The organism is Kitasatospora sp. NPDC058032, assembly GCF_042885845.1.
Classification (GTDB): Bacteria; Actinomycetota; Actinomycetes; order Streptomycetales; family Streptomycetaceae; genus Kitasatospora.
This window is the reverse complement of the sequence record NZ_JBHVRK010000016.1, coordinates 67,827-122,555: the sequence shown is the minus strand read 5'-3', so window position 1 is coordinate 122,555 and position 54,729 is coordinate 67,827. Positions and strand designations below refer to the sequence as shown.

Genomic DNA, 54,729 nt, shown 5'->3' with positions numbered 1-54,729 from the left:
CGGCCCCGGCGACCGCCGCGACCGGGTCGGCCGTCTCCAGCAGGACCTCGTAGCGGCGCTCGCCGGTCGCCAGGGCCGCCACCTCGTAGGACCCCCGCGGGAGCACGCCGATCCACACCGGCAGGATCCTCCGTTCACCCGGCAGGTGCACCGGAGCAGTGGCGAAGCGCAGCACGGCGTGGCTGTGGAACGGGTGGAACCGGGACAGCGTGCTGCGCCGGGCCGCGCGGACCAGGGGCAGCAGGACGGGCGGCGTCCCGGGCGGCCGGCATCCCGGGCGCGGGTGGTCCCGCAGCCCGGCCACCCGCTCCCGTTCGTCCCACGCCGCCTGCGGCGACCCGTCGCCGCTCCGCTGCCGACCGCCCATGTACCGCCCCCCGTGAACCGTCCGCCCCGGACCCGGATGCCGTTCGTGTCCGACCGGCCACTGTACGGGCCCGGCGGCCCGGTGTCAGGACGGGCGGAGCTCCAGGGTGCAGCACTTGGGGCCGCCGCCGCCCTTGAAGAGCTCGGAGAGGTCGACCGGCACCGGTTCGAAGCCGGCCCCGGCCACCCGGGCGGCCAGGGACTTCGCCGCCTCGGGGAGCAGCACCCGGCGGCCGTCGGAGACCGCGTTCAGGCCGAAGACCTCGGCGTCCTCCCGCTCGGCCAGCACGGCGTCCGGGTAGAGGCTGCGCAGCAGCGCCTGGCTGTCCGGGGTGAACGCCGCCGGGTAGTACATGATCTGGTCGTCGGCGAGCACGGCCAGCGCGGTGTCCAGGTGGTAGAAGCGCGGGTCCACCAGCTCCAGGCCGAGCACCTGCCGGCCGAACACCTCCCGCACCTCGGCGTGCGCGGCCGGGTCGGTGCGGAAGCCCGAGCCCGCCAGCACCCGGCGGCCGACCAGCAGGTGGTCCCCCTCGCCCTCGTTGACGTACTCCGCCTGCCGCACCTCGCGGTAGCCGCCGGCCCGGAACCAGGACGCGTGGGCCGCCGACTCGGCGGCGCGCTGCGCGTGCCGGAAGGTCGCGACCAGCACCCGGCCGTCGAGCACGGTCGCACCGTTGGCCGTGTAGACCATGTCCGGCAGGCCGGGCACCGGCTCGATCAGCTCCACGGTGTGGCCGAGCTCCTCGTACAGCGCGCGCAGCCGCTCCCACTGGCGGACGGCGAGCGAGGTGTCGGTCGGCTGCGCGGGGTCCATCCACGGGTTGATCGTGTACTCGACGGTGAAGTACGTCGGACGGCACATGAGATAGCGCCGCGGCTTCGCGGTGCGCTCCGGGAATCGGGTGGGCATGCGGCGACCTCCGCCATCGGGGGCGTGACTCGGGACAGGGCTCGGACGGGACTGGGGGGCGTGACCGGGAGGGGGCCGGTGGCATCCACCGCCGGCGCCCGTCGGCTCAGAGGGCGGCTGCCCCGAACGGACCGTTCGCACACCCGGGCAGGCCGATCCGGCGGCGCAGTCCCCCCGCGCACCCGGCGCGCCCGTCCGCGCGCACCGGGCGCACGAGGGCGCGCACCACGGCACGTGGCCGATCTCACGTACCGCCACCGGCCACCTACGGTGGCGTAGGTCACTTCAGACAGTGAACTATCTCTTTCATGCCGAACCTCCAGGAGACTCTTGACCTCGATTCGTACGTCGCCCTCGGGGACAGCTTCACCGAAGGGCTGAACGACCCCGCCGCCGACGGTGCCTTCGCCGGCTGGGCCGACCGGCTGGCGGCGCTGCTCGCCGCGGGCCGGCCGCCGGGCGGCTTCAAGTACGCGAACCTCGCGGTGCGCGGCCGGCTGCTGGACCAGATCGTGGCCGAGCAGGTGCCCGAGGTCCGCCGCATCCAGCCGGACCTGGTCACCTTCTGCGCCGGCGGCAACGACATCCTGCGCCCCGGCAGCGACCCCGACGAGGTCGCCGAGCGCTTCGAGGCCGCCGTCGCCCAACTCGCCGACTCGGCGGGCACGGTGCTGATCTGCACCGGCTTCGACACCCGTGGCGTGCCGCTGTTCAAGCACCTGCGCGGCAAGATCGCGACCTACAACGGGCACATGCGGGCGGTCGCCGACCGGCATGGCTGCAAGGTGGCCGACCTCTGGTCGCTGCGGGCCGTCCAGGACCGCCGGGCCTGGAGCGAGGACCGGCTGCACCTGTCCCCCGGGGGCCACCAGCGGGTCGCCCTGCTGGCCGCCCGCTCGCTGGGCCTGCGCACCGAGCAGGACCCGGAGGCCCCGTGGCCGTCCGCCCCGGCGGTCTCCTCCGCCGAGTTGCGCCGGGAGAACCTCCAGTGGGCGCGCGAGTTCCTGCTGCCGTGGGTCGGCCGCCGGCTGCGCGGCGAGTCCTCCGGCGACCACGTCGAGGCCAAGCGGCCCGAGCTGATGCCGCTCTGACGAGCCGTCAGGCCGCCTGTCGGCGCGCCGCCCTCACGCCCAGGTGCGCGAGAGCGGCCAGCGCCGCGCCGACGAGGTAGCAGAGCAGGTCCGGCGGGTTGAAGGTGGAGCCGAGCACCAGCCGGGCGAGGGTGCTGCGCCGGGCGAGGTCGTCGGGCACGCCGGTGAGCTGGAACAGTTCGACGGCCCAGCTCAGCCCGGCGGCCCAGGCCGCCGCCGGCCACGGCCGCAACCGCGGTGCGAGCAGCACCACGAGGGTGTACAGCAGCACCGTGTAGAGGGCGTCGCCCGCGTACTTGGCGGCGTCCCCGCCGCCCACCGCCCGCACCCCGAGCCCCGCCGCCGCCGTCAGCCCGGCCGCCACCACGGCCGCACCGCGAACCGCCCACCGCCCCCGAAGATCGTCCACCACCGAACCCTAACCCGCCCACCACCACCGGAGATCGTTCACCACCGCACCCCGAACCGCCGCGGCAGGCCCGGAACCGTTGCCGCTCCTCCCGCGTCCCTCCCTGCCGAAAGGCCGCGCAGGCGGCCCGGTAGCCTGCTGGCCGGCCCGTACGGGGCCGGGTCCGTGCAGGTCGCGGGCGGGAACGACTCAGAACAGGGCGGGGCGCAGTGACGCAGCTGACCGAGACGGTGATCGGGTCCGGGATACCGGCGGACGGGGTGGGGGCCCAACGGGGGGCCGGGCGGCGGTTCACCGTCGAGGGTTTCGCGCCGGGCCGGGACGGCGGGGCGCGGGCGCGCGGCAAGGCCCTGCGCAACGGCAGCCCGCGTGAGCAGCACGCCGCGTTCGCCGCGGCCGCCGACCGGCCGACCGCCGTCGAGGCGATCGAGGCCTCCAACGCGGGCCGCCTCACCGACCTGGTGCCGATCCGGCTGGGCCGGATGTCCGCCACCCCGTTCGCCTTCCTGCGCGGCTCGGCCGGTCTGATGGCCGCCGACCTCGCCAGCACGCCGACCAGCGGCACCGTCGCCCAGCTGTGCGGCGACGCGCACGCCGCCAACTTCGGCCTGTACGGCGATGCCCGCGGCCGGCTGGTGATGGACATCAACGACTTCGACGAGACCGTGCCCGGCCCGTGGGAGTGGGACCTCAAGCGCCTCGCCGCGAGCCTGGTGCTGGCCGGCCGGGAGGTCGGCGCGGACGAGGCCACCGCCCGCCAGGCCGCCTTCGACGCCGCCGGGGCGTACCGCCGCACCATGCGCACGCTGTCCAAGCTGTCGGCGCTGGACGCCTGGAACGCCGTCGCCGACGAGCAGCTGGTCTCCTTCGCCGAGGCGCACGACCTGGCCGAGGTGCTGGACCGGGTGGCGGCCAAGGCGCTGCGCAACACCGGCGCGCGCTTCGCCGCGAAGTCCACCGTCCGCTCGGAGGAGGGCGGTTGGCGGTTCACCGCCGCGCCGCCGGTGCTCAGCGAGGTGGCCGACGGCACGGCCACGGCGGTCGCCACCGCGCTCGGCCCGTACGTGCGCACGGTGCCGGCCGAGCTGCACCCGCTGCTGACCCGGCACCGGGTGCAGGACGTGGCGTTCCGCGTGGTGGGCACCGGCAGCGTCGGCACCCGCTCGTACGTGGTGCTGCTGACCGACCACCGCGAGCAGCCGCTGGTGCTCCAGGTCAAGGAGGCCCGGCCCTCGGTGCTGCTGCCCCACCTGACCCGGGCCGGGTACCCGGTGACCGCGCCGGACAGCCACGAGGGCCGCCGGGTGGTGCTCGGCCAGAAGCGGATGCAGGTGGTCAGCGACCCGCTGCTCGGCTGGACGACGGTGGACGGACTCCCCTACCAGGTGCGGCAGTTCCGCAACCGCAAGGGCAGTGTGGACCCGGCGGCACTGCTGCCCGCCCAGCTCGACGACTACGCCCGGATCACCGGCGCCCTGCTCGCCCGCGCGCACGCGCACACCGCCGACCCGGGGGTGATCAGCGGCTACTGCGGCAAGACCGAGGTGCTGGACGAGGCGGTGGCGGCGTTCGCGGTCGCCTACGCGGACCGCACCGAGGCCGACCACGCCGATCTGGTGGCGGCGATCCGGTCGGGCCGGCTCCCGGCCGAGCACGGCATCTGACCGGCGGGGCCGGGCCCGGTGCGTCAGGGCCCGGCCCGCGGGCCCCGCTCAGCCGGACGCCCGCGTCCCCTCCCGTGCCGCCTCCGGCGTCCGCGCGGGTACGCCGGCGCGGGCCGCCTCCGCACGGGCCTTCTCCTCGCGCGCCGTCGCCCGGCCGGCCAGCACCGAGGCCAGCACCGCCAGCGCGGCGAGCGCCGCACAGACACCGCTCGCCCACGCGTACGCCGCCCGGTGCCCGCCGCCTCCGGCGGTCGCCCGCAGATAGACGCCGGAGAGCGCCGAGACGCTGACCGCCGCCGCGATCCGCTGCGCCATCTGCAGGATCGCCCCGCTCACCCCGGCCGCCTCGGCCGGCGCGTGCCGCAGCACGAACGCCTGGTTGGGCGCCCCCATCAGCCCGGCCGAGGCGCCGCCCAGCAGTTGCAGCAGCGCGAGCAGCCAGGGCAGCACACCGGCCGGCGCCCGCAGCGCGACCAGACCGCCGGCCAGCATCACCAGCGCCGAGCCGGCCACACTCGCCGTGACGGTCCGCCGGCCGAAGCGCTGCACCACCCGCCAGGCGAACGCCGAGGCGAAGCCCATCGCGACCGCCGAGGGCAGCGCCACCAGGGCCGCGCCGAGCGGCGACAGGCCGAGCCCGTCCTGCAGGAACATGGTCAGCACCAGCCCGGCCGCCAGCGAGGAGCCGAACTGGGTCATCGCCACCGCCGTCCCGAGCGCGTACGGCGCCGAGCGGGTCAGCGCGGGGTGGATCAGCGGTTGGCCGCCGGACCGGGCGAAGCGGCGCTGCCACCGGGCCAGCGCGGCCAGCAGCAGGACCGCGGCGGCGGCGAAGCCGAGCCGGCCCGCCCAGCCGGGCGGCTGGACGAACGGCAGCATCAGCGCCAGGGTCAGCGCGCCGACCAGCAGCAGCCCGACCAGGTCGAGGTCGGCGCCGCGGGTGCTGGGGCGCGGACGCGGCAGGTGCCGGGCCGCCAGCACCACGGTGGCGAGTCCGAACGGGACGTTGAGCAGGAAGCTCAGCCGCCAGCCGTGCTCCGGCCCGACGGCGGCGAGCACCGCGCCGCCGACCGGCGGGCCGAGGGCGAAGGCGAGGCCGCCGGTGACCGCGTACATCCCGAGCGCCCTGGCCCGCAGCTGGCCGCGGAAGACGTCCTGGATGGTGCCGATCATCTGGGAGTTCACCAGTCCGGCACCGGCCCCCTGGAGCAGCCGGGAGGCGACCAGCACCCATGGCTCGGTGGCGGTCGCGGAGAGCAGGCTGACCAGGGTGAACAGGGCGAGGCCGCCGACGAAGAACCACTTGCGGCCGCGGACGTCGCCGAGCCGCCCGCCGGGGATCAGGGCCAGGCCGAAGGCGAGCGAGTAGCCGGCCACGATCCACTGCAGGTGGGCGGGCTGGGCGTGCAGCGACTCGCGCAGCGCGGGGATCGAGGTGTTGAGCACCGACTGGTCGATGAGGGTGGTGAACCCGCCGGCGACGCAGACCAGCAGGACCCGCCGCCCGGCCGCGTCGAACTTCTCCTTGGCCGGCGGCAACCCGGGTATCGCGGCGGTCCCGCGCGTGCCCGGCCCGCTCGCGCCCGGCCCGCTCGCGTCCAGGCCGCTCATGGCTCGACCACCACCAGCGCGTAGCGGGCGCCGTCCGGGCCGGGGCAGCGGAAGCGGGTGGTCTCGGGGACGAAGCGCAGGCAGTCGCCGGCCTCCAGCAGTTCCTCGGCACCGTCGACGGTGAGCGCCAAGCGGCCCTCCAGCAGCCAGAGGTGGTGCTCCCGGCCGGTGTCGCAGGGCTTGTCGTAGGCGATGTCGCCGCCGGCCGGGAGCCGCCCCTCGATCACCTCGGCCCGCAGCGAGCCGTGCGGCGGCGAGACGGAACGCCGGACGAACCCGGTCGCCTCGTCCCGCCAGACCCGCTGGTCGGCCGCCCGCACCAGCCGCGCGGGCGCCGCCTCCACCTCGGCGAGCAGCCGGGACATGCTCCGCCCGTACACGGCGCAGAGCCGCCCGAGCAGCGCCGCCGTCGGGCTCACCTCGGCCCGTTCCACCCGCGAGAGCGTCGAGCGGCTGACGTCCGCGCGCCGCGCCAACTCCTCCAGCGTCCATCCGCGTTCGACCCGCAACTCGGCGAGCCGCTCCGCCAACCGCTCGTCGGCGGCCGTGTCGATTCCCATATCCGTGATGCTATCCCGGATCCGGGAACGGCTCGGCCGGTCCGTCGAGGGTTCCGGGCCATCGAACGGGCGATCATATGATGTGCGCGATCACGGGCCGAACGGCCCACGCGAAACACGGGGGAACCACATGTTCGGCATCATCAGACCCTGCCGTCACCGCCTGTCCGAGCGGTTGCAGGCCAGCTGGATGGCCCACCTCTGCGGACTCTGCCTGGCCCTGCGGGACGACCACGGGCAGTTGGCCCGGACCGCCACCAACTACGACGGGCTGATCATCTCGGTGCTGGTCGAGGCCCAGGCCGCCGCCGGGGACGGCGCCGGGCGGCGCACGGCCGGGCCGTGCCCGCTGCGCGGCATGCGCACCGCCTCCGTCGCACGGGGCGAGGGCGCCCGGCTGGCCGCCGCCGTCTCGCTGGCCCTCGCCTCGGCGAAGATCCGCGACCACGTGGAGGACCGGGACGGCGTCTTCGCCCGGCGGTCCGTGGCGGCGGGTGCCCGGGCGGTCACCCGGCGCTGGGACCGCAAGAGCGCGGGCAGCGCCTCGGTGGTCGGCTTCGACACCGCCGTCCTGCTCGACGCGGCCTCCCGACAGGGCGGGCTGGAGCGCGCGCTGCCGGTCGGCGGCTCGGTGCTGCTGGTCACCGAGCCCACCGAGACCGCCACCGCCGCCGCCTTCGCGCACACCGCCGCGCTGGCCGGCCGGCCCGGGAACGCGGCGCCGCTGGCCGAGGCGGGGCGGCTGTTCGGGCGGCTCGCGCACCTGCTGGACGCCGCCGAGGACCAGGAGGCCGACGCCACGAGCGGCGCCTGGAACCCGCTGACCGCCACCGGCACCGACCGCGCCGAGGCCGAGCGGCTCTGCCGGGACGCCGTGCACGGCATCCGGCTCGCCCTGCGGGACGTCGAACTGGCCGACCGCACCCTGGTGCACGTGCTGCTCGCGCACGAGACCGAGCGCGCCGTCGAGCGGGTCTTCGGCCGGGCCGGTCACACCGCCTGCCGGGTCAAGGCCGAGGACGGCGACGGCACCCCGCTCGCCGCCAACCCCTACCAGGCGCCGCCGCGGCAGGACCCGGACCAGGCCCCGCCGCAGGACCCCGGAGCACCGGTCCCGCCGTGGGTCCCGCAGGGCCCCGGCTTCACCCCGCCCGGCGCGCCGCCGCCCAACGGCCGCAACCTGCTGGCCGGTTGCGCCGCGTGGGCGCTGATGGGCTGTACCTGCCAGCTGCTCTGCTGCAACCACAACGACCCGTTCTCCGGCGAACCCCGCGAGGGCTTCTGCGCCCGGCACGACTGCTGCGACATCGGCGAGTGCTGCTGCGACGGGTGCCAGTGCTGCGGGGAGAACGCGAGCTGCTGCGGCGGCTGTTGCGACGGCTGTGACGGCTGCGACTGCGGCTGCGACTGCTGAGCACCGCCGCCGGGGCACGCCCCCAGGGGGAGCCGGACCGCGCCGGACGGCGTGCCCGGGACCGGTCCGGCTCCCCCTCGCGGCGTACCGTCGCTCCACCGGCGGAGCGACGTGCCGATGGCCCGGGCGAACCTAACGTGGCGTCATGTCGAAGAACCGACGGTGGCGTTCCGCCGCCCTGACGATCATGTCCACCACCCTGGTCCTCGCGTTGGCCGGACCGGCCACCGCGCTGGCCGGCGCGGCCCCGGCCGCACCCCTGAACGTGGCCGCCGCCGCAGCCGGCGGCACCGCCCACTCCGCGAGGCCGCTGGTGCCCGCCCCGACCGCGCACCGGCCGGTCGGGACGGCGTCCGTCCGCCTGGTCGACGCGAGCCGCCCCGACCCGTGGCGCGCCGATGCGCCGACGCGCGAGCTGATGGCCACCTTCTGGTACCCGGCGGACTCGCCCCGCGGCGCCCACGCGCCCTACATATCACCGAAGTTGTCCCGCGCCCTGTACGACCTGGACGAGCCCGCCACGATCCGGACCAACGCCGTGGCCGACGCCCGGCCGGCCGCCGGACGGCACCCGCTGATCCTGCTCTCCCCCGGCTTCGGGATGAGCCGCAGCACGCTCACCGCCCTCGGCGAGGAGTTCGCCGCCCGGGGATACGCGGTGGCCGCCGTCGACTCCACCTACGAGACCTCGGTGGAGTTCCCCGACGGCCGCATCGAGTCCTGCCTGGCCTGCGGACTGGAGGGGAAGGACCCGGAGTTCGGCGCGAAGTCCTCCCGCGCCCGGGCCGCCGACCTGCGCTTCGTGCTCGACAAGCTGACCGCGCCGGGGCACGGCGGCCCGGTCCGCGGCCTGAGCATCGACGCCTCGCGGGTCGGCGCCGCCGGGCACTCGCTCGGCGGGGCGGCCGCCCTGGAGGCGATGCGCGAGGACCCGCGGATCAAGGCCGCCGCCAACCTGGACGGCAGCATCTGGATCCCGGCGGGGGACGACACCGGGCGCCCGGCCCTGCTGTTCAGCGCCGGGGTCGGCGCCTCACCGGAGGCCACCCAGAACTGGGAGGACAACTGGAAGCGGTTCACCGGCCCCCGCTACTGGGTGGAGATGCCCACCGCCGGGCACCTGTCGTTCTCCGACGAGCACTGGCTGGTCGACAACCTCGGCCTGCGTGACCAACTGCCGCCGGACACCTACCGGGAGAGCTTCGGCACCATCAACGGGAACCGCGCGCTCGCCGCCACCCGCGCCTACCTGGGCGCGTTCTTCGACCGGCACCTGCTCGGCCGGCCGGCCCCGCTGCTCGACCGGCCCTCGCGCGCCTTCCCCGAGGTGCGCTTCACCAAGTAGCCCACAGTCGCCGCCCGTCCGCGCGCCGCGCTGCCACAGCGGCAGCACCGCGACGCGCGCGGCCGGGCGGTGCTCATCCATCGCGGCCCGGCGCCGTTCTCGCCGCCGGAACCACCCCGGTGCGGCGGTCCGCCGCCAGCGAGTCCTCCAGCCGGGCCAGCAGCACCCGGAAGCGGTCCGCGTCCTCGGCCGTCATCCGGCCGCCTTCGGCCGGGGCCCGCACGCCCCGGTCCACCGTCGTTCCCTCGTTCATGCCCCGACGGTAGGGCCTGACGATCAACGTCGGATAAACGGAGCGGCAGTTGTCGCTACGCGCGCCCGAGCACCCGGTCCACGGTGATCTCGATGACCACCCGGTCCGGGTTCACCCGCGGCTCGCGGTAGCGCTCGGCGTACCGGCGCTCCGCCTCGGCCACCTCCTGCGGCGCGTCGCGCACCACGGCCACGCCCTCCAGCGTCGACCAGCGCGCCCGGTCCACCTGGCAGACCGCCACCCGCTGCCCGGCCTCCCCGGCCGCCAGCACGTTGCGCACCTTGCGGCTGGTGCGGCTGCTGATCACCCGCGCGACGCCGGTCCCGGGATCGAACGTCACGCCCACCGGCACCACGTGCGGCGACCCGTCCGGGCGGTGGGTGGTCAGGGTGGAGATGTGCCGCTCCCGCCAGAAGGCGAGGAAGGCGTCGTCGAGCGCACGCGGGTCATGGGCCATGCCCGCGATCGTACGTGCCCGGGCCCGGCGGAGGACCGCCGGGCCCGGGCCTCGGGTGCCCCCGCGCGCTCAGTGGCCGCGGGTGATCCAGTCCTGGAGGGACGGGGCCTCGGCGCCGATGGTGGTCGGGTCGCCGTGGCCGGTACGGACCACCGTGTCCGCGGGCAGCGTGAGCAGCCGGTCGCGGATGGAGTCGATGATCGTCGGGAAGTGCGAGAACGAGCGGCCGGTGGCGCCCGGGCCGCCGTGGAAGAGGGTGTCGCCGGTGAACACCGTGCCGAGGTCCGGCGCGTACAGGCAGACCGCGCCGGGGGCGTGGCCGGGCGTGTGCAGCACGGTCAGCCCGGTGCCGGCCACCTCGATCCGCTGCCCGTCGGCGAGTTCCCCGTCGGGGAGGCGCTCCGGGTGGGTGAGCTTCCACAGCGGCAGGTCGTCCGGGTGGAGCAGGATCGGCGCGCCGGTGCGCGCCGCGAGCTCCGGGGCGGCGTCGATGTGGTCGTTGTGCGCGTGGGTGGAGACGATGGCGAGCAGCCGGCGCCCGGCCAGCGCCCGCTCGATCGCGGCGGCGTCGTGGGCCGCGTCGATCACCACGGCCTCGGTGTCGTCGCCGACGATCCAGACGTTGTTCTCCACCTCCCAGCTGCCGCCGTCGAGTTCGAAGGTGCCGGCGGTGACGAGCCGGTCGACGCGGGCGGTCGTGTCGCTCACAGGACCACCACCGAACGGAGCACATCGCCCTGGTGCATGCGCTCGAACGCCTGCTCCACCGCGTCGAGCCCGATGGTCTCGCTGACGAAGGCGCCGAGGTCCAGGCGGCCCTGGAGGTAGAGGTCGATCAGCATCGGGAAGTCCCGGGAGGGCAGGCAGTCGCCGTACCAGGAGGACTTCAGCGCGCCGCCGCGCCCGAACACGTCGAGCAGCGGGAGCTCCAGCTTCATCTCCGGCGTCGGGACGCCGACCAGGACGACGGTGCCGGCCAGGTCGCGGGCGTAGAAGGCCTGCTGGTAGGTCTCCGGGCGGCCGACCGCCTCGACGACCACGTCCGCGCCGTGGCCGCCGGTCAGCTCGCGGATCGCCTCGACCGGGTCGGTGCTCTTCGAGTTGACGGTGTGGGTGGCACCGAGCTTCTCGGCGGTGGCGAGCTTGCGGTCGTCGATGTCCACCGCGATGATCTTCGACGCGCCGGCCAGCCGCGAGCCCAGCACGGCCGCGCCGCCGACACCGCCACAGCCGATCACCGCGACCGTGTCGCCGCGGCCGACGTTGCCGGTGTTGATCGCGGCGCCGATGCCCGCCATCACGCCGCAGCCGAGCAGCCCGGCGACCGCCGGGTCGGCGGCCGGGTCGACCTTGGTGCACTGGCCGGCGGCGACCAGGGTCTTCTCGGCGAACGCGCCGATGCCCAGCGCCGGGGACAGCTCGGTGCCGTCGAGCAGCGTCATCCGCTGCTTGGCGTTGTGGGTGTTGAAGCAGTACTGGGACCGGCCCCGCTTGCAGGCGCGGCACTGGCCGCAGACGGCGCGCCAGTTGAGGACGACGAAGTCGCCGGGCGCGACCTCGGTGACGCCCTCGCCGACCGTCTCCACGATGCCCGCGGCCTCGTGGCCGAGCAGGAACGGGAACTCGTCGTTGATCCCGCCCTCGCGGTAGTGCAGATCGGTGTGGCACACGCCGCAGGCCTGGATCCGCACCACCGCCTCGCCCGGCCCGGGGTCGGGCACGACGATCGTCGTCACCTCCACGGGCGCACCCTTGGCGCGCGCGACGACTGCCTTGACCTGCTGGCCCATCCGGTTCCACCTCCGTCGGCCGGTGCCGCTCTGCACCGGCGTGACCTGCGTCGACACGGTCGGTCGACACGAGTCGGACGACTCGCCCACGAAGCGTAGCGCCCGGTCCGGCGGCGGGTCGGGGAGCGTCCCGGGTGATCCGGCTCACCGCGGTGGCCCACCCCGGGGCGCACCACCGGGCGCGCGGTCACCGTCGGGCGCCCCCGGGCCGTCGCCGCGTTCTCACCATGCCCACGGTTCCCCGGCGTTGGCCGGAAACCTCGCTGACGACGGACCGTCGCCCACGTACGGTCGTAGCGAACCCGGCACACCCGGCACACCTGTCGGCCGGCCCGCCCGTCCCCCGCGCACCGCCCGGATCCACCCCCCGCCGGCCGCCGTCCGCGGCGGCCACCGCCCTGGAGACTGGAGTACGGATGTCCGCCGACAACAGTGCCACCGGTGCCGGAACCGGTACCGCCACTCCCCCCGGCCCGGCCCCGGCCGTGCTGCCGCCGCTGCACTGCCTGCGCCTGACCGCGCCCGGCCCGCCCCGACTGGCCGCCCTGCCCACCGGCACCCCGGTCTGGCTGGTCAGCCGGCACAGCGACGTCCGGCAGGTGCTCACCGACCCGCGCCTGGGCCGCGCCCCGCTCCACACGCCGGACGCCCCGCCGCTCACCCTCACCCCCAACCTGCTCGACGACCCGAACGGGCTGCTCAACATCGACGGCGTCGAGCACCAGCGGCTGCGCCGCACCGTGCAGCGGGCGTTCACCCCGCGCGCCATCGCCCGCTGGCGCCCCTGGGTGGCCTCGGTGGTCGAGGGCCTGATCGACGAGCTGATCGACGGGGGCTCGCCCGCCGACATCGTCTCCGGCTACACCCGTCCGCTGCCGGTGGCCGTGATCAGCCGGCTGATGGGCCTGGACCTCCTCGACAGCAAGCGCCTGGAGCACTGGAGCGACCACGCCCTGGCCACCACCGCCTTCACGGCGCAGGCCATCCGCACCGCCATGGACGAGTTCGCCGCGTTCGGCGCCGAGGTCGTCGCCGAGCGGCGCGCCGCGCCCGGCGACGACCTGGTCAGCGGCCTGCTGACGGCCGCCGCCGACACCCCCGGGGTCACCGAGGAGCAGATCGTCACGCTCGTCATCGGCCTGGTCGTGGCCGGGCACGAGACCACCATGACCTCGCTCGGCAACGCCCTCGTCTACCTCCTCGGCGAGGGCCGCGACGCCTGGGAGCAGCTCGCCTCCGACGAGCAGAGCGCAGCCGCCGCCACCGAACAGCTGCTGCGGGTCGTCCCGCTGGGCGACGCCGACGTGCTGCCCGGTCTGCTGCGGCGGGCGGCGGAGGACGTCGAGATCGGCGGGGTGCGGATCCCCGCCGGCAGCGTGGTCGCCGCCGACGTCAACGCCGCCAACACCGACCCCGGGGTGTTCACCGGGGACCTGCTGACCGAGCTGTTCTCCCCGCTCGCCGCGCCGATGTACACCTTCGGCGCCGGACCGCACCACTGCCTGGGCGCCTGGCTGGCCCGGATGGAGCTGGAGCTCGCCCTGCACCGGCTGGCCCGGCGGCTGCCCGCGCTGCGGCTGGCCGCGCCGCAGGAGGCCATCGACTGGCGGCGCGGCCTGCTGACCCGCAGCCCGCAGCGGCTGCAGGTCGCCTGGTGACCGGCCACGGCACGGCCGGGACCGGGCCGGAGGTGATCGTCCAGGTCGACCGCGACCGGTGCATCGGCTCGGGCATGTGCGCGATGACCGCACCCGGCTCGCTGGCGCTCGGCGCCGACGGCCTCGCGCGGCCGTTGCGCGAGCAGCCGACCGGCGCCGCCGGGGAACCGCTCACCCCGGAGCTGACCGACGCCGTCGACTACTGCCCGGTCGAGGCGCTCACCCTGTACGGCACCCGCGACGGCCGCCGGATCAGCCCCGCCGGGTGACCGTCCGGCTCGCTGACCGCCCGTCGGCGCCGCGCCCCCGCCCGCGCGGCGCCGACGGCGCTCCGGAGGAACCCGGGGGTCAGCGGGCCTGTTCCAGCGCGCGCCGCACCTCGGCCGCCGGGTCGCCCTCGTGGTACGGGCGCTCGCTGTCCTCGATGTGGTCCAGGAACTCCTGGTACCGCAGCGCGTACCCGAGGTGGAACAGCGGAGGGGCCAGCTCCAGCGCCCGCTCCGGCGCGCAGCCCGGCACCCGCTCGCGCCAGGCCCGCGCCCACTCCCCGGCCAGCTGGGCCCACCGCTCCCCGGACACGAAGGCCCGGGGCCGCAGCGCGTCGGCCACCGGGTGGCCGAGGCAGGCGTCCGCGAAGTCGAGGACCACCGGCCCGCCGCCGTCGGAGCGCCAGTTGCCCGGGTGGAAGTCGCCGTGCACCACGGTCTCCGGCAGCCCGCAGGCGGCCAGCTCCTCGACCAGCGCGGGCAGCCTCCCGGCCAGCGCCCGGGCGGCGGCGAGCTCCCCGGCCGTCAGCTCCGACCCGGCGGCGAGCCGGTCGAGCAGCCCGGGGACGGCGGCGGCCAGCGCGCGCGGGGTGCGGTCGCGCAGCCCCGCCGCGGCGGCCCGGCCGTCGGCCGCGAGCGCGGCCTGCGCGGCGACCAGCCGCGGCACGACGTCCGCCACCGCAGCCTCCGACGGGCCCCAGCAGTCCTCCCCGGGCACCTCGTCCAGCAGCACCCGCCCCTCGGCCGGGTCGGCGGCGAGCACCACCGGCACCAGCGCCGGGTCGGCGGCGCCGAACAGCGCGATCGCCTCCGCCTCACGAGCGTTGAACGCCGGGTTGATCGCCTTCAGCCAGACCGGGCCGGTGGCCGTCGGCAACCGGAACAGGCCGGACAGGTTCCAGGTGCGGACCTGCCGGGCGCGCCCGGTGACCGGCCGTCCGGCCGCCGCCAGCGCCCGCTCCGCCCAGTCGAGCGCCGCCCGCAGCCCCTGCGGCGTCGCCCAGCCGGCCCGCCGCTCGGCCGGCCCCAGCAGCGCCGCGGTCCCGGCGTCCGCCGGCCGTGCGGCCCGTCCGTCCGGGCGCTCCAGCGCCTCCACGTGGTACACCGGGTGCCCGCCGCGACCGCCCTCCCCGCCGGTCACCGCGACCAGCCGGACCACCGCCACCGGCACCCCGACCTCGCCCGAGACCCGCTCCACCACCGACCCGACCGACGACCACCACGGCTCCCCCACCTCGAAGGGACCCACCGGCCCGAGGTAGTCGCCCCCGTGGGTGAGATGGACACCGACCGTCCGCACATCCGCTTGATTCACCGTGGCAGGTTCCCGCACCCGCCCCACCCGCGCGACCGGTTTTCGGGCCGGGGTCCGGTCGGGGCGGCGGCCTCGTCGGATCACCGCCCCGAGCCGCGTGTTCTGATAGCCCGCATGACCACACCCCCTGCCCCCGCGACCACGGCGGTCTGCCCCTGCGTGATCTGCGCCGCCGAGGAGACGAAGCGCTCCGGCTCGATCCGCTCGCTGCTCCGCCGACCGGGCGGGGCGCCCCGGGTCTCCCGGCGCTGGAAGCGCGCGGCGGGGGACGTCCTGACGCACGGCCACCACGTGGTCGGCGTCGGGGGCGGCGGGTCCGTCCCCGACTGGGCTTTCACGGTGGGCCGCTGGCACACCGATCGTCTCCCGGAGCTGGCGATGTTCGGGCTGGACGCGTACGGCCAGATGAACTGGCTCAACGAGGCCGTGGCCCGGCTGCGCGAGGGCGCCTCCGCCGAGCCGGACAGCCTGCTCACCGGGGTGATCGACGGCTACCCGCTGCTGGTCAGGCCCGTCGATGCCGGCTGGCTCCGGCCGCTGCTCGGCACGGCCGTCGGGTTCTACCGCCGCGCCGCCGTCCCGGTGCTCCAGCTGCTCTGGCCCGACCGGAACCACCGCTGGCCCTGGGACCCGGAGGCCTCCCCCGGCTGCCGGGCGCAGCCTCGGCTCTGGCTGCCGGTCGCCGCCCATCCGGAGGGTGTCTGGACGGAGGAGGCGGCGTCGGCCGAGGCGGACGCCGCCCCCTGAACCCGGCGGACCCCGCCTGCTCTACGGGATGGCCACCGCCGCGCCGGAGACGCGAACGCGTGGGGCCGCCGAGTGCAGGTCGACGTGGAGCATGCCGGGGCGGCCGAGGTCCTCGCCCTGGTGGAGGGTGACGGCGGCCGGGGCGACGGCGGGGTCGAGGGCGCGCAGGTAGGCGCCGAAGGCGGCGGCCGCCGCGCCGGTGGCCGGGTCCTCGACGACGCCGCCGACCGGGAACGGGTTGCGGACGTGGAAGACGTCGGGGGCGGCGCGCCAGACCAGCTGGAGGGTGACCAGCTCACGGGCGGTCATGAAGGCGGCGAGGCCGTCGAAGTCGTACGCGAGCCGGGCCAGCCGCTCACGGGTGGCGGCGGCCAGCACCAGGTGCCGGGCGCCCGCGTAGGCGCAGCGGGGCGGCAGCGCAGGGTCGAGGTCCTCGGGTGCCCAGCCGAGCAGGGCGAGCGCCTCGGTGACGTCGGCCGCGTCCACCTCGGTGACCTGCGGCTCGACGCTGGTGAGGGTGGCGCGCAGGCCGCCGTCGGGGTCCTCGGCGACCTCGACCGGCACCTCGCCCGCCGCCGTGCGGTAGAGGTAGTGCCCCGGGCCGACCCGCTCGGCCAGCGCCACGGCGGAGGCGACGGTGGCGTGGCCGCAGAACGGCACCTCGGTGAGCGGGCTGAAGTAGCGCACCGCGTAGCCGCCCGCCGGGTCGGGGGTCAGGAAGGCGGTCTCCGAGTAGCCGACCTCGGCGGCGATCGCGAGCATCCGCTCGCCGGACAGGCTGGCCGCGTCGAGCACCACGCCCGCCGGGTTGCCGCCCGCCGGGTCGGCGGCGAAGGCGGCGTAGCGCAGGATCTCGGGTGCGCCGGGGGCGGCGTCGTCACTGGTCATGACCGCTCGAACGTGCCCCGTCCGCTCCGTGTTCCCCGTCACCGCAGCACCGCTTCCAGCAGGTCGGTGCCGAGCCGGGCGCTGCCGGCCAGGTCGAGCTGGTAGTGCATGTACCGCCCGCGCCGATGGGTGGTCAGCAGGCCGGCCTTGCGGAGCACCGCCAGGTGCCGGGACACCTCGGGCGCGCTGAGCTGCCAGGCGGCGGCGAGCTCGCCGGTGGTGTGCGGGCCGCGGGCGATGGTGCGGGCGAGCCGGAGCCGGACGGGGTGGGCGAGCGCCTCCAGCCGCTGCTGGACCACCGCGAGCGAGACCGGTTCGGTCCCGCCGCCCTCCTCGGCGACGGGGTACTGCACCACCGGCCGCCAGCCGGGCGCGGAGACCACCAGCAGGTGCGGACGGCCGAACGCGGTCGGGACGAAGGTGACGCCGCCGCCGGCGGTCCCGCTGGTGGTGTTGTCCTGCAGCTTGTCGACGACGATCCGGCGCCGCCCCTCGCCGGTGTCCTCCAGCTGCACCGCGGAGGAGACGGCAGCCAGTGCCTCGGCCGCGCCGTGCCGTACCAGCAGGTCGGTCTTGCGGCGGGCGTCGGAGGCCAGTTCGGGCAGCACCCGGCGCCAGGCGTCGGCGAAGAAGGCGTCCGCGCAGTCCTCCAGCAGCCGCCGGACCAGTGCCCGGACGGCGGGCGGGTCGGTGAGCAGCCGGTCGGCGAAGTCGGCCTGCCGGGGGCCGCGGGCCAGGGCCAGGTCGCGGGCCCGCTCCTGTGCGACCGGGTCGGTGAGCGGCGAGGCGAACCGGTGCGCCAGCCGGGAGGCGCCGCAGGTCATCACGAGGGCGGCCCGGACGTACTGCTCGTCGTCGATCCGGTCGACGGCGTCCAGTTCCTCGGCGAGGGTGGCGCCGGGCAGTCCGGGGACCAGGAAGTCGGCGCGCGAGGAGCGCCAGAGGAACTCCGCCTCGCCGAGCCGGTCGGCGAGCGCGGGCGGGACGGTGGCCGTGGTACTCGCCGCCCAGCCGTGCAGGGCGGGGTGGTGCGCCGGTTCGGCGAGCACGTGCAGCATGGCGCTGAGCTCGGCCAGCGGGGAGGGGGTGAACAGCAGGCGCTCGTCGGGCAGGCCGGTGATGTCGATGGTCAGGCTCACGACTCCGATCCTGTCAGCTGCGACGACGGCACCCGGCACCGATTGGCGGGACTCGTCAATCGACGTGCCCTCCAGGCGGGCGCGGGCCGACGGTACCGGTCATGAACCCGACCCGAACCCGACCGCACCGTTCCCCCGCCCCCTCCCCCGCCCGGTCCCCCGCACCCTCCCCCGCCCCACCGGAGCCCCGCAGCGGACCGGCCGCCCTGCTCGGCCTGCTCACCGCCGCGGGCGGCCCGCGCTACGCGGCGGCGCTGCTGGTGGACGCCCTCGGCACCGGCCTGCTGCGGCCGTTCCTGCTGCTCTACGGCATCGGCGTGCTCGCCCTGGACGCGGGGACGGCCGGCCTCGCGATGTCCGCGGGGATGGTCGCGGGCCTGCTCGTCCTCCCGCTCACCGGCCGGTGGATCGACCGGGGCGCCCGCAGCCGGCCGGCGGCGGCGACCCTGTTGGTGCGGGCGGCCGGGGCGGTGACACTGCTGCTGTCCGACGGCACGCCGGGGTTCGTGGCGGCGGCCGTGCTGCTCGGGGTGGGCAGCCAGTCCTGGCCCGCCACCCACGCGGCCGTCGTCACGACGCTCACCGAGGGCCGCACCCGGGACGCCGCGCTGGCGGCCGGGCGGACGCTGCGCAACGCCGGACTGGGCGCGGGCGCGCTGCTGGCCACCCTCGCGGTGGCGGGCGGACCGGGGACGCTGCGGCTGCTCGCCGGGGTGACCGCCGTCGGGTGCCTGCTGTCGGCCGCGCTGGTGCACTCGCTGCGGGTGTCCGCGCCCCGGACGCCGTCAGCCCCTGCCGCGTCCGAGGGCCCTGCGGGCACCGGGCCCGCCGGGAGCCCGGCGCTGCGCCGGATCACCCTGCTCAGCGTGGCCAACCTGCCCTTCGCCTTCTCCTTCGACGTCCTGGAGGTGGCCCTGCCGGCGCTGCTGGTACTGCACCTGCACGCCTCCGCCGCCTGGTCCTCGGGCATCTTCGTGGGCAACACCGTGCTGGTGATCACCCTCCAGCTGGCCGTGGTGCTCCGCCTCGCCCACCGCTCCCGGCACACCCTGCTGGCCCTCGGCGGCACCGCGCTCGCCCTCTCCTACCTGGGCTTCTGGGCGGCCTCCGGGATCGGCGGCACCGCCGGGGCGTCCGCCGTGGCGGTGGTGTCGGTGCTCTTCACCCTCGGCGAGATCCTCTACTCCGGCTCGGGCACCGCCCTGGTCGCCGCGAGCGCGCCGCCGCACCTGCTCGGCCGCGCCCTGGCCCGCTGGGAGCTGTCGATGGGCGTCGGCCGCGCGCTCGCCCCGGCCGTCCTCACCGCCCTGCTCGCCGCCGGGCCCGGCGTCCTGTGGCCGTCCCTCGCCGCCGTCACCCTCCTCGCCGCGGCCGCCGTCGCCCGCCTCCGCCCGGCCGGCTGAGGATCGGCGCTGCGGCCCGGGGTGCGGACCGGGGCGCGGCCCGGGGTGCGGGCGGGCCCCCGGTCGCCGATCCTGGGCGGCGAGGCACGCGCGCGCACGCGCACGGCTCCGGTCGTGAGGAAGGACACCGCATGAGCGCCCTCGACTTCGAGGTCATCGACAGCCCGGACAGCTCGCTCGACAAGACCTCCGTGCTGGTCACCGGGCCGCAGGACGCGCTGCTGGTGGACGCCGGGTTCACCCGGTCCGACGGGCGGCGGCTGGCGGACCGGGTGAAGGCGAGCGGGAAGCGGCTGACCACGGTGTTCGTCAGCCACGGCGACCCGGACTTCTACTTCGGCGCCCAGGAACTGCAGGACGTCTTCCCACAGGCCCGGTTCCTGGCCACCGCGTCGACGGTCGAGCACATCCAGGAGACCTTCGACGCCAAGAAGCGGGCCTGGGCGCACCTGGGGCCGGAGCTGCCGACCCGGTTGGTGCGCCCGGAGGTGCTGCACGGCGACGAGCTGGTCTTCGAGGGGCACCGCTTCGAGCTGCGCGGCGCGGACTTCCACCTGCCGGACCGGCACTACCTGTGGCAGCACCACCACCGCGCGGTGCTCGGCGGCGTGCTGCTGTTCCAGGGGCTGCACGTGTGGACGGCGGACACGCCGACGCCGGAGCAGCGGGCCGCCTGGATCGACCTGCTGGACGGCATGGCGGCGCTGGAGCCGGCGTTCGTGGTGGCCGGGCACCGCACGGACGGCGCGCCGACCGACACCTCGTCGATCGACCACACCCGCGACTACCTGCGGGCCTTCGAGACGGAGATCGGCCGGGCGCCGGACGCGGCGGCGGCCAGGGCGGCGCTGGAGCGGCGCTTCCCGGAGCTGGGCATGCCGCTGGCGGTCGACCTCGGGACGAAGGTCGCCAAGGGCGAACTGAGCTGGGGCTGAGTGCGATGATCGAGATCCCGAGGTCCGAGGCCGCCTTCGCGGAGTCCGACGCCCCGGCCGACGTGGTCCGCCGCCAGTACCTGGCCTCGGCGCGCGGCGATCTGGGGGCGCTGCGGAGCACGCTCGCCGACGACGTGGAGTGGACCGAGATGGAGGGTTTCCCGCTGGGCGGCACCTATCGCACGCCGAAGGGCGTCACCGGCGGGGTGATGGAGCGGCTGGCCGCCGAGTGGGAGGACTGGACGGCGCACGACGACCGGTACGTGGTGGCCGGCGAGGAGGTGGTGGTGCTGGGCCGGTACACGGCGGTGCACAAGGCCACCCGCCGACCGCTGGCGGTGCGGGTGGTGCACCACTTCACGGTGCGCGGCGGGCGGATCGTGCGGTTCGAGCAGTTCACCGACACCGCGCTGGTCCGGGACGCGATGACACCCTGACACGCCCTGACGCCCTGACGCCCTGCCCAGCGCGTCACCCGTTCGGGGGAGCCCGCGCGGCGCGCCGGACGCGCTCTCGACAGCTCCCCCGGCCGGCGGCAGGCTGTCCGTGATTTCCGCCGGAGAACGAGGAGTTCACCATGAGCACGGACAGCAGCGGCACCGACGGCGGCGGGCGGCAGCGCCCCTTCGTGATCGTCGGCGCCTCCCTCGGCGGCGCCAAGGCCGCGCAGGCGCTGCGCGAGGCCGGGTACACCGGTGGCATCGTGCTGATCGGCGACGAGCACGAGCGCCCGTACGAGCGCCCGCCGCTCTCCAAGGGCTACCTGCTCGGCAAGACCGACCGGGAGAAGATCTACGTCCATCCGCCGCAGTGGTACGCCGAGCACGACGTGACGCTGCGGCTGGGCACGCCGGTGGTCGCGATCGACCCGGCCGCGCACACGGTGACGCTCGCCGACGACGGGCGGGTGGAGTACGCGAAGCTGCTGCTGACCACCGGCTCGGTACCGCGCCGGCTGCCGGTGCCCGGGGCGGAGCAGGAGGGCGTGCACTACCTGCGGCGGGTGGAGGACAGCGAGCGGATCCGCGGGGCGTTCCGCGAGGGCGCCCGGGTGGTGGTGGTCGGCGCGGGCTGGATCGGGCTGGAGACGGCGGCCGCGGCGCGGACGGCGGGCGCCGAGGTGACGGTGCTGGAGGCGGCCGAACTGCCGCTGCTGCGGGTGCTGGGCCACGAGGTGGCGCAGGTCTTCGCCGACCTGCACCGTGACCACGGGGTGGACCTGCGCTTCGGCGTGCAGGTCACCGAGCTGACCGGCGAGGGCGGCCGGGTGACCGGCGTCCGGCTGGCGGACGGAACGACGGTGGCGGCGGACGCGGTGGTGGTGGGCGTCGGCATCGCCCCGACCACCGCGCTCGCCGAGGCGGCCGGCCTGACGGTCGACAACGGCATCAAGACCGACGAGCACCTGCGCACCTCCGACCCCGACATCCACGCGGCCGGCGACGTCGCCAACGCCTACCACCCCCTCTTCGGCCGCCATCTCCGCGTCGAGCACTGGGCCAACGCCCTCAACCAGCCGCAGACCGCCGCCCGGGCGATGCTCGGCGAGGACGCGGTGTACGACCGTGTCCCCTACTTCTTCACGGATCAGTTCGACCTCGGGATGGAGTACACCGGCTACGTCGAACCCGGCGGCTACGACCGCGTGGTGTTCCGCGGCGACCCGGCCACCCGCGAGTTCATCGCCTTCTGGCTCTCCGGGGGCCGGGTCCTGGCCGGCATGAACGTCAACGTCTGGGACGTCACCGACCCGATCCGCGAACTGGTCCGCTCCGGCCGCCCGGTGGACGTGAAGGCCCTCGCCGACCCGGCCGTCCCCCTCACCGATCTCTGAGCGGCCCGGGTACGCCGAACGGCCCGCTCCCGGAAGGCTGTTTCCGGGAGCGGGCCGTTCTGATTCGCGGTGGTCGGGTGTCAGGCGACCGGCGGGAACGCCTCGGCGTCCGGCTTCAGCAGCTGGCCGGCGGCCGGGGCCTTCTGGTTCACCAGGTAGTCGGTGACCAGCTTGCCCAGCTCCTTGCTGCGGCCGACGGCGCAGTGCTCGACGACGTCGACCGACACCAGCACCGCGTTGCCCAGCTGGCGCTGCATGCGCTGGGAGAAGGTGTAGTTGGTGGCCGGGTCGTAGAGGTTGCCGACGACCATCACCGGGGCGGCGGTCTTCTTGTTCCACGGACCGGTGAAGCGCTCGGCGTCGCGGGCCGGGGCCGGCCAGCTGGAGCAGGTCGGGCCGTCGAAGGCCTGGTAGCGGCCGAAGGTCGGCGACTCCTTCTCCCAGGCCTTGGCCAGGTTGACGAAGGTCCACGGGTTGGACGGGTACGGCTTGTCCTGGCAGTTGACGCCGTAGTAGGAATCGTCGGCGGAGTACGCGGTCTCCGGCAGGGCCTCGCGCAGCGCGTTCGGCACCTCCGTCGCGAGCACCTTGGCGTCCTCGACGACGGCCGGGTCGACCGGCGCGACCGGGGCCAGGCCCTGGGCGGCGGCGGCCGGGGCGTTGACGACCGAGTAGAGCGCCTGGAGAGACTTGGCCAGCGGCGCCTGGCGGCTCTGCGCGTACAGGGCGTTGGCGACCTGGCCGGTGAAGCTGGAGAGGGTGACCTGGGTGCCGTCCGGCAGGGTGGCCGGGCCGGTGCGCAGGCGGTCGCGGAGGGAGTCGAACTTGGTGCGGGTGTCACCGTCGCCGAAGGCGCAGCGCGGGGCGCCCGCGGTCTGGCAGCGCTTGAGGTACTCGGCGAGGGCGACCTCGAAGCCGGTGGCGCGCTGGCGGTCGTACTCGATGCCGTTGTGCATCCGCAGGTTGGGGTCGACGTTGCCGTCGACGATCAGCGCGCGGACCTTGTCCGGGTACATGCCGGCGTAGGTGGCGCCGATCAGGGTGCCGTAGGAGAAGCCGACGAAGTTCAGCTTGCTGTCGCCGACGGCGCGGCGCATCCGGTCGAGGTCGCGGACCACGTTGATGGTCGACATGTGCTCGATGAGCGGGCCGGCGTTGCGCGAGCAGGCGTCGCTGTAGTCCTCGGTGGCGTCGATGGTCCGGGCTATCTCCGCCTTGGTCACCGGGACGCCGACCATCCGGTCGTTGACGCCGGCGGCCTCCTCGTCGGTGGTGAAGCACTTGAGCGGGTTGCTGCGCTCCACGCCGCGCGGGTCGAAGCCGATCTGGTCGAAGCGGTCCTGGACGTCCTTGCCGAAGCGGGTGGTGGTCGCCCACATGTAGCCGCTGCCGCCCGGCCCGCCGGGGTTGATGAAGAGCGAGCCGATCCGCTTGGCCGGGTCGCTCGCGCGGCGGCGCATCATCGCGATGCCGGTGGTCTCGCCGTTGGGGTGGTCGTAGTCGAGCGGCACCTGGTAGACGGCGCAGTCGTAGATCTTCGGGTCCGGCTGGCTCGGATCGGGATTGCACGGCTTCCAGTCGACCGGTGCCACCTTGGCCTCGGGCGCCGGGCCGGCGGACGGGGCGGCGACGGCCGCCGCGGCCGAGCCGGCGACGAGGGCGAGGGCACTGGTCACCGCCAGTGCCGCGCTGGTGATACGGGACACGAAACCTCCTCCGGTTCTGCAAACCCGCACAGCCTGTCAGTACTCGATCAGCAGGGGAAGACGTGTGCGACGGGAGATTCTTGCGGGATCGGCCCGAGGGGGCGTCAATCCGTGGTTCCAGCGGCTGATTGACGGGAAACAGTGCGGTCGATGGCTGAAGATCATCATTCACCGTATGCTCTGGCAGGCCGTCATGCGCCTCAGCAGGCCTCAGCAGGCCTCGGCGAGCGCCCCGGTGGTGACCGGCGTCCGCCACGGGCGGTCGCGCTCGGCCCGGCGCACGGCCGGGCCCATGGCGCAGCCGGCGGCCAGGAAGAGCCCGCCGAGCAGCAGCCAGCCAGGGCCGCCGCCGTCCAGCAGCAGCGTGGTCAGCAGCAGCGGTCCGGCCGTGCGGGCCACCGCCACGCCGGTGCCGAAGAAGCCCTGGTACTGGCCGAGCCGGTCGGCCGGGGCGAGGTCGAAGGCGATCTGCCAGGACCCGGCGGACTGCTTCATCTCGCCGACCACCTGGAGCACCGCCCCGGCCACCAGCAGAGCCGCCGTCGCCCAGAGCGGGGCCGTCGCGGCGGACAGCGCGAAGACCGCGCAGGAGGCGAGCAGCACCGCCCCGGCCTGCCGGACGGTCCGGGCGGCCGAGCGCAGTCCGGTGACGGCACGGGCGGTGCGGACCTGGAAGAGCGTCACGCCGAGGGTGTTGAGCACGAACAGGCCCGAACCGAGCCAGCCGAGCTGCGGGGCCCGGTCCGCGATCCACAGCGGGATCACCAGGCTGAGCAGCGGCATCCGCAGCAGCAGGACGGTGTTGACCAGCGCCACGAGCACGTAGCGACGGTCCGCCAGTACCGCGAACCCGCCGTCCCGGGCCGGGCGGTCCTGGCCGGTCCGCGCGGTGGCCGGGGTCGACACGGGCGCCGACGCGGGCGCCGACCCGGGCACGACGGGCAGCCGCAGCAGGAGCAGACCCGTCGTCAGGAAGCCCAGGGCGGTGAGTGCGAACGCGGCGAGGAAGGCGCCCCTGGTCCCGACCGTCAGCGCGACGCCGCCGAGCGCGGCGCCCACCGCCAGCCCGGCGTTGAGGGTGGCCTGCAGCCGGGCCAGCGCCGCCGTCCGCTCCCCCTCCGGGACCAGCCCGCCGACCAGCGCCTGCCGGGCCGCGCCCAGCCCGGACTGGGCGGTCGCGTAGAGGCAGGCGGCGGCCAGGAACGGCAGGAAGGAGCGGACCGCCAGGAAGGAGGCCACCACCACCGCCGTGCCGAGGGCGAGCGCCGCCGCCGTGCCGCGCGGTCCGCGCCGGTCGGCGAGGTGGCCGAGCGGCACCCCGGCGAGCGAGCCGATCGCCCAGGCCACCGCGAGGCCGAGGCCGAGCCGGGTGGGCGAGAGGCCGACGATCCGGGTGAAGTACAGCGCCGAGCTGGTGTAGTACGCGCCGTCGCCGATCGCGCTCACCAACTGCGCGATGGCGAGCGTGCGTCGGGCCGGGGAGGCGGGGCGGAGACGGAACGGCACGGTACTCCCTGGGTGGTGGCGGGCGGCGTGGGACCCTCAGTCTCGAACACCGGCGGACCATTCGACAGGGCCAGTGATCATCGATGATCTTGGGCCACTTCGGTCCCTCGGGGCGCCCGGGCGACCCCCGGCGCCCGCCGGTGCCCCCGTCCGCCCCCCTCGGCCGGGCGCGCGCCCCCGGGGCGCGGACCGCCGGACGAATCCACCCCGCGCCGTGCCCGGCGCTGCCCGCGCCCTCCGTGTCCGTCCCGTCCGACGTCCGCTCAGCTGTCCGATCCCCTCCCCCGGCTGTCCGATCCCGCCCCGGAAAGCCGTGTTGACCGGCCAGTAGGGCCCTCCTATGCTCATCCGCGTTCTCGTTCGCGATCGTGGACACGACCAAGACGTGCACGCCCCGCGAGCGCCGTCCGGCACCGGGGCGGGAGCGTCGCGGCTCCCGTCCGGCGGAAGCCGTCACCCGGCGAGAAGGGCTCTCCCATCAGCACCTCCACCGCGCCCCCGGGCGACCCGGGCCCCGCCGCCGAGCAACGGGCCGCGGCCACGGACCGCCGCCGCTTCCTGACGTACCTGCTCGCCGCGCCGACCCTCACCGTCGCCGCCCGGGCCGGCCTCGACGCCGCCGCGCCCGCCACCGCCCGGGCCGCCGGGGCGGCGGTACCCGCGCGGCAGTCCGCCGCCCCGGCCCCGCTGCTCGGGCTGCCCGGCATCCCGGACATCGTCGACCTCGGCCAGGCGCTCCAGCTCGCCGGGCTGCCCACCTCGCACCTGCTCGTCCTGGAGATCACCGCCGCCGGCCGCGCCGTCCTCCACCTGCCCCGGCTGGAGGTCGGCCAGGGCCTCACCACCACGGTCGCGATGATGGTGGCCGAGGAGCTCGACGCCCGCCTCGCCGACGTCGAGGTCCCGCTCTCCGACAGCCGTCCCGACCTGCTCTTCAACCAGCTCACCGGCGCCTCCAACTCGGTCCGCACGCTGTACGACCCGGTGCGCGCCGTCGCCGCCGCCGCCCGTGCCCGGCTGGTCACCGCGGCCGCCCGGCGCTGGTCGCTGCCGGCCGGCACCCTGCGCACCGCCGACTCCGCCGTACTCGCCCCCGACGGCCGCCGGGCCGGCTACGGCGAACTCGCCGCCGCGGCCGCCGACATCGCGGTGCCCGCCGTCCCCGCCACCCCCAAGCCCGCCGAGCAGCGCCGGGTGATCGGCCGCCCCACCGGCCGGATCGACGCCCGCGACATCGTCACCGGCCGCGCCAAGTACGCCGGCGACCTCGCCGTGCCCGGCGCCGTGCCGACCGTGGTCGCCCGCCCCACCACCATCAACGGCACCCTGGCCACCCTGGACGCCTCCGCCGCCCGCGCGATGCCCGGCGTGCTCGCCGTGGTGACGGTCCCGACCGGGGTCGCCGTCCTCGCCGAAACGTTCGACCAGGCGCTCAGGGCCCGCGACGCGCTGCGCACCAGCTGGCATCCCGGCCCGGTCGCCGCGCTCTCCGACGCCGACATCCGGCAGCGGCTGCGCGCCGCGCACGCCCCGTTCCTGGTGCCCCCGCTGCTCACCCAGTACGTGGACTGCGAGTTCGACTTCGCCTTCGTCAACCACGCGCCGATGGAGGTGCTGACGGCGATCGCCGACGTCCGTGCGAACCGCGCCGAGCTCTGGTTCGCCGCGCAGACCCCGATCGTCGCGCAGCAGACCATCGCCGCCGCACTCGGCCTGCCGCAGGACGCGGTGACCGTGCACGTGGTGCGCGGCGGCGGATCGTTCGGCCGCCGGCTGTTCTACGACGCCGCGCTGGAGGCCGCGTTGATCTCCCGCGCGGCCGGCCGCCCGGTCAAGCTGATGTGGACCCGCAACGACGACATGCGGCACGGCCGGATGCGCCCCGCCACCCACCACCGCATCCGCGCCACCTACGGCCTCGGCCAGGTGCTCAGCTACGAGCACCGCGCCGCCACCGTGACGACCGACTTCGGCCACGGCCTCGGCGAGGCGCTCACCGCCGCCGGCTTCCAGCTGGAGGTCGCCGGGCTCTCCGTCGCCCAGGCGTTCTTCCTGCTCAGCCAGAGCAACCCGTACGACGTCGGCGTCCCCACCCAGGTACTCGCCGAGGTGCCGCTGAGGATCCCGACCGGCAGCTGGCGCTCCGTCTACTCCGGCACCGTACGGGTGGCCGACGAGATCATGACCGACGAGCTCGCCCGCCGCTTCGGCCAGGACCCGGTGGCCTTCCGCCGCGCCCGGCTGCGCGACCCGGCCGGGCGGGCCGTGCTCGACACGGTCGCCCGGGCCGGCCGGTGGGGCCGCGCCATGCCGGCCGGCCAGGCCCAGGGCATCGGCTACCACGCCGAGAACGGCGGCCGCACCGCCTACCTGGTCGAACTCGACGCCTCGGAACCCACCCAGCCCCGGGTCACCAAGGCGGTGATCGCCGCCGACCTCGGCACGGTGATCAACCCGACCGGCCTGGAGGCCCAGCTGACCGGCGCGCTGATCGACGGCATCTCGGTGATCCTGCAGGCCGGCAACCACATCGACCACGGCGCCGTCCGCGAGGGCAGCTACGGCGACCTCCACTACGCGCGGCAGAAGCACAGCCCGCCGGTGGTCGAGATCCACCTGCTGCCGCCGAGCGGACCGCCGGGCGGCGCGGGCGAACTCGGCGTCCCGGCGGCCTCCGCCGCGGTGGCCAACGCCTACGCCCGGGCGACCGGCACCGGCCCGCGCTCCTTCCCGATCAACTTCTGACAGCCGGACGGGCGTCCCCGCCCGCCGACCCCGCCCGCCGACCCCGAGGAACCCGCCCTCCCATGCCCAGCCACACCTTCGTCCTCAACGGCCGGCCGATCACCGTCGAGGCACCGGACGACATGCCGCTGCTCTGGGTGCTGCGCGACAAGCTCGGCGTCACCGGTCCCAAGTACGGCTGCGGGGTCGGCGTCTGCCGCGCCTGCACCAGCCACCTGGACGGCGAGGAGATCCAGCCCTGCATCGTGCCGGTCAAGGACTGCGCGGACCGCCGGGTCACCACCATCGAGGGCCTCGCCGACGGCGACACCCTGCACCCCGTCCAGGAGGTCTGGCTGGAGTGCGACGTCGCCCAGTGCGGCTTTTGCCAGCCCGGCCAGATCATGACGGCGGTCGCCCTGCTGCGGCGCAACCCGGCACCGACCGACGCCGACATCGACCGGATCCAGAACATCTGCCGCTGCGGCAGCTACCCGCGGATCCGCGAGGCCATCAAGCGGGCCGCCGCCCGCACCGCCGCCGCGGGCGGCCGAGCGGCCGACCGAGCGGGTGGCTGAACCACCGGGTCAGGACTGGTCCCAGGCATCGACGGTCAGCAGCGCGTCCGGCGGGCAGGCGGCCACCCGCTCGGGGTGCGGCTCGCACGACCGGTGGCCGGCGTCGAACACCGAGCCGTCGGCCAGCAGTGGCAGGACCTCCTCGGCCCGGACGGCGTAGCGCAGCGGGTAGCCGTCGAACCGCAGCTGTTCGGCCCGTCCTGCCGCGGCCAGCGCCGCGATCCAGTCGAGACCGCCGAGACCGGTCTCCCACTGGGCGAGCACCTCGCCCTCGCCGTCCCCCACGGCCGGAGCCGTGACCACGAACCACCAACCGAGCATGCGACGCCTCCCCCCGCGGTGCTCCGCGCACCACGGGGGGAGGCTACGCCACCGGGCCCGTCAGGGGACGAGCACCAGCCGGATCGGGTTGCCCTTCTTCTGCTCCAGGGCCTCGACCGCCTCGGCGGCCTCGGCCAGCGGGAAGGTGCCGCTGACCGAGCGGGAGAACTCCAGCCGGCCGCCGCGGACCAGGTCGACCAGGTCGACCACGTCCTTGCCCTCCGAGCCGTAGTGGCCGCGGATCTGCTGGCGCAGGTAGCTGACCAGGGTGCCGTTGGTGATCGTCAGCGGCTGGTTGGTCAGGCCCACCAGCACCAGGCGGCCCTGCTCACCGAGCGCGGCCATCGCCTGCTCGCGGACCGGGGCCACCCCGGCGAAGTCGAACGCGGCGGCCAGCGGGCGGCCCCGGGTCGCGGCGCGCAGCCGGTCGGCGAACTCCGGGTCGCCCGGGTCGAGGGCTGCGTCGGCGCCGAAGGCGAGCGCCCGCTCACGGGCGGCGGGCAGCGGGTCGACCGCCACGATCGGGTGGGCGCCGATGCCGCGCAGCAGCTGGACGCCGTGGGCGCCGAGCCCGCCCACGCCCCAGACGCCGACGGCCTCGGCCGGGCGGACGGCGCCGGTGCCGGTGATCGCGGCCCACGGGGTGGAGACCGCGTCCGGGATGAAGCAGGCCTGCTCGAACGGCAGCTCGTCGGGGATCGGCACCAGGGTCTCCACGGTGGCCAGGGCGTACTCGGCCCAGCCGCCGTCGTAGTCGACGCCCCGGGTGAGGACGACGCCGTCCCGGGACTCCCCGGCCTGGAGCAGCACCCGGTCACCGACGGCGGCCGTGGTGACGCCCTCGCCCAGGACGTGCACGGTGCCCGCGACCTCGTGGCCGAGGGTGACCTTGTCGCCCCGCAGGTGCAGCGGCTTGAGCATGCCCTCGATCAGGTGAACGTCGGAGAGGCAGACGCCGGCGGCGCCGACCTTGATGAGGACCTGGCCCGGCCCCGGCGTGGGCACGGGCACCTCCTCGACGGCGAAGGCGCCCTTCGCGACGTCGAGCCGGCCGGCGAGCATCGTGGCGGTCATCCCGGTTCCCTTTCGCAGGGGGTGGCGCGGTCGGCGGGCCGCACCATCCGAACTTACTTGTTGTCCAACAAGCAAGTTCCACCCTAGCATGGTGGTATGTCCACGCACGCTTCCCCGACGGAGTCCTCCCCCGCACCGGCCGACCGGCCCGAGCCGCCGCGCCGCACCCAGGCCGAGCGCCGCGCGCGCGCCGAGCACGCGCTGCTCGCCGCCGCCGCACGCCTGGTCGCCGAGCACGGCAGCGCCGGGGTGACCCTCGCCCGGGTCGGCGAGGAGGCCGGCTTCAGCCGGGGCCTGGCCTCGCACTACTTCGGCTCCAAGGGCGCCCTGCTGGCCCGGCTCCAGGAGGAGGCGCTCGCCGAGGCGATGGCCGCCGCCGCGCCGGAGCGCAGCGGCGCGGGCGCCGTGCGGGAGCTGTGCGCCTTCACCCAGGCCTGCCTCGACGGGGTGCGCCACCCGACCGACCTCGGCCGGGCCTTCGTGGTGCTGGGCGCCGAGGCGCTCGCCGGATCCTCCGAACTCACCGACGCCGTGGCCAGGTTGGACGCCCGGATGCGCACCTGGGTGGCCGAGGTGGTCCGCCAGGGCGCGGCCGACGGCGAGGTGCGGGCGGAGGTCGACCCGGACGCGGCCGCCACGGCGGTGGTCGGGCTGCTCAAGGGCCTGATCGTCCAGGCCGCCACCGCCCCCGGGACCCTCGCCCTCGACCGCGCCACGGCCGAGGCCCAGCGCTGGATCCGCCTCGCCCTCACCTCCGCCTGACCCGCCCCCCGACGGACGACGGCCGGCAGAAAGCGGCCTACGGGCGACGGTCCGTGAGACGCCCCTAGCCGCCGACAGCCCGCCCCACCTAGGGTGATCCGACGTCACGACCGTTGACCCGAGGGGTGGATGACGATGATCCGGCGCCGTTCGCTGCTGACCGCCGCGGGGCTGGGAGGCGTGGCGCTCGCGCTGCCGGCCTCGGCCGTCGGGGCCGCGCCCGGAACCGGCGGCGCCCCGGCGCCGATCGACCTTCCGGCACCGACCGTGGGGCACCCGGTCGGCACGGTGTCACTGCACCTGGTCGACGAGAGCCGGCAGGACCCGTTCGCCCCCACGCCGCGGCCGCGCGAGCTGATGGTGCAGCTCTGGTACCCCGCGGCGGGCGCCGCCGGGCGCCCGCGTGCGCCGTACGCCACGGCGCGGGTGGCGGAGGTGATGGAGCAGGACTCCTTCCTGGACCCGGGCACCCTCACCCGGATGCGCCCCACGGCGCGGCTCGGTGCGCCGGCGCTCCCGGGCGCGCTGCCGTTGCTGCTGCTCGGCCACGGCCGGAAGGGCGGGCGCAGCAACTGCACCGCGCTGGCGGAGGATTTGGCGGCACACGGCTATCTGGTCGCCTCGCTCGACCACACCTACGACGCGGCCGCCGTCGAGTTCCCGGACGGCCGGGTGGTGCGCGGCGTGCTGGAGGACGAGCCGGCCGACTGGGACGCCGCCGAGCAGAAGGAGGTCTCCGCCCGGGTGGCCGACCTCCGCTTCGTCACCACGGAGTTGACCACCGGCGGGTCGGCGCTCCGGCACCCGGGGCTGCCGTGCGCCGACCCGCGCCGGATCGGCGTGTTCGGCCACTCGATGGGCGGTGCGGCCGCCGCCGAGGCCGTGCGGCAGGACCGCCGGTTCGCGGCCGGGCTCGACATGGACGGCGGCTTCTTCGGCTCGCCGGTGGCGGACGAGGGACTGGACCGGCCGTTCCTGCTGCTCACCGCCCTGGCGGAGCACGACACCTGGCGGCGCTGGCGCTCCCACCAGCAGGGCTGGGGAAGGCAGTTGCGGCAGCGCGACTCCGGTCACCTCAGCTTCACCGACCGGCCGTACTCGGCCGGGCCGGGCCACGCCGCCGACCGCATGTCGCCGGAGCTCTACTCCGCGCTGTTCGGCACCATCGCCCCGGCCCGCTCCACCGCGCTGGCCCGCGCCTACGTGCGCGCGCACTTCGACCGGTTCCTGCGCGGGCGCCCGTCGCCGCTGCTGGACGCGCCCTCGCCGCGCCACCCGGAGATCTCCTTCGTCTGGAGCCGCGGCTGAGCCGCCTCCCGCACTACGCGCCGGCCTCCGGGTCGCGGCCGAAGAAGCCGGCGAGCCGGTCGTACACCGGCGCGTCGTCGGCGACCGCGACCTCCGGGCCGAAGGCGTGCCGCTCCTCCTCGCTCCCCCGGTACTCCGGCCGCAGCGCGCCGCGCCCCCAGGCGAGCGAGGCCTCGGCGACCTCGTGGTCCAGCCCCGCCGTGGACTGGCCGGTGGCGCGGGCCAGGTCCCAGGCGTGCACGGCGAACTCGGCGATCTGCTGGTCCACCGGGAAGCGGGCCGGCAGCTCGCCGACGCCGGGGACCTCGATGGCGCCGTCGAGGTCCCCGGCCTCGCGCCAGGCGGCCACCAGCCGCTCGGCGCCGGCCTCGAAGCGGTGCAGCCAGTCCTCCTCGACCCGCTCGAAGGGCTCCGACCAGTCGGGCGCGCCGCCCTCCGCCCGGACGGTGAACTGCCGCAGGTCGTGCAGCAGATGGCCGACCAGCTGCCCGACGTCCCAGGAGCGGCAGGCGGTCGGGTGGCCGGCCTGCTCGACCCCGGCCCCGTCGATCAGGCCGGCGGTCTGCGCGAGGGCCCGGGCGAGCAGCTCGATCGGGTCTTCCACTCCGGTCATGACGCACCTCTCCGTCGTCGGGGCCGCACCGGCCCCTCACTCGGGACCCGGGCGCCGGCGCACGCCGCGGACGCGCGCCCGCACCCGTGGTCGGACCGGCCGATCGTAAACGCGGGCACCGACAACCGGCCCGGAGCAACACCCCGAGCCGGCCGCCGGCCACTGGGTCAGGCGGCGAAGCCGCCGTCCACCGCGATCTCCGCGCCGGTGATGTAGCGGCCCTCCGCGCCCGCCAGGTGCGCGACGGTCGCGGCGACGTCGGCCGGGCGCCCGAAGCCGCCGAGCGCGGTGAAGCCGGCCTGGAACCCGGCCGACGGCCCGTCGGCCGGGTTCATGTCGGTGTCGATCGGGCCGGGGTGGACCACGTTGACGGTGATCCCGCGCGGGCCCAGCTCGCGGGCCAGCGCCTTGGTGAGCCCGATCACGGCGGCCTTGCTGGTCGCGTAGAGGCTGCCGCCGGGGAAGGCGGCCCGCTTGGCCATGCAGCTGCCGACTGTCACGATCCGGCCGCCCTCGGCCAGGTGGGCGACGGCGGCCCGGGCGTACAGGTACGGCGCGCGGACGTTGACGTCCAGCACCCGGTCGACGTCGGCCGGACCGGTCTCCTCGATCGGGGCGACGAAGCCCGCCCCGGCGTTGTTGACCAGGATGTCGAGCCGTCCGAACCGCTCGGCGACCGCCTCGACGACGGCGCTCACCTCCTGCGGGTCCGCACTGTCGGCCCGGACCGCCCAGCCGCGCCGGCCCATCGCGGTGATCTTGGCCGCGACCGCCTCGGCCCGTTCGGCGCTGCCCAGGTAGGTCACCGCCACGTCGGCGCCGTCCTCGGCGAGCCGCAGTGCCACGGCCTCCCCGATGCCGCGGCTGCCGCCGGTCACCAGGGCCACCTTGCCGTCGAGCTTCGCGAGCGTGGTCGTCGTCATATCGTCAGAACTCCTCAAGTCGTTCGCGGACATGACTCGATCCTCGGCCCGCGCCGCGCCTGAGTCCGGCGGTATTCGGACGCCGCGTTCAACGTTCAACCACCACCGGTCGGCGCACCTTCGGACGGCCCACGACAACGGCCCACGACAAGCCGTGCGGCCACCCCTGGGGCAAGGGGTGGCCGCACGGGACCCCGGGCAGGGGGTGCCGGGGAGTACCGATCGCTCGGTGGAACGGGGGACGGCGGACGGTGTCAGAAGGACAGGGTCTGGCCGGGGAAGATCAGGTTCGGGTTGGCGCCGATCGCCTTGATGTTGCGGGCGTGCAGCCCGGCCGGGTCGAGGCCGAACTTGGCCGCGATGCCGCTCAGCGTGTCGCCGCTCTTGACGGTGTAGCCGCCGCTCGTGGGGTTCTTCTCGGGCGCGGCGGGCGCGGCAGCGGGGGCCGCGGGCTTCGCTGCGCCCTGGGAGGGGGCCTGGGACGGGGTGCCCGGCGACTTGCGGGAGGTCGGCTTCTGGCCCTGGGCCGGCGCCTTGGCGGGGGCCTTGGCCGGGGCCTGCTTGGCCGGCTGCTGCGCCGGGGCGGGCGCGTCGGACGTGTCGGGCGCGTCGACGACGGCCGGCGCGCCGCCCCGGCTGAGGCCCGCCTTCGCCGAGCAGACCGGCCAGGCGCCCGGGCCCTGCTTGGCGAGGACCTTCTCCGCGACCGAGATCTGCTGCTCCCGGCTCGCCTGGTGGGCCTGCGGGGCGTACGCGGTGCCGCCGTACGAACGCCAGGTGGAGGGGGTGAACTGGAGCCCGCCGTAGAAGCCGTTGCCGGTGCTGATGCCCCAGTTGCCGCCGCTCTCGCACCGGGCGACGGCGTCCCAGGACGAGGCGGGGGCGGCAGCGGCCGAGGTGGCCGTGACGAGGCCGGCCACCGGCAGCGCCACGGCGGCGCCCGCCACGACAGCGAGCCGGACCCGGTTGCGCCTGGCGGTGCCGTTGGTGCCGGTGGTGGTGCTGTCGACGGTGGTGGAAGCGGCGGTCTCGTGACGGGGATTCATGGAATTCCTCTCGACAAGCCCCGGGTAGGCGTGCGGAACCAGGCCCCTGCCGGGGCCGGCTGTCGCTCCCTCACTCGGTGGGCGGCCGAGCACGCGTCCGACGTGCCGTGCCGCCCCGGCCACCCTCCGCTCGCCGACGGCCTGCGCGAGCCGGTCGCGTCGACGGGCACCGCCCTCGCGCCGGTGGTCAGTCGGCGGGCCGTGCATCGGGGGTGAACCCGGGTGGTGCTCGTTGCACCGCCAACGAAGCTAAGGGCGCCCACCGGGCGGCACAAGCAATTCTTGGACGCCGCAGGTCAGTTGACTGTTACCGGCGGTATCGATCATGTAACCGACCGGGAAACGACCGGCTTTGACCGGATTTCCCGACCCAAACGGTCGTTTTCCGTGCCGTCACTCACACCCGACCGGCCCCCGCGCCACCCGCGTCATCGACAAATCGCTACGGTCATCTGACGCGCCGTCATCGCACCAATCGGAGTTCCCGATTCCACCCGCCGTCGATGTGGTGTTCACCACTCCCACTACGGTGAGTGAGCAAAAAATCGCTCAGCGCATGGCACACGACCCGTCCGCGCACGGACCGAACGGGCCGTCAACCCACCGTTGCCCCCGGGCCCGGCACCGACGCGGACCCCCCGGCGCCTCGGCTCAGCCGACGCCGTCCAGCCCCGCGTCCCGGGCCAGCAGCGCCGCCTGCACCCGGTTGTCGCACCCCAGCTTGGCCAGGATCCGGCTGACGTACGTCTTCACCGTCGCCTCGCTCATGTGGATCCGGGCGCCGGCGTCCGCGTTGGACAGCCCCTCCCCGAGCAGCGCCAGGACCTCCAGCTCCCGCTCGGTCAGTACTTCCAGCCGCTGCCGGGCCCGCGCCCCGCGGGCCGCGGCCGGCCCGGCCTGTCCGCCCGCCAGCGAGTCCACGATGTGCCGGGTCGCGGCCGGCGACAGGAAGGCGTGCCCGGTGGCCGCCGCCCGGACGGCCTGGATCAGCTCACCCGGCGCGGTGTCCTTCAACAGGAAGCCCGCACCGCCGTCGCTCACGGCGCGCAACACGTTCTCGCGCTCCCCGAAGGTGGTGAGGATCAGCGCCCGCGCGCCGGGGGCGACCCTCGGCAGCTCGGCGAGCGCCGTCAGCCCGTCCATCACCGGCATCTGGATGTCCAGCAGGACGACGTCCACCCGGTGCGCCCGGGCCAGCTCCAGCGCCTGTCGGCCGTCGGCGGCCTCCGCCACCACGTCGATGTCGTCGGCGGAGGACAGGATCATCCTGATCCCGGCCCGGATGAGCGGCTCGTCATCGGCGACGAGGACTCGGATCACTGCTGGCCATCCCCTTAGTACTGGTCCTGACAGCGCGCCACCGCACCCGCCGGCGGCGCCGGGGACCATCCTCACACCCGCGCCGGTCAGCTGTTCACCCGGTAGTGCTGCTTGTCGACCAGCACCCCGTCCTTGAAGCAGAACCGGTAGGCGGGCTGCTCGTTCCAGCCGCCCGACGAGTCCTCGGCGAGGAAGTAGCGGCAGACCGACCCGACCGGCGGGGTGGGGCCGGTGCCCCGCAGGTTCTGGGTGAAGAAGTCGCTGCCGGGCGGCAGCTGCCGGGTGACCTCCTCCTCCGGGGCACCGAGCCGCACCGCCTCGTACGCCGCCTGCGACATCGTGGAGTCCTCGGCGGAGCGGATGAACCCGATGACGCCCCAGACCAGCAGGCCGAGGACGGCCAGCAGTACCGCCGCGGCGCCGACCGCGCAGCCGAGCGCCGGGCTCCGGCGCTTCGCCGGCGCGGCACCGACCGGCGGCACGCCGTCGAGCGCCCAGGCAGGCGCCCCCTCCGCCCCCGCCGCGCTGTCCGCCCCCCACGCGCCGTCCGCTCCGGCGCCCGCGGCCGGGCTCCCGGTGTCGGCTGGCTTCTCCGCGCCCTCGTAGGGCAGCACCGCCGCCAGCCGGAACCCCGCCTCCGCCGTCGGTCCGGCGTGCACCATGCCGCCGACCAGCCGGGCCCGCTCCCGCAGACCGGTCAGCCCCTGGCCCCCGCTGACCGCCGGCACGGCGCCGCCGGAGTGCACGCCCACCGGCTCGGGCGCCGCCGGGTTCACCACCTCCACCACCAGCGCGTCCGGCTCGTACCGGAGCGCGACCGTGATCGGCGCGCCGGGGGCGTGCTTGTGCGCATTGGTGAGCGCTTCCTGAACGACCCGGTACGCCGCGTGACCGGCAGCCGCGGTCAGCGGACGGCGCTCGCCCTCCCGCGCCAGGGCAACCACGGTGCCGGCCGCCCGGGAGGAGGAGACCAGCCCCTCGATCCCCTCCACCCCGCCCGTCCCGGCGCCCCCGGCCCCGGCCTCCGCCGCCGGCGAGCCGCCGACCGCCGCCCCGGCACCCGGCCCGGACGGCGCCGCCGTCGACTCGTCGTGCAGCACCCCCACCACCTCGCGCAGCTCGCGCATCGCGGTGACGGCCGCCATCCGCAGCACCCCGACCGCCTCCCGCTGCCGGTCGGTGAGCGTCCGGTCGACCTCCAGCGCCCCCGTGTGCACCGAGATCAGGGCCAGCTGGTGGCCCAGGCTGTCGTGCATGTCCTGGGCGATCCGGTGCCGCTCGCGCAGCCGCGCCTGGTGCGCGACCATGGCGTGCTCGCGCAGCAACTGCTCGTTGCGCTCGCGCAGCGCGTCCATCAGCTCCCGGCGCTGCGCCCGGTAGCGGCCCCAGAGCGCGGGCAGCACCGCGAACAGCAGGTAGCCGCCCAGCGAGAACCCGATGACGAGCTTGGCCGGCAGCTCCCCGGCGTCCTTCACCACGCCCAGGACCGTCATCAGCACCCAGCCGACGACGAAGGACCCGACCAGCACCCCGACCCGGCGCACCCGGGCACCGGCCGACCAGCCGACGCAGACCGTCAGCGGCAACGGCCCGCCACCGAACCCGCTGGCCGCCGCGGTGAGCACCAGCACGGTCGCGGGCAGGCCGCGGCGCAGCAGGAAGAGGACGGCGACCGCCACCCCCATCACCAGCTCGAATCCGGAGCGGGAGGCCACCTCGATCAGCGCGGCGACCCCACCGAGCAGGAGCGCCCCCACCCCCTCACGGAGCACGGTCCCGAACCGCCAGGGCCCGGGCAGCGCCGTCCGTACCGCCTTCGACCAGGCTCTCGCTATGACGTCCACGCGTCGAGGCTAGCCAAGCGCTCGTGCCCGGCACCGCCACCGTTCGTCGCGGCCGGGGCCGACGAAAGTCGCTCGGCCGCGGCCCCCGGGGTCCTCGCCCCGGCTCACCGGTAGGCGGTGAGCAGCAGCGCGATGTCGTCCACCCGGTGCGTCGAGCCGAGCTCGTACAGCACCCGCTCGGCCAGCCCGTCCGGCCCCTCCGCCGCCAGCCACCCGGCGTCCGGGCCCGCCAGGGCGGCACACAGCCGCTCCACGCCCTCGTCGATCGCCACGGCCGGGTCCTCCACCAGCCCGTCCGTGTACAGCGCGAGCACCGAGCCGGGCTCCAGGGTCAGCGGGCTGACCGGGTACGCGGCGGCCCTGTCCACCCCGAGCAGCGGTCCGCCCGGCACCTCCAGCGCCTCCGTCCGCCCGTCCGGGTGCCGCAGCACCGGCGGCACGTGGCCGGCCCGGGCGACCAGGGCGGTGCCCTCCGCGGGAGTGAGCCGGACCAGGCAGCAGCTGGCGAGCAGCCCGGGGTCGAGGTCCAGCAGCTGCTGATTGGTGCGGGCCAGCACCTCGTCCGGCGGGTGGCCGCCGGTGGTGAAGGCGCGGACGGCGCTGCGCAGCTGGCCCATGGTGGCGGCCGCGCCGACGCTGTGGCCCTCGACGTCCCCGATCACCAGGCAGAGGTCCCGGCCGGTGACCACGGCGTCGTACCAGTCGCCGCCGATCTCCATGCCCTGGGTGCCGGGCAGGTAGCGGGCCGCGATCCCGACCCGCTCCACGCGCGGCAGCCGGTGCGGGAGCAGCGCCTGCTGGAGGCCGCGGGCCAGGGTGAACTCGGCGTCGTACAGCCGGGCGCGCTCCAGCGCCTGGGCGATGAAGCCGGCCAGCGCGGTGAGCAGGCCGCGCTCCTCCAGGGTGAAGACGCGGGGCCGGTCGAAGCCGAGGATGAAGCTGCCGACCGGGTGGCCGGAGGCGATCAGCGGCAGGAACGCCCACGCCCCCATGTCGTCCAGGGTCAGGTCGGGGTAGGCGGCGGCCAGCTCGTCGACGGACTCGAAGAAGATCGGGGTACCGGTGCTGAGGGTCTCGGCGCCGGGCACCCGGGCGCCGATCGGGATGCCCTCGAAGCGGTCGAGGAAGCCCTCGGGGTAGCCGCTCTGCGAGACCAGGTGCAGCCGCTTCTCCCGGACGGCGTAGACCGCGAGCTCCTGTCCGCCGAGCGCCGGCAGGATCTCGTCGGCCACCGCCCGGAACACCTCGCGGGCGGTGACCGCCTCGCTCAGCGCGCTGGCCAGCTGGAGCAGGTGGTACATGGCGCCGAGGCCGGTCCAGGTGCCGGGCGGGGCGGGTTCGGCCGGTGCGACGGCGCTGCCCGGGGGCGGTTCGGCGGCGACCACCCGGCCGGTGACGCCGTGCGCGTCGGGGTAGAGCGAGAACGCCAGCCAGTTGTCCGGCGGGCGCAGCGCGAGGAACGCGGTGGGCTGCTGGGAGAGCAGCGCGGCCCGGTAGCGGTTCTCGTACACCGGGTCGGAGAGCCAGGTCAGCACCTGCCACGGGTGGTGGCCGACCAGGTCCTCGCGGCGGGCCTGGAGCAGCAGCTCGACGCTGTGGTTGGCGTAGGTGATCCGGCCGTCCGGGTCGAGCGAGAAGACGCCCTCGCGCAGGCGCTCGACCGCGGCGGCCGCGGCGGTGCCGGTGCGGGTGTCGAGGACGGCGCCGACCAGCCGGCCCCAGGTGTGCGGGCCGTTGTGCGGCGCGCGGGCCCAGAGTTCGACGGGATAGGGGTGGCCGTCGCGGTCCAGCACCCGTACCCGGGCGGCGAGCACCCGGTCCCCGTCGAGGGCGCCGCGCACGGCGGCCCGGAACTCGGGCAGGTCACCGGGGGCGATCCGGGCGGACAGGGTGTCGGCGCGGCCGTCGAAGTCGCCGGGGGCGAGGCCGAAGATCTCGCAGAACTGGTCGTCGGCGGTCACCGCGCCGGCCAGCACGTCCCAGTCGAACAGGCCTACCCGGGTGGTGGGCGCGGACGGCGGGGTGAGTTCGACGACCGTGGTGTCGCCGTTCGGCTCCACCACGTGGCCGTCCGCCTCCAGGGCGGCCAGCCCGCCGGCCAGCCGGTCGGCCACCGCGCGCAGATGGCGGCGCGCGCCCTCGGGCACGCCGTCGCCCGAGGCCGGCCACAGCACGCCCAGCACCCCGTACGTCTCGCCGCCCGCCCGGACCGGCATCCAGGCGGAGGCGAAGTCGTACGGCAGGCCGAGGGCGAGCTGCGGGAAGCGGCGCATGGTGTCCTCGGTGTCGGCGAGCAGCACCGTGCGGCCGGTGCGGTAACCGACCGCGACCGGCAGCGGCCCGGCGGCGGCGATCCGCCGGAACGGGGCGAGGACCGACAGCGGCACGCCCGCGACGGCGCACAGCACCAGCGAGCGGCGGTCGCGCGAGCGCAGGTGGAGGGTCGCGCCGTGGGCGTCGGTGCCGCCGAGCACCGTGCGCACGGCGGAGGTCAGCAGGGCGTCCCGGTCGCGGACCGCCTGCTCGTCCGGGGACGGCCCGGCGCGCGGGCGCAGGCGGTGCGGACCGGGTCCCACCGCCCGGGCACCGCCGCCGCTCGGTCGCGGACCGGGCGGGTCCGCCGGCACACCCTCGCGCATCCTCTCTTGCTACGCCGGGCCCCGGGGGCTGTCAAGGCGAGCCCCACCCGCCCCGGGGTGCCCGCCGGGCCCGGCTGCGCCACCATCGACCCCATGACGTCCCGTGCCTCCCGCCCCGGTCCGACCACCGTGGTCAACCTGAAGGGCCACCGCGACGACCCCGCGTTCGACGACGTGGTCTACGTCGGCCGGGCGATGCACCGCGGCGGCTGGCAGCTCACCGAGTCCCCGCTGCACTGCCCGTACCGCCCCGGCCCGGACCTGTCGCGCGAGGAGATGCTGGTCAGGTACCGCGCCCACCTCCTCGCCCACCCCGAGCTGCTGGCCCTCGTCCCCGGGCTGCGCGGCCACCGCCTCGGCTGCTGGTGCGCCCCGCTCCCCTGCCACGCCGACGTCCTGGCCGACCTCGCCGACCACGGCCTCCCCTCCTGACCGGCCGGGCCGACCACGGCCGTGCGGGCGGGCGGGGGCGTTCCACGGGAGCAGGGGCGGGAGGCCGCTTGGGTATTCTCCGTGGACAGCGCAGCGCAGACCGCTGCCCCGGGGGAGACGAGTAGCGAAGCATGGGATCCACACCGTCCGATCGTTCGGCGGGCGAGGCGTCCTGGCAGTGGGACGGGGAGGACGAGGGCCGCGCCGCCGGTGCGCCCGGTGACGTGGTGAGCGGGGGTGCGGACGGGGACGGGCCCCGGCTGAGCCGGCGCGGACTGCTGACCGGAGCCGGGGTGCTCGCCGCGGGCGCCGCCGTCTGGGGGGTGTCCCGGGCGGTAGGCGGGTCGGATCCCGCTCCGCCGAAGCCGCAGCCGCTGCCCACCCGGGTGGTCGGCCCGGAGCCGGCGTGGGTCTACCGGGGCCCCGAGCCGATGACGCCCGGCCGGCAGAGCGGCCGGCTGTTCGCGCCCGCCTACCTCTCCCGCAGCGGTGTGCGCCTGCTCGACCCGGAGACCGGCGCCGTGACCGCCACCGTCGAGGAGGGCCCGCCGAGGGGCTTTCCGGACGACTCCCCGCTGGTCCTCGGCGCGGGCCGGCTGTTCACCGCCTCACCGGGCCATGTCGACGCCCGTACGCTGGTGGGCCCCACCGCCGGCTGGAGCCTGCCGCTGGCACCGGAGCTGGGCGACCGGATCACCGTGTACGGCTGCGACGGCGACAAGGTGTACGGCTCGGTCGCCGCCAGGGGCGTCCTGAACCGCAACCTGTTCGCGATGAACGCCAACGGCACGGGGCTGCTCTGGTCCCGCCCGGCCGCCGACCGCGACGAGACGTCGATCGCCGTGCTCGACACCGGCGCGGGCCGGCTGCTCGCCTGGGGCGCCGATCCGTCCGCCGGTGTCTCGCTGCTGGACGGCGCCACCGGCGGCCGGCTCTGGTCCGCCGAGAACACCGGCAGCGCCTGGGCGGCCGTCGACCAGCGGCACGTCTACCTCCCGGCCGGGTCGGGCGGGGTCCGGGCGCTGCGGCTGGCGGACGGCACCCCGCGCTGGTCGGTGCAGCCCCGGCCCGGCGAGCAGTGGCGCGCCCTGCCGCCGGTGAGCGACGACTTCCGGGTGTACGTGCTGCGGGACGACGGGCTGGTCACCGCGCACGCGGCGGACGGCGGCGAGCAGGTCTGGCAGCTCCAGCTGCCGTTCCGGCTCGACCGGCGCTGCCGCCCGCTGCTGACCAGTACGACCCTGGTGGTACCGGGCCCGGCCGACGCGGGCGTCCAGTTCGTCGAGACGGAGAGCGGCCGGACGTTCACGACCTTCGCCGACTCCGGCCCCGGCGTCGACGTCTGGTCGGTGACCAGCGACGGCACCCGGCTCTTCGCGGGCCACGACAGCACGCTCTACTGTCTGGGCGTGCTGCCGGTGCCCTGAACGTCCGGGGTGTTCGACGACGAGCGCCGCCCCTCCCGTCCCCCCGACCCAGGATGATGCCGTGCCGATTCGCCCGATCTCGCCCGACCGGCTCGTCGAACTGCTCGCCGACCGGATCGCCGCGCTGCCCGGGGCCGGCGAGCGCCGGCTGCGGGTGGCCGTGGACGGCGCCGCGGCCGCCGGGCCCGGGGTGCTCGCGGACGCCCTGGTCGAGCCGCTGCGGCTGCGCGGCTTCCCGACCCTGCGGGTTCCGGCGGCGGGTTTCCTGCGCCCGTCCTCGGTGCGGCTGGAGTACGGCCGGTACGACGCGGACGCCTTCCACGACCTCTGGCTGGACGACGGCGCGCTGCTGCGCGAGGTGCTGGACCCGCTGGAGCCGGGCGGCAGCGGCCGGGTGCTGCCCTCGCTGTGGGACCCGGTGACGGACCGCGCGACCCGCGCGCGCTACACCGAGCTGGCGCCCGGCGGGGTGCTGCTGCTGGACGGTGCGCTGCTGCTCGGCCGGTGGCTGCCGCTGGAGCTGACGGTGCACCTGGCGCTCTCCCCGGCGGCGCTGGCCCGGCGGACCGCGCCGGAGGAGCGGTGGACACTGCCCGCGTTCGCCCGCTACGAGGCCGAGACCGTACCGGCGGAGGCGGCCGACCTCACCGTCCGCTGCGACGACCCGCGCCACCCGGCCCTGGTCGAACCCGCCTGACCACCGGTCCCGCCTGCCCGAACGGGTCCCACCTGCCCGAACGGTCCTCAGCGCCCGCGCCGTCCGGGCGGTCCGGGCCGGGCCTCCGGGGCGGGACCGCGCTGGCAGGACGGGCACCAGTACGCCGACCGCTCCCGCTCCGCCGTCCCGTGCCGCGCCGTCAGCACCGTGGCCCCGCAACGCGCGCAGGGCCGCCCGGCCCGGCCGTAGACCCACTGCTGGTGGCCGCGCCGGGTGTCGCCGGTGGTGACGTGGCCCGAGCGCAGCCGGTTGGCGTCCAGCAGGTGGTGGGCGCGGGCCACCAGCCGGTCGGCGCTCGCCAGCTCGCCGACCGGCGTCCACGGGGTGACGCCGGCCAGGAAGCAGAGCTCGTTGGCGTACACATTGCCGACGCCGGCCAGGTTGCGCTGGTCGAGCAGGGCCTCGGCGACCGGCCTGCCGGGGTGGGCGAGCAACCGGCGGGCGGCCTCGGCCGGGTCCCAGTCGGGCCCGAGCAGGTCCGGTCCCAGGTGGCCGACGGCACGCTGCTCGTCGGCGGTGCGCAGCAGTTCCACCACGGGCAGCCGGTAGCCGACGGCGGTTCCCCGCTCGGTGCTGAGGACGGCGCGGATCTGGTGCGCCGGTGCGCCGGTCCAGCGCTCGCCGGGGCGGAAGAGCACCCAGCGGCCGTCCATCCGCAGGTGGGTGTGCAGGGTGAGGCCGCCTTCGAGGCGGGTGAGCAGGTGCTTGCCGCGCGGGACGACCTCCAGCACCCGGCGCCCGGCGAGGTCGGCGGTGGCGTGGGCGGGCACCCGCAGCTCGCCGGTGGTCAGCACCTGCCCGGCGAGGGCGGCGTGCAGGCGGGCCGCCGCGCGGTAGACGGAGTCACCTTCCGGCATGCCTCCATCCTCCCTCCGCGCGACGGCCCGCCGCAGCCGATCGGCCGGTTACTCGGCGGCGTCGCCGTCGCCCTCCTCGCCGCCCACGCCGTGGCGGACCACGACCACCGGGCAGGGGGCGTGCTCGGTGAGGTGGCGGCTGACCGAGCCGAGCAGGGCGCCGGTGAATCCGCCGAGACCGCGGCTGCCGACCACGGCCAGCGCGGCACCGCGCGAGGCCTCCAGCAGCGCCTGGGCGGCGTTGCCGGGCTTCACCGACTCGGTGATCCGCACCTCGGGCTGCTTGCCGACGACCCTGGTGACGGTGTCGGAGAGGGTCTTGCCGGCCAGTTCCTCGGGGTTGAACTCGGGGGCGGGCACGCTCGCGCCGGCCCAGCCGTAGAACGCCGGGTACTCCCAGGCGGCGATGGCGTGGACGGTGCCACCGGTCAGCCGGGCGTAGTCGACCGCCCAGCGCAGTGCCCGTTCCGAGGCGGGCGAGCCGTCGACACCGACGACGATCCTGGGGTTCGCGCTGTTGGCCATGCCGCTGCTCCTTGCTCGACGTGCTGCTGTGCTCGACGTGCTGCCTTGCCCTCCAAACATAGATCAAAAGGGGCATTTGTCAGCTAATTGCCGCGCCGAACGGTTCGCACACCTCCGAAACTGGTACTGGCGGGGGGGGGGCGGGGGGGCCCCCCCCCCCCCCCGCCAGGGTCTCAGCTCCCCGCGCGGGGACCGTCAGGCCCGGTAGGCGGCCCAGGAGTTGGACATCCGGGCGACCTGACCGGGGGTGAACTGGGTCATGCAGGAGTCGTAGGTGTAGTCCATGAAGTTGTGGATCGGGTCCAGGCCGGCGGACGTGCAGGTGTCCCGGCCGGCCGGGCACTGGTAGGCGGCGCTCGCCTCGGCCGGGGTGTCGGCGACGTAGTCGCCCTGGCCGCTGCAGCCGCCCTGGAAGGTGTGGTAGAGCCCGAGCCAGTGGCCGACCTCGTGGGTGGCGGTGTCGCCCTCGTTGTAGTTGGTGGCCGAGCCGCCGGGGAACGAGGAGTCCAGGATCACCACGCCGTCGTCGGTCGGGTTGGACTTGTAGGAGCTGGGGAAGGTCGCCCAGCCGAGCAGCGACTGGCCGAGCTTGGCGGTGTAGAGGTTGAGGGCGCCGGCGCCGCCCTTGCGCAGCGCGGTCTTCATCGCCTTCTCGGTGGTGGAGCCCGGGGCCACGCCGTTGTACCAGGTGGCGTTGTCGGTGTAGTCGGTGGCGGCCAGCTGGAAGCGGAACTGGCTCGCGGTGTTGCCGGCACCCTGGCCGCCGTACGCGGCGTTGAGGACGTCGATCTGCTGGGCGATGGTCGCGGCCGACAGCTTGCCGGTGGTGCCGGAGTGCACGACGTGCAGGTACACCGGGATGGTCGTGGTGGCGGCCAGCGTGCCGGGGGCGACCAGCGCGCCGCTCTGCGGGGTCTGCGCCAGCCGGCCGAGCCGGGCCTTCAGGTCCGCGTCCATCGCCTCGGCCTGGGCATCGGTGACGGCGTTGGGCTCGTGGCCGGCGGGGCTGCCCGCCGGCTTGCGGGCCGCGGCGTCCTGGGCGGTGTCACCGGTGCAGGCGGCGGCGGACGGCCCCTGGGCGGGCGCGCCGGCGGCGGTGAACGCGGTGGGCGCCGCGAACTGGGTGAGGCCGAGGGCGGCGACGACGGCCGCCGCACCGAGGAATCGACTGGTGGCACGCGAGGGGACACGGGCGGAACGACGCATCTGCGCTCCCGGGGAGGTTGTGGGGGACGGCGGTTGAGGGGGGCCGCCGTGTGCCACAGGCTACGCAGGCTTGCGTGTACGCGTCAGACAGGTTCAGGCCTGGAGCCTCTGACGACAAATCGGACATAATCCGGAAGTTTGAGCGGCCCGGCCTTGCCGCACATGAGCATTTCCCGTCGCGCGCCTGCGCACAGTACCGGCCCCGACCTGTCCGAAACGTGACACCCCGTCTGCCCCGCGCAGCGGTGCGGCGGCCGGCGGATACGGACGAACGGGATGAACCGGGCGTCCGGACCGCCTCGCCGAGACTACGACGCGACGAAGACGATCTCCCGCAGGGCACGCGCACCGGCCCGGTCGAGTACCACGGCCGACGCACAGCCGGCGGGCGGGCGGCCCGTCCCCGCCAGCCGCCGGCGCAGCCGCCGGGCGGCCTCCCGGTGCCGGGCGAAGGCGTAGGCGGAGACCGACTGCCCCCGGACGCGCTGGCCGTCGCGGGCCTCCTCGGCGGTGGCGTCCAGCAGGACCAGGTGCACCCGGCGCCCCTGCCGACCGGCCTCCCGCACCAGCCACTGCCGCACGTACGGCACCGCGCCGCAGTCGTGCACGGCGAGCGGGCCGCCGGCCAGCACGGCGCGCCGCAGCCGCCGGTAGTGCGCGATCCGCACCAGCGGGCGGTACACCGCGTACGGCAGCCAGGACGGCAGCCGGGCCGCGTACTCCTCGCGGACCGACTGCGAGTCCACCAGCGGGGCGCGCACGCAGCGGCGCATCAGGGTGCTCTTGCCGCTGCCCGGCAGCCCGGAGACCACCAGCAGGTCGCCGGCCGGGTAGTGCAGCGCGACCGGCCGGCCGCGACCGGGCCGGGTCCGCCGCAGGTCCTGCAGGCCGCGCGGGCGCAGCGCACCGGCGCCCCGGTCCGGCTCCGCCGCGACGTCCGGGCAGCCGGACCGGGGCGCCGGGACCACCCGGTCGCGGGGCGCCGTGCCGCGCGGCGCCGCACCGCGGACCGCGCCGTCGAGGACCGTCCTGGAGACCTGTACGTCCGCCATCGAAACCCCCCTGCCTCGAAGGGCCTTCCCCTTCAAGAGAGAGTAAAGACTAGTGGTCAGACCGGGTCCGGGCCGAGCCCTCCACCGCCCCAGGTAGGTCACAGGAGTGCTCCGGGACCGTTACAGGGCGGTGGGGGCGCGGCGGATCAGCCGAGCTGCGGGGCGACCCGGGAGGCGATCAGCTCCAGGTGGTCGAGGTCGTCCAGGTCCAGGACCTGCAGGTACATCCGCTGGGAGCCGACGGCGGCGTACCGGCCGATCTTCTCCACCACCTCGTCCGGGGTCCCGGCCAGACCGTTGGCCTTCAGCTCGTCGACCTCGCGGCCGATGGCGGCGGCCCGGCGGGCCACCTCGGCGTCGTCCCGGCCGACGCAGACCACCAGGGCGTTGGAGTAGACCAGCTCGTCGGCCTGGCGACCGGCCTTCTCGACGGCTTCGCGGACCCGGCCGAACCGGACGGCGGTGTCCTCGACGGCGACGAACGGCAGGTTGAACTCGTCGGCGAAGCGGGCGGCCAGCGCCGGGGTGCGGGCCGGGCCCGTGCCGCCGACCAGGACCGGGATCTTGGCCTGGGCCGGCTTGGGCAGCGCCGGCGACTCGCTCAGCCGGTAGTACTCCCCCTCGAAGTCGAAGGTCTCGCCCGGCCCGGTGCTCCAGAGCCCGGTGATGATCTCCAGCTGCTCCTCCAGCCGCCCGAACTTCTCCTTGGGGAAGGGGATGCCGTAGGCGGTGTGCTCCTGCGCGTACCAGCCCGCGCCGAGGCCGAACTCGACCCGGCCGCCGCTCATCGCGTCGACCTGGGCGACCTGGATGGCGAGCACGCCGGGCAGCCGGAAGGTGGCGGCGGTCATCAGGGTGCCGAGGCGGATGGTGCTGGTCTCGCGGGCGAGGCCGGCCAGGGTGATCCAGGCGTCGGTCGGGCCGGGCAGCCCGCTGACGTCGCCCATCTTGAGGTAGTGGTCGGAGCGGAAAAAGGCGCTGAAGGCGCCGAGCTGCTCGGCGGTGCGGGCCACCCGGAGGAGGGTGTCGTAGCTCGCGCCCTGCTGGGGCTCGGTGAAGATGCGGAGGTCCATGGCGGCCATTCTGGTACCGATCACGGGCGCCCACGGCGGATCCGTCGATCCGGTGCCGGAGGGCTAGCGGGAAGGGCCGGTGCCGGAGGGCCGCCGCACCTGCCGCGTGGCCAAGGTCTCAGCCCGCGACCGCTCCCGGCGGCCGGAGCCGCTCCCGCGCTCGCCTACCGTGGACGGATGTTCGCCACGCCCGACGAGTCGCGCCCGGGTTCCCCCGACGACTCCCCCGACCCGCGCAATCGACCGGCCGGCTGTCCGCTGCCGCGGATCGTCTCCGCGTTCACGCCCCGGCTCGCCGAGTTCGCCTTCGAGCCCGGCTTCACCGCGGCGGTCGACCAGCACGCCGCCGAGCTGCGCGAACTGCTGTACGCGCAGGGGCCGGAGCTGCTGCCCCGGCCCCTGGACCGCGAGGAGTTGTCCGACTACGCGCTGGGCTTCCTCGACGCGCTCGCCGAGATCGGCTGGCGCGAACCGGTCGGGTACGACTACGCCGTGCACCGGCTGACCGCGATCTGCTGGCTGGTCCGGCAGGACGGCCTGCTCGCGGTCTGAGCGGTGTCCGCCCGACGGCGCCGTGCCGCTCGACCGGACCGCTCGACCGGACCGATCAGCCCGGCTGCTCACCCGGCCGGCCGGGGTCGATGCCCGGGGCGGGCGGCGTGCTCGGGGTGGTCGGCCGGGCCGGCTGGTTGGCCAGCGCGTCCGAGCGGCCCGCCTGGTAGGCGCTGCCGCGCAGCTTGGCGGTCTCCTGCTCCGCGCTGGAGAGCCAGCGCTCCCAGCGCTGCCGCATCGGGATGATCAGACCGCCGCCGACGCCGACGATCAGCACACCGGCGATCGAGGCCAGCACCGCGATCAGCACCGGACCGGTGATCGCGGTGGCGATCCCGGCCTGCCCGAGCGCCGCGACCACGCCCAGCAGGACGATGAACGCCCAGGCGATGGTGGCCACCGTCCGCCCGTAGGCCGCGCCGGACAGCGCGTTCTGCACGATGTCGCGCACCGCGTTGGCGACGGCCATCGCGACGACCACGATGACGACCGCGACGATGCCCCTCGGCAGCCAGGCGACGATGCCGTGGATCATCACGCTGATCGGGTTCGGCCCGAAGACGCCGAAGGCCAACTGGAGGGCCATCAGCAGGATCGCGTAGTAGACGATCTTGCTGACGATCCCGGTCAGGTCGTACTTCGAACCCTCCAGGTACCGGGCGATCCCGGAGCGCTCGGACACCCGCTCGGAGCCGACCCGGCGCAGCACGCGGTCGAGCAGCCGGGCGATCGCCTTGGCCACGAACCAGCCGATGACGAGGATCGCCAGGAAGGCGATGAACTGGGGAATGAACTTGGCGACCTTCGACCAGGCCTCGGTGAAGCCGGAGCCGAAGTCGACGGACAGTGCGAGCTGCTGAGCCACGGGAGTCCTCCACTCGGCGACACCGCGCCGGGAGCGGCACGGCGACCCCCCGCCCTTCGTGGATATCAGGGCTCCCGGCGGCCCGCACGCCCCGGCGACCCGCGCTGGCCTCCACGGGTGAACCCGGCCCGGCCACCCGGGAGCCCCCGTCGGGCACGCCCCGGACGTACAGTGGCGGTCCACACGGCAGTACACGGACGGCGGGGCGGGGAGCGGGACGACGTGAGTGACAACCGTACGGGCGGCGGCGGCCACCGGGCACTGGTCTGGCAGGGACGGCCGCAGCGGCCGGGCGCCGCGGTGCTGGTCCTGCACGGCGGCCAGGAGCACAACCTCGCCCGGCCGGGGCCGCTCAACCTGGCCGGCCTGCGGATGGCCGGCTTCGTGCACGCGCTGCGCCGTGAGACGGCGGGCGCGGAGGTGGCGGTCGGCACCGTCCGCTACCGCCACCGCGGCTGGAACGGCGAGCGGGCCGACGCCGCCCGGGACGCCGTCGCCGCGCTGGACGACCTCGCCGAGGAGCTGGGCCCGGTCCCGACCGTGCTGGTCGGCCACTCGATGGGCGGCCGGGCCGCCCTGCGCGCGGCCGGCCACCCCACGGTCACCGGTGTGGTCGCGCTCGCCCCCTGGTGCCCGGCCGAGGACCCGTGCGAGCACCTGGCCGGCCGCGACGTCCTGATGCTGCACGGCGACCTCGACCGGGTCACCTCCCCCGCCGACACCCGCGCCTTCGCCGCCCGCGGCCGCGCCGCCGGAGCGCGGGTCTGCGGCTACACCGTCGCGGGCACCGGCCACACCCTGATGCGGCGGATCGGCGACTGGCACCGCGCCACCGCCCGGCTCTCGGCCGGGCTGCTCGGTCTGCGCGAGCTGCCGCCGGAGGCCGCCGCCGCCTTCGCCCTGCCCGCCGGCTCCGACGCCTCCCTCGCCCTCCCGCTCCCCGCCCACCCCCGCACCGCCCCGCACCGCTCCCCGGCCCGCCCCCTGCCGACCGACGCCTGACGTCCACCGGTGCCCACCCGTTCGTCGGCCGCGCTTCCCTTGGTGCCGACGAACGTCGCGCGTGCTGCGGGCCGTCCGATGTCAGTGGCGTCTGATCCACTGTCCGCACAGTGGGACCACCTCCGAGCAGACAGGAGCCGCCGGCCATGGGCGTGCTGACCGACTACTTCCGCGCGGCCGACGACGCCGCCGTGCTCGCCGCTCTGGAGGACACCGAGGGCGGGCCGCTGGTCGGCGGGGCGCGGCCGGTGTTCGACGGGGTCGAGGCGAAGGGCGTGGACCCGGATGTCGTCCTGGGGCAGCTGGTAGCCGTCGTGCGGGGCGTGGAGTGGGAGGCGGACCTGGTCGGCGGGGCGCCGGTGTGGCCGGCCACGCCGCCGCCCGGCCGGGAGGGGCCCGCCGACGAGGACGACCCGTGGGCCACCGGGCCGTGGGTGATGCGGCTCGGCGGCGCGGTGCGGGACACCCTGGCGGACCTCCCGCAGGCCGAGCTCGCGGCCGTCGCCGCGCGGTGGGCGGCGACGGCCGAGGAGCTGCCGGACGCGGACGGCGACGACCTGCGACCGCTGGTCGAGGAGCTGACCGGGCTGGCGCGTCGTGCCCGGGAGGCGGGTGAGGACCTCTACTGCTGGATCTGTCTCTGAGGCCGGTCCCGGAGGTGCCGGCCTCAGCCGGTGGCGGGGTGGGCCATGGTGACGTGCCGGGCCTCGTCCTCCGCGAGGCCCGCGTAGCCGCTGACGGCGGTGGGAGCGATCCCGGGGTCGCCGGGGCGCTGTGCTCCGGTGGCCGCGTCCAGGGTCACCGGCCCGGTGTTCGTCCTGCCGTAGACGAGGCCGTGCCAGGCGGTGGTGACGGTGGGCGCCGGCCGCGTTCCGGTGTCGTCGGGCAGCTTCCACAGGAGGTTTCCGGTGGCGGGGTCGGCGGCGACGACGAGGTCGCGATCGTGGCAGACGGTCACGGAGCGGCCGTCGTAGGCGCAGATGCCCGGGAATTCACCGAGGTCGAGCAGCCGGCGACCGGTGCTCGCGTCCATCAGCCGGGCGAAGCGCTTCGGCGAGCCCTTCTCCTTGCCCTGCACGAGGACGGTGTTCGGTCCGGCCGGGCGCACCGTCGTCTCCAGGCCGTCGCCGTCCTCCGTCCAGGCGTCCCGCCCGTCGCCGAGGTTCACGGCGGACACCCGGCGTTCGGCGGTCGCCCGGTCCTTCTCCACGGCGCCGACGATCTGCCCGTCGCCGAGCATGGCGCCCACGAACCCGGTCCGGCTCCAGAGCACCTTCCGGGAGACCAGGTCCACCGCGAGGAGCAGGGCGTCGGCACCGTCCGTGACCGAGACGACCGCCGTGGTGCCCCGCACGCCGAGCAGGGTGACGTACTTGCCGTCGCGGAAGCGTCCGTCGGGGAGGTCCAGCGGCAGCGACCAGGCGGCCCGGTGGGTGGCGGTGTCCATGGCGACCAGCTCGGCGGCGGCGCGGGGCGCTCCCCCGCCCTCGCCGGGGATCGTCTCCGAGAAGGAGATGATGGCCAGGCGTGCTCCGCCGACCTCGGCGATCACGGGCCGCTCGAAGAACTGGGCGGGGTGCTGGGCGTTCACCGTGCCGATCACCTTGCCGTCGGTCAGATCGACCGCCTTCAGGCTGCCCTGGGCCGGAAGGTAGGCGGTCGACCCGTCGAGCACGGCCCTCAGTGCGCTGGCGTCCGGGGGAAGCGCGACACCTCGGGCGCGGTCGAAGGCCGTCGGCGGGTCGTAGCTCGCCCGGCCGCCCGCGGTGGGCGCCTCGCTCCCGCCGCCGGTACTGCCGCTGCACCCGGTGAGCAGGACGAGAGCGACGGCGGCGCAGGCCGCCGGCCCGGAGAGACGCGGCTTCATCCTCGGGGTTCCCCTGACGTGTTCTCATGGCCGCAAGGCCGAGGTCGACAAAATGATCACCATACCGGCCTGGCGGAGGCCTTCGGTCCGGGATCCGCACCCCGGCCGGCCGAGGGGACGGACGGCCGCGCGGTGCCCGCGGCGCCGAGGGCGGGGGGATGCGGGATGCTGGCCCCATGACGACCGCGGTGGTGGTGGGCGGCGGACCCAACGGGCTCGCCGCCGCCGTACGGCTGGCGCAGGCGGGGGTGCGGGTGACCGTGCTGGAGGCCGCCGAGGAGGTGGGCGGCGGGGCGCGCAGCGGCGAGGCGATCGTGCCCGGACTGCTGCACGACCACTGCTCGGCCGTCCACCCGATGACCATCGGCTCGCCGTTCCTGCGCGGCCTGGGGCTGGAGCGCTTCGGGCTGGAGTTCCGGCTGCCGGAGGTCGACTGCGCCCATCCGCTGGACGACGGCTCGGCCGGCGTCCTGTACCGCTCGGTCGCCGACACCGCCGCAGGGCTGGGCGAGGCCGACGGCGCACGGTGGCGGCAGCTGTTCGAAGGCCCGGTCGCGGGGTACGACCGGCTCGCCGCCGACATCATGGGCCCGCTGCTCCGCCCGCCCCGCCACCCGCTGCGGCTCGCCCGCTTCGGGCTGCCCGCCCTGCTGTCGGCCTCCGCGCTGGCCCGGTCGTTCTCCGGCGAGCGGGCGCGGGCGCTGTTCGGCGGGGCGGCGGCGCACGCGTTCCAGCCGCTCCACCGGCCGCTGAGCGCCGCGATCGGGCTCGGGCTGCTCACCTCGGGGCACCGGTACGGCTGGGCGGTGGCCGCCGGCGGCTCGGGGGCGATCACCCGGGCGCTGGTCGCGCTGCTCACCGAGCTGGGCGGCACCGTCGAGACCGGGGTGCGGATCCGCTCGGCCGCCCAACTCCCCTCCGCCGACCTCGTCCTGTACGACCTCGCGCCCGGCGCTGTCGCCGGCATCCTCGGCGACCGCCTGCCGCCCCGGGCCGCCCGCGCCTACCGCCGGTTCCGTCACGGGCCCGGCGCGTTCAAGGTGGACTTCGCCGTGGCGGGCGGCGTCCCCTGGACAGCCGAACCGGCCCGCCGCGCCGGCACCGTCCACCTCGGCGGCGGCTTCGCCGAACTCGCCGCCGCCGAGCGCGCCGTCGCCGCCGGGCGGATGCCGCGGCGCCCGTTCGTCCTGGTCGGCCAGCAGTACCTCGCGGACCCGCGGCGCTCCGTCGGCGACGTCCACCCGCTCTGGACGTACGCCCATGTGCCGCACGGCTACGCCGGAGACGCCACCGAGGCGATCACCGCCCAGATCGAACGCTTCGCCCCCGGCTTCCGCGAGCGGATCGTCGGCCTGGCCGTCCGCCGCCCCGCCGACTTCGCCGCCGAGAACCCCAACTTCGTCGGCGGCGACATCATGACCGGCGCCAAGGACGTCCCCCAACTGCTCCTCGGCCCCCGCGCCACCCTCCACCCCTACGCCACCGGCCTGCCCGGCCACTACCTCTGCTCCGCCGCCACCCCACCCGGCCCCGGCGTCCACGGCATGTGCGGCGCCCACGCCGCCGAGGCCGCCCTGCGCCACCTCCGCAGGCCCGGACACGGACGACCGGGCTGACCGGGCTCCGGCTGGGCCGAATGCGTGTATCGCTCTCTTGACTGGCGTCACCGAAGCGCGATACTTGCCTCACTCCCCGCTCGCCCGATGAGGTGGCCCGCCCATGGAGCTCTCGCCCTCTGCGCACGTGGACACGTTCTGTCGCGACAACCTCCCGCCGCTCGACGAGTGGCCGGAATTCCTGTTCGAACTCCCGGAGTTGGCGTATCCGGACCGGCTGAACTGCGCGCACGAGCTGCTCGACGCGACGATCGAGCGGTACGGGCCCGACCGGCGCTGCCTGGTCACGCCGGGCGGGCAGTGGACGTACGGCGAGCTGCGGGAGCGCGCGGACGCGGTGGCCCGGCTGCTGGTCGGGCCGCTCGGGCTGGTACCCGGCAACCGGGTGCTGTTACGGGGGCCCAACGCGCCCTGGCTGGTGGCCTGTTGGCTCGGGGTGCTGAAGGCGGGCGGGGTGGCGGTGGCCACCATGCCGCTGCTGCGCGCCGGCGAGCTGAGCACCGTGCACGCGATCGCCCGGCCGGCGGTCGCGCTCTGCGACAGCCGCTTCCTGACCGAACTGGAGCGGGCCGAGACGCCCGGGCTGACCGTCGTGGCCTACGACGGAGCCGGGCCGGCGGGCCTGAGCGGGCACGGCGCCTTCGCCGCCGTGCCGACCGCCGCCGACGACGTCGCGCTGATCGCCTTCACCTCCGGCACCACCGGACGACCCAAGGCGACCATGCACTTCCACCGGGACGTGCTGGCCAACGCCGACACCTTCTCCCGCCACCTGCTCCGCCCCACCCCCGAGGACCTGTTCGCCGGAACCCCGCCACTCGCCTTCACCTTCGGCCTCGGCGGCCTGGTGGTCTTCCCGCTGCGGGCCGGCGCCGCCACCCTGCTGCTGGAGCAGGCCACGCCCGGGCAACTCGCCGAACAGGTCCGGCGGCACGGGGTGAGCGTGCTGTTCACCGCGCCCACGGCCTACCGGGCGATCCTCGCCGCCGGGCTGGCCGACCGGCTGACGGGGGTGCGGCGCTGCGTATCGGCGGGCGAGCACCTGCCGGCGGGCGTCTGGGAGGCGTTCCGGGCGGCCACCGGCCAGCGGCTGATCGACGGCATCGGGGCCACCG

At 75.8% G+C, this 54,729-nt stretch carries 51 protein-coding genes and 1 pseudogene (2 of these 52 running past the window's edge); 23 read left to right on the top strand and 29 right to left on the bottom strand.

Features of this window, described 5'->3' with window-relative positions:
* Window positions 1-367 carry the 5' portion of a hypothetical protein gene (locus ACFVUH_RS24740; protein ID WP_387915385.1) on the bottom strand. It extends 23 nt beyond the left edge of the window, so only the first 367 of its 390 coding nucleotides appear in the window; it begins with the start codon at window positions 365-367; its stop codon lies off the left edge, out of view.
* An 84-nt stretch (window positions 368-451) separates the two neighbouring features.
* Window positions 452-1,279 (bottom strand): dimethylargininase, encoded by an 828-nt coding sequence (ddaH, locus tag ACFVUH_RS24735; RefSeq protein WP_355376087.1) that lies wholly within the window; start codon window positions 1,277-1,279, stop codon window positions 452-454.
* Between the two features lie 308 nt (window positions 1,280-1,587).
* On the opposite strand from ddaH, the gene ACFVUH_RS24730 reads away from it, so the two are divergent.
* Window positions 1,588-2,370 (top strand): SGNH/GDSL hydrolase family protein, encoded by a 783-nt coding sequence (locus ACFVUH_RS24730; RefSeq protein WP_387915384.1) that lies wholly within the window; start codon window positions 1,588-1,590, stop codon window positions 2,368-2,370.
* A gap of 7 nt (window positions 2,371-2,377) precedes the next feature.
* Here the strand turns inward: ACFVUH_RS24730 and ACFVUH_RS24725 are convergent, their stop codons facing one another.
* Complete coding sequence (locus ACFVUH_RS24725; protein ID WP_355376092.1) at window positions 2,378-2,779, bottom strand: DUF2809 domain-containing protein; 402 nt, start codon at window positions 2,777-2,779, stop codon at window positions 2,378-2,380.
* A 209-nt stretch (window positions 2,780-2,988) separates the two neighbouring features.
* Between ACFVUH_RS24725 and ACFVUH_RS24720 the strand changes: the two genes are divergently transcribed.
* A complete protein-coding gene (locus ACFVUH_RS24720; protein ID WP_387915383.1) occupies window positions 2,989-4,443 on the top strand; it encodes a DUF2252 domain-containing protein in 1,455 nt (484 codons plus the stop codon).
* Between the two features lie 48 nt (window positions 4,444-4,491).
* Here the strand turns inward: ACFVUH_RS24720 and ACFVUH_RS24715 are convergent, their stop codons facing one another.
* Together ACFVUH_RS24715 and ACFVUH_RS24710 are read right to left on the bottom strand one after the other, a co-directional pair.
* Complete coding sequence (locus ACFVUH_RS24715) at window positions 4,492-6,054, bottom strand: MFS transporter (RefSeq protein WP_387915382.1); 1,563 nt, start codon at window positions 6,052-6,054, stop codon at window positions 4,492-4,494.
* On the bottom strand, window positions 6,051-6,614 hold the full coding sequence (locus ACFVUH_RS24710) for an XRE family transcriptional regulator (protein WP_355376098.1): 564 nt from the start codon (window positions 6,612-6,614) through the stop codon (window positions 6,051-6,053). The genes ACFVUH_RS24715 and ACFVUH_RS24710 overlap by 4 nt, the downstream gene beginning before the upstream one ends.
* A gap of 130 nt (window positions 6,615-6,744) precedes the next feature.
* Between ACFVUH_RS24710 and ACFVUH_RS24705 the strand changes: the two genes are divergently transcribed.
* A complete protein-coding gene (locus ACFVUH_RS24705) occupies window positions 6,745-8,028 on the top strand; it encodes a DUF5685 family protein (RefSeq protein WP_387915381.1) in 1,284 nt (427 codons plus the stop codon).
* A gap of 145 nt (window positions 8,029-8,173) precedes the next feature.
* On the top strand, window positions 8,174-9,373 hold the full coding sequence (locus ACFVUH_RS24700) for an alpha/beta hydrolase family protein (protein ID WP_387793827.1): 1,200 nt from the start codon (window positions 8,174-8,176) through the stop codon (window positions 9,371-9,373).
* Between the two features lie 73 nt (window positions 9,374-9,446).
* Here the strand turns inward: ACFVUH_RS24700 and ACFVUH_RS24695 are convergent, their stop codons facing one another.
* The 4 genes from ACFVUH_RS24695 to ACFVUH_RS24680 all read right to left on the bottom strand — a co-directional run bounded on the left by ACFVUH_RS24695 (window position 9,447) and on the right by ACFVUH_RS24680 (window position 11,873).
* Window positions 9,447-9,626, bottom strand: a complete 180-nt coding sequence (locus tag ACFVUH_RS24695) for a hypothetical protein (RefSeq protein WP_355376106.1) — start codon at window positions 9,624-9,626, stop codon at window positions 9,447-9,449.
* Window positions 9,627-9,681: 55 nt separating this feature from the next.
* A complete protein-coding gene (locus ACFVUH_RS24690; RefSeq protein WP_355376109.1) occupies window positions 9,682-10,083 on the bottom strand; it encodes a TIGR03618 family F420-dependent PPOX class oxidoreductase in 402 nt (133 codons plus the stop codon).
* 69 nt (window positions 10,084-10,152) lie between these two features.
* On the bottom strand, window positions 10,153-10,791 hold the full coding sequence (locus tag ACFVUH_RS24685) for an MBL fold metallo-hydrolase (protein WP_355376111.1): 639 nt from the start codon (window positions 10,789-10,791) through the stop codon (window positions 10,153-10,155).
* Window positions 10,788-11,873: an S-(hydroxymethyl)mycothiol dehydrogenase gene (locus tag ACFVUH_RS24680; RefSeq protein ID WP_355376113.1), complete on the bottom strand. Its 1,086-nt coding sequence runs from the start codon at window positions 11,871-11,873 to the stop codon at window positions 10,788-10,790. Before ACFVUH_RS24680 ends, ACFVUH_RS24685 begins: the two co-directional genes overlap by 4 nt.
* 416 nt (window positions 11,874-12,289) lie before the next feature.
* Here ACFVUH_RS24680 and ACFVUH_RS24675 point away from each other — a divergent pair, with 416 nt between their 5' ends.
* Together ACFVUH_RS24675 and ACFVUH_RS24670 are read left to right on the top strand one after the other, a co-directional pair.
* On the top strand, window positions 12,290-13,531 hold the full coding sequence (locus tag ACFVUH_RS24675) for a cytochrome P450 (protein ID WP_387915380.1): 1,242 nt from the start codon (window positions 12,290-12,292) through the stop codon (window positions 13,529-13,531).
* Window positions 13,528-13,800, top strand: coding sequence for a ferredoxin (locus ACFVUH_RS24670; RefSeq protein WP_387915379.1), 273 nt, complete (start codon window positions 13,528-13,530; stop codon window positions 13,798-13,800). The genes ACFVUH_RS24675 and ACFVUH_RS24670 overlap by 4 nt, the downstream gene beginning before the upstream one ends.
* 79 nt (window positions 13,801-13,879) lie before the next feature.
* Here the strand turns inward: ACFVUH_RS24670 and ACFVUH_RS24665 are convergent, their stop codons facing one another.
* Complete coding sequence (locus tag ACFVUH_RS24665) at window positions 13,880-15,112, bottom strand: aminoglycoside phosphotransferase family protein (protein WP_387915378.1); 1,233 nt, start codon at window positions 15,110-15,112, stop codon at window positions 13,880-13,882.
* A 114-nt stretch (window positions 15,113-15,226) separates the two neighbouring features.
* On the opposite strand from ACFVUH_RS24665, the gene ACFVUH_RS24660 reads away from it, so the two are divergent.
* On the top strand, window positions 15,227-15,859 hold the full coding sequence (locus ACFVUH_RS24660; RefSeq protein WP_387915377.1) for a DUF4262 domain-containing protein: 633 nt from the start codon (window positions 15,227-15,229) through the stop codon (window positions 15,857-15,859).
* 21 nt (window positions 15,860-15,880) lie between these two features.
* Here ACFVUH_RS24660 and ACFVUH_RS24655 read toward each other — a convergent pair whose 3' ends face one another.
* Together ACFVUH_RS24655 and ACFVUH_RS24650 are read right to left on the bottom strand one after the other, a co-directional pair.
* Window positions 15,881-16,747 carry a PhzF family phenazine biosynthesis protein gene (locus tag ACFVUH_RS24655; RefSeq protein ID WP_387915376.1) on the bottom strand — a complete coding sequence of 289 codons (867 nt, stop codon included), beginning with the start codon at window positions 16,745-16,747 and terminating at the stop codon, window positions 15,881-15,883.
* 38 nt (window positions 16,748-16,785) lie between these two features.
* Window positions 16,786-17,886, bottom strand: coding sequence for a DUF5937 family protein (locus ACFVUH_RS24650; protein ID WP_387915375.1), 1,101 nt, complete (start codon window positions 17,884-17,886; stop codon window positions 16,786-16,788).
* A 101-nt stretch (window positions 17,887-17,987) separates the two neighbouring features.
* On the opposite strand from ACFVUH_RS24650, the gene ACFVUH_RS24645 reads away from it, so the two are divergent.
* The 4 genes from ACFVUH_RS24645 (at window position 17,988) to ACFVUH_RS24630 (ending at window position 22,058) form a co-directional block, all read left to right on the top strand.
* On the top strand, window positions 17,988-19,289 hold the full coding sequence (locus ACFVUH_RS24645; protein ID WP_387915374.1) for an MFS transporter: 1,302 nt from the start codon (window positions 17,988-17,990) through the stop codon (window positions 19,287-19,289).
* Between the two features lie 131 nt (window positions 19,290-19,420).
* Window positions 19,421-20,224: an MBL fold metallo-hydrolase gene (locus tag ACFVUH_RS24640; protein WP_387915373.1), complete on the top strand. Its 804-nt coding sequence runs from the start codon at window positions 19,421-19,423 to the stop codon at window positions 20,222-20,224.
* 5 nt (window positions 20,225-20,229) lie between these two features.
* Window positions 20,230-20,661: a nuclear transport factor 2 family protein gene (locus tag ACFVUH_RS24635; protein ID WP_387915372.1), complete on the top strand. Its 432-nt coding sequence runs from the start codon at window positions 20,230-20,232 to the stop codon at window positions 20,659-20,661.
* Between the two features lie 140 nt (window positions 20,662-20,801).
* Entirely contained in the window at window positions 20,802-22,058 is a 1,257-nt protein-coding gene (locus ACFVUH_RS24630; protein WP_387915371.1) for an NAD(P)/FAD-dependent oxidoreductase, read from the top strand.
* A gap of 80 nt (window positions 22,059-22,138) precedes the next feature.
* On the opposite strand, the gene ACFVUH_RS24625 is transcribed toward ACFVUH_RS24630, so the two are convergent.
* Window positions 22,139-23,764: an alpha/beta hydrolase gene (locus ACFVUH_RS24625; RefSeq protein ID WP_387915370.1), complete on the bottom strand. Its 1,626-nt coding sequence runs from the start codon at window positions 23,762-23,764 to the stop codon at window positions 22,139-22,141.
* 210 nt (window positions 23,765-23,974) lie between these two features.
* Window positions 23,975-25,270, bottom strand: coding sequence for an MFS transporter (locus ACFVUH_RS24620; RefSeq protein WP_387915369.1), 1,296 nt, complete (start codon window positions 25,268-25,270; stop codon window positions 23,975-23,977).
* Between the two features lie 477 nt (window positions 25,271-25,747).
* Between ACFVUH_RS24620 and ACFVUH_RS24615 the strand changes: the two genes are divergently transcribed.
* Window positions 25,748-28,015 carry a molybdopterin cofactor-binding domain-containing protein gene (locus ACFVUH_RS24615; RefSeq protein WP_387915446.1) on the top strand — a complete coding sequence of 756 codons (2,268 nt, stop codon included), beginning with the start codon at window positions 25,748-25,750 and terminating at the stop codon, window positions 28,013-28,015.
* Between the two features lie 62 nt (window positions 28,016-28,077).
* The gene (locus ACFVUH_RS24610) at window positions 28,078-28,572 is read left to right on the top strand and encodes a (2Fe-2S)-binding protein (RefSeq protein ID WP_355367162.1); all 495 of its coding nucleotides are present in this window, start codon (window positions 28,078-28,080) and stop codon (window positions 28,570-28,572) included.
* Between the two features lie 9 nt (window positions 28,573-28,581).
* Here the strand turns inward: ACFVUH_RS24610 and ACFVUH_RS24605 are convergent, their stop codons facing one another.
* Both ACFVUH_RS24605 and ACFVUH_RS24600 read right to left on the bottom strand, forming a co-directional pair.
* Window positions 28,582-28,893 carry a hypothetical protein gene (locus ACFVUH_RS24605; RefSeq protein ID WP_387915368.1) on the bottom strand — a complete coding sequence of 104 codons (312 nt, stop codon included), beginning with the start codon at window positions 28,891-28,893 and terminating at the stop codon, window positions 28,582-28,584.
* 60 nt (window positions 28,894-28,953) lie between these two features.
* Window positions 28,954-29,967, bottom strand: a complete 1,014-nt coding sequence (locus tag ACFVUH_RS24600; protein WP_355367168.1) for an alcohol dehydrogenase catalytic domain-containing protein — start codon at window positions 29,965-29,967, stop codon at window positions 28,954-28,956.
* A gap of 96 nt (window positions 29,968-30,063) precedes the next feature.
* Here ACFVUH_RS24600 and ACFVUH_RS24595 point away from each other — a divergent pair, with 96 nt between their 5' ends.
* Complete coding sequence (locus ACFVUH_RS24595) at window positions 30,064-30,729, top strand: TetR/AcrR family transcriptional regulator (RefSeq protein WP_355367171.1); 666 nt, start codon at window positions 30,064-30,066, stop codon at window positions 30,727-30,729.
* A 129-nt stretch (window positions 30,730-30,858) separates the two neighbouring features.
* Window positions 30,859-32,037: an alpha/beta hydrolase gene (locus ACFVUH_RS24590; protein WP_387915367.1), complete on the top strand. Its 1,179-nt coding sequence runs from the start codon at window positions 30,859-30,861 to the stop codon at window positions 32,035-32,037.
* 13 nt (window positions 32,038-32,050) lie between these two features.
* Here ACFVUH_RS24590 and ACFVUH_RS24585 read toward each other — a convergent pair whose 3' ends face one another.
* The 6 genes from ACFVUH_RS24585 to ACFVUH_RS24560 all read right to left on the bottom strand — a co-directional run bounded on the left by ACFVUH_RS24585 (window position 32,051) and on the right by ACFVUH_RS24560 (window position 40,422).
* Window positions 32,051-32,650, bottom strand: a complete 600-nt coding sequence (locus ACFVUH_RS24585; protein ID WP_387915366.1) for a TIGR03086 family metal-binding protein — start codon at window positions 32,648-32,650, stop codon at window positions 32,051-32,053.
* Between the two features lie 167 nt (window positions 32,651-32,817).
* Window positions 32,818-33,573, bottom strand: coding sequence for a 3-oxoacyl-ACP reductase family protein (locus ACFVUH_RS24580; RefSeq protein WP_355367180.1), 756 nt, complete (start codon window positions 33,571-33,573; stop codon window positions 32,818-32,820).
* A gap of 254 nt (window positions 33,574-33,827) precedes the next feature.
* On the bottom strand, window positions 33,828-34,619 hold the full coding sequence (locus ACFVUH_RS24575; protein WP_387915365.1) for a transglycosylase family protein: 792 nt from the start codon (window positions 34,617-34,619) through the stop codon (window positions 33,828-33,830).
* Between the two features lie 651 nt (window positions 34,620-35,270).
* On the bottom strand, window positions 35,271-35,939 hold the full coding sequence (locus tag ACFVUH_RS24570; protein WP_387915364.1) for a response regulator: 669 nt from the start codon (window positions 35,937-35,939) through the stop codon (window positions 35,271-35,273).
* 86 nt (window positions 35,940-36,025) lie between these two features.
* Window positions 36,026-37,783, bottom strand: a complete 1,758-nt coding sequence (locus ACFVUH_RS24565; RefSeq protein ID WP_387915363.1) for a sensor histidine kinase — start codon at window positions 37,781-37,783, stop codon at window positions 36,026-36,028.
* A 104-nt stretch (window positions 37,784-37,887) separates the two neighbouring features.
* Window positions 37,888-40,422, bottom strand: a complete 2,535-nt coding sequence (locus ACFVUH_RS24560) for a SpoIIE family protein phosphatase (RefSeq protein ID WP_387915362.1) — start codon at window positions 40,420-40,422, stop codon at window positions 37,888-37,890.
* 93 nt (window positions 40,423-40,515) lie between these two features.
* Here ACFVUH_RS24560 and ACFVUH_RS24555 point away from each other — a divergent pair, with 93 nt between their 5' ends.
* The 3 genes from ACFVUH_RS24555 (at window position 40,516) to ACFVUH_RS24545 (ending at window position 42,978) form a co-directional block, all read left to right on the top strand.
* Complete coding sequence (locus tag ACFVUH_RS24555) at window positions 40,516-40,854, top strand: DUF4326 domain-containing protein (protein WP_387915361.1); 339 nt, start codon at window positions 40,516-40,518, stop codon at window positions 40,852-40,854.
* Between the two features lie 131 nt (window positions 40,855-40,985).
* Entirely contained in the window at window positions 40,986-42,281 is a 1,296-nt protein-coding gene (locus ACFVUH_RS24550; protein WP_387915360.1) for a PQQ-binding-like beta-propeller repeat protein, read from the top strand.
* Between the two features lie 61 nt (window positions 42,282-42,342).
* Entirely contained in the window at window positions 42,343-42,978 is a 636-nt protein-coding gene (locus tag ACFVUH_RS24545) for a uridine kinase (RefSeq protein ID WP_355367201.1), read from the top strand.
* Window positions 42,979-43,025: 47 nt separating this feature from the next.
* Here the strand turns inward: ACFVUH_RS24545 and ACFVUH_RS24540 are convergent, their stop codons facing one another.
* The 5 genes from ACFVUH_RS24540 to ACFVUH_RS24520 all read right to left on the bottom strand — a co-directional run bounded on the left by ACFVUH_RS24540 (window position 43,026) and on the right by ACFVUH_RS24520 (window position 47,712).
* A complete protein-coding gene (locus ACFVUH_RS24540; protein WP_387915359.1) occupies window positions 43,026-43,856 on the bottom strand; it encodes a DNA-formamidopyrimidine glycosylase family protein in 831 nt (276 codons plus the stop codon).
* A gap of 48 nt (window positions 43,857-43,904) precedes the next feature.
* Window positions 43,905-44,381, bottom strand: a complete 477-nt coding sequence (locus ACFVUH_RS24535; protein ID WP_355367207.1) for a universal stress protein — start codon at window positions 44,379-44,381, stop codon at window positions 43,905-43,907.
* 195 nt (window positions 44,382-44,576) lie between these two features.
* A complete protein-coding gene (locus ACFVUH_RS24530) occupies window positions 44,577-45,587 on the bottom strand; it encodes a zinc metalloprotease (RefSeq protein ID WP_387915358.1) in 1,011 nt (336 codons plus the stop codon).
* Window positions 45,588-45,895: 308 nt separating this feature from the next.
* Window positions 45,896-46,639 carry an AAA family ATPase gene (locus ACFVUH_RS24525; RefSeq protein WP_387915357.1) on the bottom strand — a complete coding sequence of 248 codons (744 nt, stop codon included), beginning with the start codon at window positions 46,637-46,639 and terminating at the stop codon, window positions 45,896-45,898.
* A 146-nt stretch (window positions 46,640-46,785) separates the two neighbouring features.
* The gene (locus tag ACFVUH_RS24520) at window positions 46,786-47,712 is read right to left on the bottom strand and encodes an LLM class F420-dependent oxidoreductase (RefSeq protein ID WP_387915356.1); all 927 of its coding nucleotides are present in this window, start codon (window positions 47,710-47,712) and stop codon (window positions 46,786-46,788) included.
* Window positions 47,713-47,889: 177 nt separating this feature from the next.
* On the opposite strand from ACFVUH_RS24520, the gene ACFVUH_RS24515 reads away from it, so the two are divergent.
* Window positions 47,890-48,264 carry a DUF6401 family natural product biosynthesis protein gene (locus tag ACFVUH_RS24515; protein WP_355367219.1) on the top strand — a complete coding sequence of 125 codons (375 nt, stop codon included), beginning with the start codon at window positions 47,890-47,892 and terminating at the stop codon, window positions 48,262-48,264.
* 55 nt (window positions 48,265-48,319) lie between these two features.
* Here ACFVUH_RS24515 and ACFVUH_RS24510 read toward each other — a convergent pair whose 3' ends face one another.
* The gene (locus ACFVUH_RS24510) at window positions 48,320-49,129 is read right to left on the bottom strand and encodes a hypothetical protein (RefSeq protein WP_387915355.1); all 810 of its coding nucleotides are present in this window, start codon (window positions 49,127-49,129) and stop codon (window positions 48,320-48,322) included.
* 222 nt (window positions 49,130-49,351) lie between these two features.
* On the opposite strand from ACFVUH_RS24510, the gene ACFVUH_RS24505 reads away from it, so the two are divergent.
* Together ACFVUH_RS24505 and ACFVUH_RS24500 are read left to right on the top strand one after the other, a co-directional pair.
* Window positions 49,352-50,131, top strand: coding sequence for an alpha/beta hydrolase (locus tag ACFVUH_RS24505; RefSeq protein WP_387915354.1), 780 nt, complete (start codon window positions 49,352-49,354; stop codon window positions 50,129-50,131).
* Between the two features lie 146 nt (window positions 50,132-50,277).
* Window positions 50,278-50,775, top strand: coding sequence for a hypothetical protein (locus tag ACFVUH_RS24500; protein ID WP_387915353.1), 498 nt, complete (start codon window positions 50,278-50,280; stop codon window positions 50,773-50,775).
* A gap of 23 nt (window positions 50,776-50,798) precedes the next feature.
* On the opposite strand, the gene ACFVUH_RS24495 is transcribed toward ACFVUH_RS24500, so the two are convergent.
* On the bottom strand, window positions 50,799-51,998 hold the full coding sequence (locus tag ACFVUH_RS24495) for a hypothetical protein (protein ID WP_387915352.1): 1,200 nt from the start codon (window positions 51,996-51,998) through the stop codon (window positions 50,799-50,801).
* Window positions 51,999-52,174: 176 nt separating this feature from the next.
* Between ACFVUH_RS24495 and ACFVUH_RS24490 the strand changes: the two genes are divergently transcribed.
* Complete coding sequence (locus tag ACFVUH_RS24490; protein WP_387915351.1) at window positions 52,175-53,614, top strand: phytoene desaturase family protein; 1,440 nt, start codon at window positions 52,175-52,177, stop codon at window positions 53,612-53,614.
* 103 nt (window positions 53,615-53,717) lie between these two features.
* A pseudogene (locus ACFVUH_RS24485) lies at window positions 53,718-54,729 on the top strand (AMP-binding protein) (its annotated part continues 587 nt past the right edge of the window); the annotation flags it as partial.

Excerpts from the sequence above, each read along its gene's own strand:
- ACFVUH_RS24640 (WP_387915373.1), top strand. The coding sequence starts at position 19,421 with ATGAGCGCCCTCGACTTCGAGGTCATCGACAGCCCGGACAGCTCGCTC.
- ACFVUH_RS24695 (WP_355376106.1), bottom strand. The coding sequence starts at position 9,626 with ATGAACGAGGGAACGACGGTGGACCGGGGCGTGCGGGCCCCGGCCGAA.
- ACFVUH_RS24610 (WP_355367162.1), top strand. The coding sequence starts at position 28,078 with ATGCCCAGCCACACCTTCGTCCTCAACGGCCGGCCGATCACCGTCGAG.
- ACFVUH_RS24490 (WP_387915351.1), top strand. The coding sequence starts at position 52,175 with ATGACGACCGCGGTGGTGGTGGGCGGCGGACCCAACGGGCTCGCCGCC.
- ACFVUH_RS24600 (WP_355367168.1), bottom strand. The coding sequence starts at position 29,967 with ATGACCGCCACGATGCTCGCCGGCCGGCTCGACGTCGCGAAGGGCGCC.
- ACFVUH_RS24680 (WP_355376113.1), bottom strand. The coding sequence starts at position 11,873 with ATGGGCCAGCAGGTCAAGGCAGTCGTCGCGCGCGCCAAGGGTGCGCCC.
- ACFVUH_RS24635 (WP_387915372.1), top strand. The coding sequence starts at position 20,230 with ATGATCGAGATCCCGAGGTCCGAGGCCGCCTTCGCGGAGTCCGACGCC.
- ACFVUH_RS24645 (WP_387915374.1), top strand. The coding sequence starts at position 17,988 with ATGAACCCGACCCGAACCCGACCGCACCGTTCCCCCGCCCCCTCCCCC.
- ddaH (WP_355376087.1), bottom strand. The coding sequence starts at position 1,279 with ATGCCCACCCGATTCCCGGAGCGCACCGCGAAGCCGCGGCGCTATCTC.
- ACFVUH_RS24675 (WP_387915380.1), top strand. The coding sequence starts at position 12,290 with ATGTCCGCCGACAACAGTGCCACCGGTGCCGGAACCGGTACCGCCACT.
- ACFVUH_RS24585 (WP_387915366.1), bottom strand. The coding sequence starts at position 32,650 with ATGACCGGAGTGGAAGACCCGATCGAGCTGCTCGCCCGGGCCCTCGCG.
- ACFVUH_RS24500 (WP_387915353.1), top strand. The coding sequence starts at position 50,278 with ATGGGCGTGCTGACCGACTACTTCCGCGCGGCCGACGACGCCGCCGTG.
- ACFVUH_RS24515 (WP_355367219.1), top strand. The coding sequence starts at position 47,890 with ATGTTCGCCACGCCCGACGAGTCGCGCCCGGGTTCCCCCGACGACTCC.
- ACFVUH_RS24520 (WP_387915356.1), bottom strand. The coding sequence starts at position 47,712 with ATGGACCTCCGCATCTTCACCGAGCCCCAGCAGGGCGCGAGCTACGAC.
- ACFVUH_RS24580 (WP_355367180.1), bottom strand. The coding sequence starts at position 33,573 with ATGACGACGACCACGCTCGCGAAGCTCGACGGCAAGGTGGCCCTGGTG.
- ACFVUH_RS24590 (WP_387915367.1), top strand. The coding sequence starts at position 30,859 with ATGACGATGATCCGGCGCCGTTCGCTGCTGACCGCCGCGGGGCTGGGA.
- ACFVUH_RS24595 (WP_355367171.1), top strand. The coding sequence starts at position 30,064 with ATGTCCACGCACGCTTCCCCGACGGAGTCCTCCCCCGCACCGGCCGAC.
- ACFVUH_RS24730 (WP_387915384.1), top strand. The coding sequence starts at position 1,588 with ATGCCGAACCTCCAGGAGACTCTTGACCTCGATTCGTACGTCGCCCTC.
- ACFVUH_RS24530 (WP_387915358.1), bottom strand. The coding sequence starts at position 45,587 with ATGCGTCGTTCCGCCCGTGTCCCCTCGCGTGCCACCAGTCGATTCCTC.
- ACFVUH_RS24575 (WP_387915365.1), bottom strand. The coding sequence starts at position 34,619 with ATGAATCCCCGTCACGAGACCGCCGCTTCCACCACCGTCGACAGCACC.
- ACFVUH_RS24715 (WP_387915382.1), bottom strand. The coding sequence starts at position 6,054 with ATGAGCGGCCTGGACGCGAGCGGGCCGGGCGCGAGCGGGCCGGGCACG.
- ACFVUH_RS24540 (WP_387915359.1), bottom strand. The coding sequence starts at position 43,856 with ATGCCGGAAGGTGACTCCGTCTACCGCGCGGCGGCCCGCCTGCACGCC.
- ACFVUH_RS24550 (WP_387915360.1), top strand. The coding sequence starts at position 40,986 with ATGGGATCCACACCGTCCGATCGTTCGGCGGGCGAGGCGTCCTGGCAG.
- ACFVUH_RS24660 (WP_387915377.1), top strand. The coding sequence starts at position 15,227 with ATGACCACACCCCCTGCCCCCGCGACCACGGCGGTCTGCCCCTGCGTG.
- ACFVUH_RS24560 (WP_387915362.1), bottom strand. The coding sequence starts at position 40,422 with ATGCGCGAGGGTGTGCCGGCGGACCCGCCCGGTCCGCGACCGAGCGGC.
- ACFVUH_RS24555 (WP_387915361.1), top strand. The coding sequence starts at position 40,516 with ATGACGTCCCGTGCCTCCCGCCCCGGTCCGACCACCGTGGTCAACCTG.
- ACFVUH_RS24495 (WP_387915352.1), bottom strand. The coding sequence starts at position 51,998 with ATGAAGCCGCGTCTCTCCGGGCCGGCGGCCTGCGCCGCCGTCGCTCTC.
- ACFVUH_RS24525 (WP_387915357.1), bottom strand. The coding sequence starts at position 46,639 with ATGGCGGACGTACAGGTCTCCAGGACGGTCCTCGACGGCGCGGTCCGC.
- ACFVUH_RS24710 (WP_355376098.1), bottom strand. The coding sequence starts at position 6,614 with ATGGGAATCGACACGGCCGCCGACGAGCGGTTGGCGGAGCGGCTCGCC.
- ACFVUH_RS24690 (WP_355376109.1), bottom strand. The coding sequence starts at position 10,083 with ATGGCCCATGACCCGCGTGCGCTCGACGACGCCTTCCTCGCCTTCTGG.
- ACFVUH_RS24705 (WP_387915381.1), top strand. The coding sequence starts at position 6,745 with ATGTTCGGCATCATCAGACCCTGCCGTCACCGCCTGTCCGAGCGGTTG.
- ACFVUH_RS24630 (WP_387915371.1), top strand. The coding sequence starts at position 20,802 with ATGAGCACGGACAGCAGCGGCACCGACGGCGGCGGGCGGCAGCGCCCC.
- ACFVUH_RS24655 (WP_387915376.1), bottom strand. The coding sequence starts at position 16,747 with ATGACCAGTGACGACGCCGCCCCCGGCGCACCCGAGATCCTGCGCTAC.
- ACFVUH_RS24605 (WP_387915368.1), bottom strand. The coding sequence starts at position 28,893 with ATGCTCGGTTGGTGGTTCGTGGTCACGGCTCCGGCCGTGGGGGACGGC.
- ACFVUH_RS24700 (WP_387793827.1), top strand. The coding sequence starts at position 8,174 with ATGTCGAAGAACCGACGGTGGCGTTCCGCCGCCCTGACGATCATGTCC.
- ACFVUH_RS24535 (WP_355367207.1), bottom strand. The coding sequence starts at position 44,381 with ATGGCCAACAGCGCGAACCCCAGGATCGTCGTCGGTGTCGACGGCTCG.